This window comes from Aeromonas genomosp. paramedia (assembly GCF_023093515.1).
Classification (GTDB): domain Bacteria; phylum Pseudomonadota; class Gammaproteobacteria; order Enterobacterales; family Aeromonadaceae; genus Aeromonas.
Genome location: NZ_JAAROG010000020.1, coordinates 253,616 through 309,496, shown reverse-complemented (window position 1 = coordinate 309,496; position 55,881 = coordinate 253,616). Strand labels below are relative to the sequence as shown.

Sequence of the window (55,881 nt, the reverse complement as noted above, 5' to 3'; positions counted from 1 at the left end):
TCCACTACGAAGGACGGGAACTGGAGAGCTATGACGCCGTGATCCCGCGCATCGGTGCCAGCATCACCTTCTATGGCACCGCCGTGCTGCGCCAGTTCGAGATGATGAATACCATGGCCCTCAACAGCTCGGTGGCCATCAGCCGCTCCCGGGACAAGCTGCGCGCCATGCAGCTGCTCTCCCGCCACGGCATAGGCCTGCCCATCACCGGCTATGCCCACAGTACCCACGACGTGCCCGACCTCATCACCATGGTCGGCGGGGCGCCCCTGGTGGTGAAGCTGCTGGAGGGGACCCAGGGGATAGGCGTGGTGCTGTGCGAGACCCAGAAGGCGGCCGAGAGCGTGATCGAAGCCTTTATCCAGACCAACAACAACATCCTGGTGCAGGAGTACATCCGCGAGGCCAACGGCGCCGACATTCGCTGCGTGGTGGTGGGTGGCAAGGTGGTGGCGGCCATGCGTCGTCAGGCCCAGCCGGGGGAGTTTCGCTCCAACCTGCACCGTGGCGGCGAGGCGTCGGCCATCAAGATCACCCCGGAAGAGCGGGCGACCGCGGTGCAGGCCGCCAAGATCATGGGGCTGGACGTGGCCGGGGTGGACATCCTGCGCAGTGCCCGCGGCCCCCTGGTGCTGGAGGTGAACTCCTCCCCCGGCCTGCAGGGGGTCGAAGCCGCCTCCGGCAAGGATGTGGCGGGCAAGATCATCGATTTTCTGGAGCTCAAGGCGAGTCGCAAGCACAAGCCGGCGGAGTGAGTCCCGGACGAGAGTCAGACAGGTAAAAACAGGGCGCCCTCGGGCGCCTTGTTGCTATCTGGTCGGGTGGGCGGCGGGCTTGCCGGGGTCTCCCTTCTCCCCTTGCGGGAGAAGGGACGGGGTTGAGGGGCTATGCCTTCGTGGGTCCGGCGGTGATCATCGCCAGCCGGGCGCTGAAGACCCCATCCTCCAGCCGGGTCTCTATCTGCCAGCCCAGCTTCTCGCAGATGCGCTGGATGATGGTGAGGCCGCAGCCGTAGCCCAGGATCTGATCCGGCGCCGCCGCCGTGGGGTTGCTGATGGTGAGCACCTGACCCTGAAGCGCGATCTCGATGTGACCCTCGGCGTAGCTCAGGGCATTTTTCAGCAGGTTGCCGAGCGCAATGGCGAGCAGTGAGAGGGGGGCCTGCACCTCGCTCTGCTCGTCCAGATTGAGGCGGATGTCCAGGTTCTCGCGCTGTAGCAAGGGGGCGAGGCGCGCCAGCTCCCGCTGGATCAGCGGTGCCACCCATTGCGGGGGGCGCTCGACCGCCTCCTTGCGGCCCAGCAGCAGGAAGGTCTCGGTGAGCAGGGCCATCTCGTCGCTGGCGGCGCGAATGCGGCTGGCGGCCCGGGCGGCGGGGGCGGGCAGGTCGCTCACCTTGCCGAGCAGGGCGGCCGAGCCCTGGATCACCATGTTGGGGGTGCGCAGCTCATGGCTGGCGAAACGGCTGAACTCCTGCTCCCGGGCGAACACGGCGGCCACCTCGTGCTTGCCCGCCAGCAGCGCCAGCTCGATCTCCCGCAGCTCCTGCCAGGGGGCGTCCGGCACGAAGTCGACCTGATCCGGGGTGAGGTGGGTGACGCGCTGACGCAGCCTGTCCAGGGGGCGGGTGATGTGGCGCACCAGCCAGATGCCGAACGCTATGCAGCCGAGCAGCAGGGCCAGCCCGATCAGCCGGGTGACCAGGTGCAGCCTGTCTTCGTAAGGATCCAGATAGTCGTCGGCGTCGTCGTTGAACACCAGATAGAGCAGGCCCTGGCCAGAGGGGTGGGGGCGCACCAGGAAGTGTTTGTCCTCCTCCCCCAGCTGGTGCTCGAAGAAGCCGGGGGTCCGGTAGGGTTTCAGCCAGGCCGGCAGGCGGCCCGCCTCCGTCCAGTAGCTGGAGAACTGGCGCGGGCTGGGGGCGGGGGCCGCCTGGCCGAGCCGCAGCCAGTCATCGTTGTAGCGAGTGACCTCGGCCTCCAGCCAGTGGCGCAGGCTGAGCTCCTCCATCTTGTTCTCGGCCACCACCATCAGCAGGCTCAGGATCAGCAGCAGCAGCAAACCCGCCCCGCCCAGCGCCAGGATCAGGCGCTGGCGCAGGCTCGGCAGGCTCAAGGCTTGCTGGCTTGGGGGGGCTGGGGGGCTCATGGTTTGACCAGCCGGTAGCCCTGGCCGTGCACTGTCTCCAGCATGGGGCTGGGGAAGGGCTTGTCCAGGGCGTTGCGCAGGGCATAGATGTGGCTGCGCAGAGCGTCGGAGTCGGGCTCCTCATCGCCCCAGACGGTGTCGAGCACCTCCTGGCGCATCACCAGCTGGGGGGCCCGTTTCACCAGCAGGGTGAGGATCTGGAACGGGATCTTGCCGAGCTTGAGCTCCACCCCGGCGCGGGTGGCGCGGCCCGCGGCGGGATCCACCTCCAGCTCGCCGAACGCCAGCGATCCCATGTCGCTGCGGGGGCCGCGCAGGGCCAGGGCCTGCAACCGCACCTCCAGCTCCTCCATGGCGAACGGCTTGACTAGGTAGTCGTCGCCCCCCGCCTTGAAGCCTGCCAGCTTGTCCTCCAGGCTGTCGCGGGCGGTGAGAAAGAGCACAGGGGTGGCGATGCCGTCCGAGCGCAACCGCTCGACGGTGCGCAGGCCGTCGAGGCGCGGCATCATGACGTCCATGATGATGACGTCGAAACGCTGCTCGGCCAGCAGTTGCAGGGCGGCCTGGCCGTGATAGGCGCAGTCCACCCTGTGCCCGGCCAGCTCCAGATAATCCATGACGGTCTCAGCCACCTGGGGACTGTCTTCCACCACCAGTATTTTCATGCTCTGATCTCCTGGTTTGGGCCGAGATTTCACGGCCATTTCACACCGGATGAGACATCCTGTGTGCCAGTGTAACCCCGAGGATCCCCGATGAAGAAGTCTCTCTGCGCCCTCTGGCTATTGATTTTATTGCCCTTTGGCCTGGTGCAGGCGGCCGAGTTCAAGCTGACCGGCCGCACCAGCTGGCAGCTGGGCCAGTTGATGGTCAACGGTATTCCCTTCGTGATCGATGACCAGACCCGCTTCAAGGATGGGCTGGACGAAGACGATCTCGGCGGTACCTGGGTCGATCTGGAAGGGGTGATCGAGGGAGACAGGCGGCTGGTCCGCGAGGTGGAGCCGCTGGAGGAAAAGCACGAGATGGAGCTGGAAGGGCCTGTGGCTCAGGGGCGGATCTGGGGTTATGTCACCTCGGACGACAGCCTGGCCCCCTTCGAGGGGCGCTGGCTGGAGCTGGAGTGCCGCTTCGACGGCATGCGTCTGAGCCGCTGCCGGGAGGACGACTGAGCCGCTGCACCACCCGACCGGAAAAATTGCCCGTCCAGGCCCATAGTTAAACCTCCTTGCCGGGTTGACCATGGGCCTGCTTGCTATGACCAGAACCGCCTTGTTCCTGTTGCTCTCCTTTCACGCCCTTGCCGACGAGTCCGAACTCTGGCTGGTGGAGCTGGAGCACAACGACGGCATCCGCCTGCAGTTCCAGGGGGCCGAGCTGGAGCTCGGCAGCGCCACCCTGATCGGGGCGGCGCAGTTTGACGATCTCAGGCCCGGCATGCACCTCGCCATCCAGAGCCGGTACGGCGTGGCCGAGCAGATCCGGGTGCTCGCCACGGCGCCGGATCCGGCCCAGAGCAGCCAGTGGCTGCGGGCGGAGGACAGGCTGGTCGCCACCGCAGGAGAGAGCCTGCTGCTGCAGCAGCTGGGGGTGCTGGTGTTTGATGCCGGTACCCGCTGGGTGAACGGCAGCCGCGCCGATCTGCAACCGGGTCGCAGACTGGTGCTGAGCCGGGATGATGAGGGCCGTCTGACCGAGATCCTGATCCCCAACCCGGAAGAGGATCCCGAATAAATAGCCAGGATATCACGCAGTCATCTGGCTGATATTTCATCTAGCCGATGCCGCTGACGTTCACATTCAATAATTAAAAACTTTAACACCACGAAAATTATAAATTAAATAATAAAGTAATAACTCTGATATTTATTTTGTCATTAATTAATAACCTGCCAGTTAATTGTATCGATGCCTTTTAGAATAATTAAAATGTGGATTCGATCGCGTTCGTGGATTTTTTTTGACTGATATTGTGCCCCTGGCATGCAGCGAGATAAATATCATTTGCATGCCTATACCTACAATATTGGGGGAGCTATGGATAAACTAAAAATAACGGGTTTGGCGTTGACCATTTCGACGCTGTTGATGAGCCAGGCCCATGGGGCAGAGCCAATCTATCCTGATCAACTGCGTCTCTTCTCGCTCGGGAAAGAGGTCTGTGGTGCCAACTATCGTCCGATCAATCGGGAAGAGGCGCAGAGTGTCCGCAATAATATTGTGGGCATGATGGGTCAGTGGCAAATAAGTGGATTGGCCAATAACTGGGTGATCATGGGATCGGGTTATAACGGTGAAATAAAACCCGGTTCGGCCTCTGATACCTGGTGTTATCCGACCAGGCCGGTCACCAGTGAAATACCCGTATTACCTGCGCTGAATATTCCAGATGGCGATGAAAAGGACGTGCAATGGCGGCTGGTGCATGACAGCGCCAATTTCATCAAGCCTGCCAGCTACCTCGCCCATTATCTCGGCTACGCCTGGGTCGGTGGTAACCACAGCCCCTATGTGGGCGAGGACATGGACGTGACCCAGGATGGTGACAGCTGGCTGATCCGCGGCAACAACGACGGTGGCTGCGACGGTTATCGCTGCGGTGAGAAGAGCAGCATCCGGGTCAGCAACTTCGCCTACACCCTGGATCCCGAGAGCTTCAGCCACGGTGAGGTGACCCAGTCCGATCGTACCCTGGTCAAGACGGTAGTGGGCTGGGCCATCAACGACAGCGACACCCCCAGTCCGGTTACGACGTGACCCTGCGCTATGACACGGCCACCAACTGGTCAAAGACCAGCACCTATGGCCTGAGCGAGAAGGTCTCCACCAAGAACAAGTTCAAGTGGCCCCTGGTGGGTGAGACAGAACTCTCCATCGAGATCGCCGCGAGCCAGTCCTGGGCTCAGCAGGACGGGGGCTCCACCACTGCCTCCCTCTCCCAGTCGGCGCGCCCGACCGTGCCCGCCCACTCCAAGATCCCGGTCAAGATCGAGCTCTACAAGGCGAACATCTCCTACCCCTACGAGTTCAAGGCGGATGTCAGCTATGACCTCACCTTGAACGGCTTCCTGCGCTGGGGTGGCAACGCCTGGTACACCCACCCGGATAACCGGCCTACCAAGAGTCACAGCTTCGTCATAGGCCCGTTCAAGGACAAGGCGAGCAGCATCCGTTACCAGTGGGACAAGCGCTATATCCCGGGTGAGGTGAAGTGGTGGGACTGGAACTGGACCATACAGCAGAACGGTGCCGATACCATGAAGAATGCCCTGGCCAGGGTGCTGCGCCCGGTGCGCGCCAGCATCACGGGCGACTTCCACGCCGAGAGCCAGTTTGCCGGCAATATCGAGATAGGTGCGGCCGTGCCCATCGGGGGCGACAGCAAGGTGCGCCGTGCCCGCAGCGTCGACGGCCAGACCGGCGGGTTGCGCCTGGAGATGCCGCTGGATGCCAGCGAGCTCTCGGCGCTGGGCTTTGACAACGTCCAGATCAAGCTGGAACCCGCTAACGACCAGTAATCCGATGGCAGTGACAACGTGTTATAAAACCGGGCTCTTGCCCGGTTTTTATTTGTGAAAAGTCTTATTTTTAGTGTTTTTCGCTGCCTTTGGTTAGCGTGTCCGGCTGTGTCTGAGTGCGTTACCAGTCCTGGCCGCGAGTCAGCCGCCTCGTTCGTGGGTATGAGAGTGGACTGGTCTATTCAACCAGCTCCTTCGCCCGTCAGTGCGCCACCCTGGTCTGGCTTCGCCACTGGTCGGCTGTGTTAATGCCTTGTACTTTCAAATTCCCCACTTATACTGGCGCCATCTTGTCGGAGTGCTGACCGTCGAACGACGCAAAGCTGAGACCGTTAATTCGGGATCCGTGGAACCTGATCAGGTTAAGACCTGCGAAGGGAAACAAGGGTAACTTGCGAGTTGCCGCGCCGGGGGAGTAGCCACTTCCCCCTTGCCTTGAGGGGAAGCCCAGGGCAAGAACAGGCGCACAGGAGGGAGGTCTTCCCGCCGCTTGCCCGTCAGGGCGGCGAATGTCCCCGCAAGGGGGCGGGACGGCAGAGCAGGGATGATCCATCCCGCGCTCGCTCCCTCTTGAGAGCGCACCCAGATTGCAAGTTCATCACTTCTCCTCGAACTCCAGACAAGCAAACACCCATAACTTCAACCAGTTAATGTGAGTTTTGCTATGTCTACCTCTTCTGAAAACAGCAAGTCCGTGCCCGCCAGCCGCCGGGAGCAGCGCTCCAGTGCCCAGGCCTTTATCGACAACCTCAAGGGCATGGCCCATCCCAACTCCAGACGCATCTTCATCCAGGGTTCTCGCCCCGACATCCGGGTGGGGCTGCGGGAGATCGTCCTGGCCGACACCCTGGTCGGCGGCAGCAAGGAGGACCCCCAGTTCGAGCCGAATGACCCCGTGCCCGTCTACGACACCTCGGGGGCCTATGGGGACGAGCGTGCCGAGATAGACGTGCGCCGCGGTCTGCCGCGCCTGCGTGAGGCCTGGGTGCTGGAGCGTGGCGACACCGAAGCCCTGGATGATCTCAGTTCCGCCTTCACTCAGGAGCGCCTCGCCGACGAGGGGCTGGATCATCTGCGTTTCGATAATTTGCCCAAGCCGCTGCGCGCCAGGCCGGGTCGCCGGGTGACCCAACTGCACTATGCCCGTCAGGGGATGGTCACCCCGGAGATGGAGTTCATCGCCATTCGCGAGAACATGGGTCGCGAGCGGGTGCGCTCAGAACTGCTGCTGCGCCAGCATCCGGGTCAGGGCTTCGGTGCCCGCCTGCCCGAGAACATCACGCCTGAGTTCGTGCGCGACGAGGTGGCCGCCGGCCGCGCCATCATCCCGAGCAACATCAACCACCCGGAAGCCGAGCCCATGATCATCGGCCGCAACTTCCTGGTGAAGATCAACGCCAACATAGGCAACTCGGCGGTCACCTCCAGCATCGAGGAGGAGGTGGAGAAGCTGGTCTGGTCCACCCGCTGGGGCGCCGACACCGTCATGGATCTCTCCACCGGTCGCTACATCCACGAGACCCGGGAGTGGATACTGCGCAACAGCCCTGTGCCCATCGGCACAGTGCCCATCTATCAGGCGCTGGAGAAGACCAACGGCATCGCCGAGGATCTCACCTGGGAGCTGTTCCGCGACACCCTGCTGGAGCAGGCAGAGCAGGGGGTGGACTACTTCACCATCCACGCCGGCGTGCTGCTGCGCTACGTGCCCATGACCGCCAAGCGCCTCACCGGCATCGTGTCCCGTGGCGGCAGCATCATGGCCAAGTGGTGCCTGTCCCACCACAAGGAGAACTTCCTCTATCAGCATTTCCGCGAGATCTGCGAGATCTGCGCCGCCTATGACGTGGCCCTCTCCCTCGGGGACGGCCTGCGTCCGGGCTCCGTCTATGATGCCAACGACGAGGCCCAGTTCGCCGAGCTGCACACCCTGGGGGAGCTCACCAAAATCGCCTGGGAGTACGACGTCCAGGTGATGATCGAGGGGCCGGGCCATGTCCCCATGCACATGATAGAGCGCAACATGACGGAGCAGCTCGAGCACTGCCACGAGGCGCCCTTCTACACCCTGGGCCCGCTCACCACCGACATAGCCCCCGGCTACGATCACTTCACCTCCGGCATAGGCGCCGCCATGATCGGCTGGTACGGCTGCGCCATGCTCTGCTACGTCACCCCCAAGGAGCACCTGGGGCTGCCGAACAAGGAGGACGTCAAGCAGGGTCTCATCACCTACAAGATCGCCGCCCACGCAGCCGATCTCGCCAAGGGGCACCCGGGCGCCCAGATCCGCGACAACGCCATGTCCAAGGCGCGCTTCGAGTTCCGCTGGGAGGATCAGTTCAACCTGGCGCTGGATCCCGAGACCGCCCGTGCCTACCACGACGAGACCCTGCCCCAGGAGTCCGGCAAGGTGGCCCACTTCTGCTCCATGTGCGGCCCCAAGTTCTGCTCCATGAAGATCACCCAGGACGTGCGCGACTACGCCGCCAAGCTGGAAGCGGTCGAGGTGAAACTGGTGGGCATGGATGGCCAGCAGGAGCGGGTGGTGGCCGAGGTGGAGGGCGGCATGCACCGCATGGCAGAGACCTTCAAGGAGAAGGGGGGCGAGCTCTATCATCAGGCGGCGGCCCTCAAAGAGGAGCGGGAAGAAGCATGAGCAGCAAGCCCATCGTCTGGACCATAGCCGGTTCGGACTCCGGGGGCGGTGCCGGCATCCAGGCCGATCTGCACAGCCTGCACGCCCTCGGGGTGCACGGCTGCTCCGTCATCTCCGCCATCACCGCCCAGAATTCGGTGGCGGTGAAGATGGTGGATCCGGTGCTGATGCAGACCTTCTGCGCCCAGATCGACGCCCTCGGCGTCGATCTGCCCCCGGCTGCCATCAAGATCGGTCTGCTGCCGACCCGGCTCCATGTGGAGGTGCTGGCCCGGCGGCTCGATACGATAAGCGCCCCCTTCGTGGTCTATGACCCCGTGGCCATCGCCAGCACAGGCACCCCCATGGCGGAGCCCAACATGCTGGCGGCGGTGCGCGAGCACCTGCTGCCCCGTTTGTCGCTCATCACCCCCAACGGCCCCGAGCTGGAGGCCCTGACCGGCATTCCGGCGACCACCCCCGCTCTGGTCAGGGCGGGCGCGGCCAGGCTGCGGGAGCTCGGTGCCTGCGCCGTACTGGTGAAGGGCGGTCACCTTGAGTGGAGCGGGGATCTCTGTCTGGACTACTACCAGGACGAGCACCGCGAGTTCTGGCTGGCGGCGCCACGGCTCGATACCCGCCACGGTCACGGCACCGGCTGCTGCTATGCCAGCGCCATCGCGGCCGTGGTGGCGCTGGATTATCCGGTGGAGGATGCCATCACCCTGGCTCGTGCCTATCTGCAGCAAGGGCTGGCAGGGGCGCAGGGGGTGGGGGCCGGCCCCGGCCCCATCGCCCACCTCGGCTGGCCCGGGGATCTTGCCCACTTCCCCCGGGCCGTGCTGGCAGGATCACCGCTCGATCGCCGCTTCGGCCTGTATGAGACAAGCAGCGCACGCCTGCCCCAGGGACCCTTTGCCCAGACCGAGCACGGCCTTGGCCTCTACCCGGTAGTGGATTCGGTGCCCTGGCTGGAGCGGCTGCTGGAAGCCGGGGTCAGGACACTGCAACTGCGCATCAAGGCGCTGCCCGCCGCCCAGGTGGCGCCGGCGATCGCCGAGGCGGTGGCCCTGGGGCGCCGCTTCGGGGCCCGGCTCTTTATCAACGATTACTGGCAGCAGGCCATAGCCGCGGGTGCTTACGGCGTGCATCTGGGGCAGGAGGACATGGAAACGTCTGATCTCGCCGCCATTCAGGCCGCCGGGCTGCGCCTTGGCATCTCCACCCACGGCTATTTCGAACTGATGCGGGCCCGCGAACTCGCCCCCTCCTATATCGCGCTCGGCCATATCTTCCCCACCAACACCAAGCAGATGCCGTCCCGCCCCCAAGGGCTGGTGCGGTTGCACCACTACCGCGCCCTGATGGCGCAGTGGCCCACGGTCGCCATCGGCGGCATCGGCGAGGATCGCGTGGCGGCGGTCAAGGAGAGCGGGGTCGGCAGCATCGCCCTGGTCTCCGCCATCACAGGGAGCGATGACTGGCGGGGGGCCACGGCTCGCCTGCTGGCTGCCGTGGGGGCCGGGGATCCGGCGTGCTCCGTCATCCCGGCAAAGGAGGTGGCACATGCTCTCTGACGAGGCGTCGCTGAGCGACGAAGAGTACCTGAGATACGGCAGGCAGCTGATGCTGGCCGAGATAGGGGAAGAAGGGCAGGTGAGGCTGAAAGCCAAGTCGGTGCTGATCGTCGGCCTCGGCGGCCTCGGCTCGCCGCTCGCCCTCTATCTGGCCGGGGCCGGGGTGGGCACGCTCTGGCTCGCCGATGGCGACACCCTGGATTCCAGCAACCTGCCGCGCCAGATCCTGTTCGACGGGGAGGGGCTGCGCCGCTCCAAGGCGGAGCTGGCCAGGGAGCGGTTGGCTACCCACAACCCCCACGTCGAGCTGATCGCCATCAACCAGCGCCTCAATGGGGCCAGCCTGCCGGAGTTTGTGGCCGAGGTGGATCTGGTTGTCGACTGCTGCGACAACCTCGCCAGCCGCCACGCCATCAACGCCGCCTGCGTCGAGCAGGGCAAGCCCTGGATCTCGGCGGCCGCCGTCGGCTGGCAGGGTCAGCTGATGGCGCGCAGCGCCCCTGAGCATGCTTGCTACGCCTGCCTCTACCCGGCGGATACCGAAGTAAGGGAGAGCTGCCAGAGCAGCGGCGTCACCGGCCCCCTGGTGGGGGTGATGGGGTCCCTGCAGGCGCTGGAAGCGCTCAAGCTGCTGCTCGGGCGCCCCAGCCCGGTGGCGGGCACATTGCGCCGCTTCGATGCCCTGACCCATGAGTGGCAGTGCCTGCGCCTGCCCGCCGACCCCGACTGCCCGGTCTGCGGCAGCACCAACCCGGCCCTGAAGGATTAACCATGAAGATCCGATTGAACGATATCGAGCTGACGCTGCCCACCGGCCAGCGCCTGACTGAGCTGCTGGCGGTGCAGGAGATTGCCCCCCAGGGGGTGGCGGTGGCCCTCAACGGCGCCGTGCTGCCCCGCAGCCGCTGGCCAGACACCCGCCTCAATGACGGGGACGAGATCCACCTTTTCACCGCCATCGCCGGAGGCTGAGATGCTGACCATAGCGAACCATACCTTCTCATCGCGCCTCTTCACCGGCACCGGCAAGTTTGCCCGCCCCGACCTGATGGCGGCCGCCATAGCGGCGAGCGGCTCCCAGCTGGTGACCATGGCCATCAAGCGCCTCGAACCCGGCAAGCGTCACGACGACATCCTGAGCCCCTTGCTGGCCCTCGGGGTCAAGCTGCTGCCCAACACCTCGGGGGCCAAGACGGCCGCCGAGGCGGTGTTTGCCGCCCACCTGGCCCGGGAGGCGCTGGGAACTAACTGGCTCAAGCTCGAGATCCACCCCGATCCCAAATACCTGCTGCCCGACCCCATAGAGACCCTCAAGGCCGCCGAACAGCTGGTGAAAGAGGGTTTCGTGGTGTTGCCTTACTGCGGCGCCGATCCCGTGCTCTGCAAACGGCTCGAAGAGGTGGGTTGCGCCGCCGTGATGCCGCTCGGCGCCCCCATCGGCTCCAATCAGGGGCTGGTGACCCGGGAGTTCCTCTCCATCATCGTCGAGCAGGCCAATGTGCCCGTGGTGGTGGATGCGGGCATAGGTGCGCCGAGCCACGCGGCCGCCGCCTTTGAACTGGGTGCCGACGCCGTACTGGTGAACACGGCCATTGCCGTGAGCGGGGATCCGGTGGCCATGGGCCGCGCCTTCGCGCTGGCCTGCGAGGCCGGTCGCAGTGCCTATGAGGCGGGTCTCGGGGCGCGCGGCAGCCAGGCCCAGGCCTCCAGCCCCCTGACCGATTTCCTGGGGGCGCTATGAGTCATGAGGCTGGAACGATGAGTGACTTCGAGCCTTTCGCACCACCCCAAGTGCGCCCGAGTGATAGCCCCCCTCTCCCTTTGGGAGAGGGGTTGGGGGTGAGGGCTGAGGAGCCTTCCTTTATCGACCGCTGGCAGGAGCTTGACTGGGACGACGTGGGCATGCAGATCCGCGCCAGGACTGCCCTGGATGTGGAGCGTGCCCTGAGCGCACCGCGCCGCACCCTGAGCGATTTTATGGCGCTGATCTCCCCGGCCGCCGAGCCCTTCCTGCCCCGGATGGCGGAGCTGGCGGAGCGCCTCACCCGCCAGCGTTTCGGCAATACGGTGGGCTTCTATGTGCCCCTCTATCTGTCTAACCTGTGCGCCAACGACTGCTCCTACTGCGGCTTCTCCATGAGCAACCGCCTGAAGCGCAAGACCCTGAACGGCGAAGAGATAGAGCGCGAGTGTCTGGCCCTCAAGGCACGCGGTTTCGACAGCGTGCTGCTGGTGACCGGCGAGCACGAGACCAAGGTGGGCATGGACTACTTTCGCGAGCATCTGCCGCGGATCCGCCGCCACTTCAGCACCCTGGCGATGGAGGTGCAGCCCCTGTCGCAAGCCGAATACGCCGAGCTCAAGACCCTGGGGCTGGATGCCGTCATGGTCTACCAGGAGACCTATCACGCCCCCGCCTACGCCCGCCATCACCTGCGCGGCAACAAGCAGGACATCGCGTGGCGTCTCGCCACCCCGGACCGGCTGGGGCGCGCCGGCATCGACAAGATTGGCCTGGGGGCGCTGATCGGCCTGTCACCGGACTGGCGCGCCGACAGCTACTTCGTGGCCGAGCACCTGGCCTGGCTGGAGCGTCACCACTGGCAGAGCCGCTATTCCCTCTCCTTCCCGCGCCTGCGCCCCTGTACCGGGGGGCTGGAGCCCGAGGTGAGCATGTCGGACCGTCAGCTGGTGCAGCTTATCTGCGCCTGGCGCCTCTTCTCGCCGACCCTGGACTTGTCCCTCTCCACCCGGGAATCCCCGGCGTTTCGCAACGGCGCCCTGCGCCTTGGCATCACCCAGATGTCGGCGGAGTCGCGCACCCAGCCCGGCGGCTATGCCGAGGGGGATGCAGAGGAACTGGAGCAGTTCGCCATCCACGACGACCGCGCCCTGGGTGAGGTGGCTGCCGCCGTGCGGCAGGCCGGGTTGCAGCCGGTGTTCAAGGACTGGGAGGCGTTTTTGGGCCGATAGGGGCGGAGTTCGGCCAAACTCCGTGCCTGTGGCAAGCAGGCACGGCTGCGCCGTGCAATCGTAGGGTCGATTAGCCGTCAGGCGTAATCGTCCGCTTTGCATTTTTTGGGGATGGTAGACGGCTCGGCTACACCGAGCAGGATGCGAGGCCGCTGGCCTCGACGAGGTTTCGCCCGCCCTTCGGGCTTGGGCGAGTAACTTTTCTTTGCGTGGCCAAAGAAAAGTCACCAAAAGAAAGGCCACCCCCGCCAATCCGACCGCTACGCGGTTTCCCTCGGGCCAGGTGCAAGGTCGGACGGACCGCCGCAGACGGCACATCCCTGTGCCGGCTGCGGCTGCGCCATCATCCCTGATGGCGCTCCTGACCTTGCCCCTTCCCCTCGGCGGATTGGAGGGGGAACCAAGACCGTGCCTGCCATAACCTCAGGGGTAATCGTAGGGTGCAATAAGCGGAGCGCATTGCACTGCTAATTAATGGCCTTGCTACGTCTAACGGTACAATTCATGTTGTTGATTACCTCTTTACAGTACTTGCAATTTATTAAGCTGAGTCTTCAAGAATTGTATCCTGTGAACTTGTACTGACAGTTTCTGGTTCTTGAATTAGACTCAAAAAATACTCAGAGAAAAGCCCATTAGATGTTGAAATTATATCGTTCGGCTTTCCATTTAATTCTTTCTGGATGTATGATTTTATTTTTCCCAGTAATTCTTTACCGGGAGTGAGCTGCTGTTTATAGTGTGCATACCATTCATCAACCAGACTATTCACAACAGAAATGTCAATTTGACTACATTTGTTAAGTGCTTTCTCCGGGCGCTCTCTGAGTACAAAATTAGTTAATTTTCTCCTGGTTTCATCTTCAAGTTCATCAGTGAGATTATTGTAAGTAGTGGTGGCTGAATCGAGATCAATACCATAAATACTACATATATGTTCTGGTTTACAGAAATATGATTCAATTTCTTGGTATTCTGTTACAAAAAGAATTATTCCTTTAGCCTCACAGTCGGCTCTGAGTTTAACAATTTCACGATCATCATCTAATTTCTGATCTCTATCCAAATGGAGAATCACCTTAGCTGTTGGGATTTGCTTTTGTACAAACCCTTGCAAAATTTTAGCAAAGTCAACTTTGGTGCAACTTTCGTAAGAGTGCAGGACAAAATCATCTTCTTGTAGCCCATTAGAAAGCAAGAATTTTTTTAGATAGTCTTTTTTCTCAAGTACTCCATCAACTCGATCTTCAGTGACAACTATATATTTTAAGTTTCTTTTTGAGAATAGATAGTCAGCATCAATTGCCCCGATATCAACGAGTATCTTGCTGCTCTTTATATTAGAGCTTACCTTCCCGTCTTGGAAGTGGACTACTTGGGCCTTATCTTCAAGAGCATCGAGTATGTATCTAGAGTGAGTGGAAAAAATAACTTTTAGGTCTGTATTTATAGTTGACTTCTTGACTAGTTCTTCGGCAAGTAGCTTTTGCTTAGTCGGATGTATATGAGCATCTGGTTCATCCAGCAATATTATTTTTGGAGAGAAGTACTCGATATACGCAAATATTTGAATGACCTGTAGAAGACCATTTCCTACAGAATCAAGAGGAAGTTCAACATTTTCCTTTAAAACCTTAACCTCAATGAACTCTGAAACATGTTCATCAAATAGAATAGTTATTTCTGTATTGGGGTATATGTTATTGACAGATGATAGAAATTGATCCCATCTTCCTTCTTGCTTATATATGTGCAATAGAACATTTCTTAGGTAATTATTGCTGTCACCCCGAGTTGCAGATTTTTTAACTGCTATAGGAACTTCATATTTCTCATGGATAGGTATGCCAGCTAAACCAGGGATGTAAACACAGTAAGGTGAGTTTATATCACAAAGTAATTCACCCAATTCTTTCCCTTGCAACTTGGTGGTGAATCCACCATTTTTCCCTTTAGATATACTGAGAGAAGCATTATGTGTGTCTGAGAATATAAATTCTATAGATTTTTGTTCATCTCTTGTTTTGGCTCCAGTGAGTTTTCTACCATGGTATAAATATTCGATGTTTTTTGTTGGGGTGTATAGGTACTCGCTGGAATCTAGTGACAGTGTTCGAAGTTCTGTTCTTGACCAACTGGAGCCTTTCAGTTTCAGAGTCTGACAGCTCGAGACCGCAAATTGAATGCCTTGTATAAAACTGCTTTTACCTGAGTTATTGGCACCTATGAAAATATTTATAGGTGACAATATAATCGTTGCTTCATCAATCTTCTTGAATTTTTGTATTTGTATTTTCATTGTTTTTTCTCAGGGGATACTAATGGTTGTGATAATATAGTTATATCTACAGCATTGGAATAAATGTAAATAATGATATATCACAGAATCCCGTTTTTATACTGAGGGTTTTCAGAGCTCCGCATTCGAGCCATAGGTTTTGATGCCCACCAATTTCTAGGTGACAAGTCTGCATTATTGGGTGTTTTATGGCGGCTCATTGCATCATCTTCCTCAGGAAATAACTGATATGCCCCGGCGGCATATCGGGCAGCTGGCCAAATACCTCGTAGCCCTGTTTCTGGTAGAAGGGGAGGGCCTGGAAGCTGGTGGTTTCCAGATGGTAATTGGTGATGCCCTTGCTTTGGGCGTACTGCTCCATGGCGCCGAGCAGGCGGCCGCCCCAACCGTCGCGGCGGATGCTTTCGTCGATCCAGAGCCAGTCGACATGCAGCCAGCCCCACTTGATGTCGGCGATGATGCCGCCGTGGACCTTGCCCTCTTCATCCTTGATAAAGCTGGCGATCCGCTCGCGCAGGTGGGTGCCTGCGTGATCCAGGTTGTAGCCTGAGAGGCCAATACGCAGCGCTTCGATCTCATCGTCCTGAGGGGGTTGGGGTGTGGTCAATTGCATAGTGCTTCCTGCTTGATGGTGGTTGTCTCTATCGGGTTGCCGCTTCCAGCTCGGCTATCTCCCCGCCGCCTATCAATTTCAAATTCCGGCTGATCCGCTCCACCGGCCAGTCCCACCAGGCGAGGGCGTTGAGGCGCGCTATGGTGTCGTCGTCGAAGCGGTAGCGGATCAGCTTGGCGGGGTTGCCGCCGACGATGGCGTAGTCGGGCACGTCGCCGGTGACCACGGAGCGGGCGGCGATGATGGCGCCGTTGCCGACCCTGACGCCCGGCATGATCAGGGCCTCATAGCCAATCCAGACGTCGTTACCGATGACGGTATCTCCCTTGTAGGGGAGGCTGCCCGGGGCGGGGGCGGCGCTCTCCCAGCCGTTGCCGAAGATGAAGAAGGGGTAGGTGGAGAAGCCGGCGCTCTGGTGGTTGGCACCGTTCATGATGAACTTGACCCCGCGGGCGATGGCGCAGAACTTGCCGATGATCAGCTTGTCGCCGACGAAGGGGAAGTGGTAGAGGACGTTGCGCTCAAAGCCTGCGGAATCCTCCGGGTCGTCGTAGTAGCTGTAGTCACCCACCTCGATATTGGGCCCCTTGATGGTGTTCTTGATAAAGCACACCTGGGGGAAGCCCTCCATGGGGTGGGGATTGGCGGGGTCGGGTCCGTGCATGGGGTGCTCCTCTGGGATCTGGGCTCAGGTTACCCTAACGGAACCGGACGACCCCTTGCCACCTTTTTGTACGCCCCGGTTCGCCAGCCTTTGTCGCCCCCGTCCCATATGCGCATCGACCCGGGGCCGGTTTGTCTCTAGCATGGAGGGGAGGCGGAGCCGGGCTCCGTCAAAATGGATGATTGACGAAGTGCGCCTTGCGCACTTCCGGTGGAGAGAAAAGATGAAGCTGCGTTCCTTGTTGATGGTGGGTGCCCTCTTGCTGGGCGGCTGTGCGGTCAATCCCTATGGGGGGACGCCTGCGCCGGTCGGCGAGCCGGACAAGCCGGTGAGCCAGCCAGAGCAACCTGTGGTCGAGCCTGACAAGGCAGAGCCGGTGCCTGCGCCCGCACCCGTGGCCCCGACCGGCTTGGCGCTCGCCATGGCGGATGCCTTTCTGAAGGCCCCCGAGGTGCAGGCGCTGAGCCAGGATGGCAGCCCTGTGCTGCTGCTGATGGCGCCCCAGAACGGCACAGGGGAGCCCTTCAGTACCCAGCCCATGGCGGTGGCCATGAGCCAGCGCATTCAGGCAAACAGCGGCTTTCGCTTCGCGGATCCCGGCCAGGTGGCGGCCATCACGGGCCAGCTCGAGTACCAGCAGGGGGGCATGAATCCCGCCTCCCTGGTGCGTCTGGGTCGCCAGACCGGGGCCGGTTACATGCTCTACGGGGATCTTCTCTCCGAGGGGAGCCGCTACCGCCTCGCCATGAGCCTGATGGATCTCAAGAGCGGCGAGCTGCTCTGGAGCGGGAGCCGCTCCGCCAGCCGCTGATCCCCTCATCCCGGCCACCGAAAACGCCATCGAGCCCCTCTCGATGGCGTTTTCGTTTCAAGGCGCCAGCGCGCTCGCCGCGAGCGCCTGTCATGGGCCGAGTGGTGCCATATACCCCTCTGCGGGTACCGATGGCGGGTCCGGGGGAATAGCCGTTCACTACCACACCTGCGGCGCAGCCACGACATTCTGGGCGTATGCGATACTGATCGGGGCGTCTATGACAGATAGCTCAGGGCCCTCCCCGCAGATTAAAAGGAGCACAGATGGCTCTCTCAGTGGCACAACTCTATGAAGTGATGACCCAGTTGCCCGACCCCGTTTTCATCCTCAGTGAAGATGGTCATTACATCGAGTACATAGGCGGGGTGGAGCAGCAGTCATATCAGGATGGCAACCCCCTGATCGGCAAGCGGTTGTTCGACGTGCTGCCGGCAGACAAGGCGTTCTGGGTGATGGAGCAGGTGGCGCGTGCCCTGGCCGGCGGCCAGGTGCAGGTGGTGGAGTACGATCTCTCTCCCGCCGAGGTGGAGGGCATAGATGCCGAGGCAGGGCCCCAGGGGATGCAGCGCTTCGAGGGCAAGATAGCGCCGCTGCCCTCCCTCTACGACGGCAAGCGGGCCGTGGCCTGGATGACCCGCAACATCACCCGCCAGCACGAGCTGCAACGGCGGCTCAAGCGGCTCGGGGAGACGGATCAGCTGACCGGCCTCTACAATCGCCACTTCTTCTTCGATCAATACCACCAGAGGGTGCAGGGCCAGCCGCTCACCGGCCTCATCATGCTGGATCTCGATCACTTCAAGCAGATCAACGACCGTTACGGTCACCAGGCCGGGGACAGGGTGCTGTGCCGGGTCTGCGAGTGCGTGTCCGCCCAGCTGCGGGGGGAGGATCTGTTCGTGCGCAGCGGCGGCGAGGAGTTTCTGATCCTGCTGCCGCAGATAGACGAGGGGATATTGCTGAAGGTGGCGGAGCGGATCCGCGCCGCTGTGGCGGCCATGGCGCCGGATCCGGCCCCCGTCACCGTGAGTCTGGGCACCACCTTGATCCGGCCGGGGGAGGAACTCAGCGCCGTGCTGGCCCGGGCGGACGAGTGGCTCTATCGGGCCAAGCGGGGCGGGCGCAACCAGGTGGCCCACGACGGGGATCCCTGAAAAGCACCCGGGCTTGCAACGAAGGAGGACGACCCTGTGTCGCCCTCCTTCGTTTGTCTGCATCTGCGCTCGTCTCAGCCAAACAGCGTCGAGATGTTCTGGCCCGCCATCAGCAGGCCTATGGCCAGCACGCTGAACCAGACCAGGGTGGCGCTCACCAGGGCGTAGCCGAGGGCGACGAAGAGACCGTCCCGTTGCAACATGCCGATGGCCAGCAGCAAGATGGCCCAGGCGGGCATGGCGTTGGTGAAGGGAATGGCGCCGAGCGGCAGCATCAGCAGCAGGGCCGCCAGCATGATCAGCAGGCCGTTGCAGCGGTTGATGGCGTAACTGCCGGTCAGGATCAGCAGGCGCGGCCGGATGAGGCGGTCGATGCGGGCCAGCAGATCCGCCCCCTTGTGCAGGGCCGGTTTGATGTGCTCGGCGGCGAAGCGCCGCTCCATCAGGACGGCGGGCAGCCAGGGCACCCGGTTGAGGGTGATGCCGACGCCGATGAAGAGGATCAGGAGCCCAAACGGCGTGCTGACGCCGGGGATGGAGACCGGCAGCAGGAAGGGAACGGTGAGCAGCACGCAAAACAGCAACATGCCCTGCTCCCCCACCAGAGCCAGCATCTGGCGCAGGCTGATGTGGCTCTCCTCGATGGCGTGGGCGGTGGCCCGCAGGGTATCGGAGAGCGTGCTTTGTGGGTCGTTGAGTTGCGCGGCAACCATTCCTGAGATCCTCGTCCTGTTAACGCCACCTCTGTGGCGCCGACAGCTTACGTGGCAGAGGTTAATCCCAGATGAATAATGTGAGCCGGCGCAAGCTTTGATGAAAAGAGAGGGCGGGGAACGGGGGCGGGCCGCCAAAACGGGGCGATACAGCCCCCGTCAAGGGTCGGATGGAGCGGGCTCTGATATGCTTTTGACGCAATCCATGCAACCGGGAGAAGAGCGTGACGCGAGCGATGATGATGCTGGGACTGTGCTTGCCGCTGACGGGCTGGGCGGCCGAGCCCGCCACCTCGGGCTGGCAGCTGACCCCTTTCCTGGGTTACAGCTCGTCCATCGACTTCGAGGCCATGGATGAGCCCGCTCCCACGCCGCACTCGACCGGCATCGACTCACTGCAAGGGGAGAGCTCGGGCAACTGGGGCCTCTTCATCAGCCGGGAGGTGGATGATCCGGGTATGGTGGAGCTGCTCTACAGCCATCAGTCCACCCCCATCTCCCCGGATCAGCCGGACAGGCTGACGGTGGATACCCTGCACTTCGCCGGGGCCCTGACCCTCTCGGACAACCTGATGGCACCCTATCTCGGCGCCGGGATAGGGGTGACCCGCTTCGATGCCTATGACAGCGAGACGGCCCCCTCCATGTCCCTGGCGCTCGGGGTGCAGCCGCGCCTGGGGCAACATCTGGCGCTGCGGGCCGAGGTGCGCGGCTACGGCTCCCTGCTCAATGACGACAGCGCGTTTCTCTGCAACCCCGAGGTGTGCGCCTTCCGGGTGCGGGGGGATCTGCTCACCCAGTGGCAGGCCAATATCGGCTTGACCCTGAGGTTCTGAGCCCGCTCTTCGGACCGGTTTATGGGGTGCCGAAGGCGAGACGGCTCTGGGAGTCGTTGACGTCAAATACCCTGTCGTGCACCGCGCTGGCACCCACCCGCTGCTCGTATCCCTTGGCTCATGCAGGCTCGCTGGCCAGAGCGGCCTCAGCGGGCCCGCAGCAGCCAGCCGCTGATCCGGTTTGTCGCCAGCAGTCGGCAGGCGAGCAGGGAGAGCACCAGCAGCACCGGCACCTTCACCAGCTCCCACCACAGCAGCTTGCCTTGCGGGCCGAACACCATCAGCCAGACCACCAGCATCATGTGCAGGCAGTAGAGACCCAGCACTTTGGGAGCCTGGCGCTCCAGCCAACTGCCTCTGCCCCAGTTTGGGTTGGCCAGCAGCAGGCCGAACAGGCCGAGCGCCCAGGGCAGGGAGCCCAGCAGAAAGTCGTGACGGTTGAGGGGCACTGCGGCGAAACGCAGCAGGCCCGCGGCCTCCAGGGCATAGAGACCCATCCCCGCCACCATCAGCAGGGCGCTGCGCCTAGCATCCGGTTGCCAGCCACGCAGGCGCAGCTCGGCGCCAAGCGCCACGAACAGCAGGGAGAAGAAGGGGCCGTTGCGGGTCAGCAGGGCCCACTCGCCCCCTAGCTGCGGACCATAGGAGCCGCCGATCAGGGCCAGCCCGTAGAGCAGGGCGCCCGCCACCAGAGCCAGTCGGGGCAGCCTGACCCGCCAGCAGAGGGCCAGCAGCAGGACGGCCAGCATCAGGGCGGGCAGGAACCAGAGGTGGATCATGCCACCCACCCACCAGGCGTTGAGAGGATCCCCCAGCTGCATCTGCCACTGGCCCGCCATGCTGGTCAGATAGCCTTCCGTCATGGCCGCGACCGGGTTGAAGGGCACCAGCAGATAGAGCAGGCTCCAGGCCAGCCAGAGCCCCAGCAGGGGGCGGCAGTAGCGCAGCGCCACCGCCATCGGCTTGCCTGCGGCGAGGGCGGGTTGCAGGAAGCAGCCGGCGCAGAGGAAGAAGAGCGGCACCGCGAAGCGGCACAGCTGGTTGATGATGGCCCCGAGCCAGAGGTAGGGGGTGCCGTCCCAGAGGGTGGGATCGAACGGATTGCTGAAGGGGGAGAGGTGAATGGTCATCACGGCCAGGATGGCCAGGACTCGCCCGCACTCGATGCTGGAGATGCGCATGATGGTTTCCGACGGCTGAAACCCGGCACCCTAGCAGCCGGGCACATGCCTCTTCCAGCCGGGGGGTCGTCAACTGTGACCCCCATCGGTGGCCGGTTACCCTTTGTTACCCGGGGGATGGGCAGGGTTACCCCGGGTGGGAGGCGGATCTCGTTTTGGTGTCGGTAAAAGCCCTAGAGCAGGGCGACCAGCACTGTCGCGACGGCGCCCGTCAGCAGCAGGGCGATGCCGCGGCCGGCCGGGCCGTGCAGCTTGTTCCACATCAGCAAACTGGTGAGGGCCAGCAGCAGCATGGAGAGGGCCGCGAGATCGCCGACCAGTTGCCAGGCCAGGCCAGTGCCCATGCCGCGATGCAGCCGGTTGAGGCTGGCGGCGACGTTGGCCCGCTGCAGCTCGATCTGCACCAGCAGGGTACCCTCCACATAACTGGCGGCCAGGCTCTGGCGGAGGGTGACGCCGCGCAGCTCCCAGCGCGCCGGCAGGGTGAGGTGGCCTGTGGGGGTGGGCAGGGTCCGGGCCGGGGTGATGGTGATCCGCCCCTCCTCCAAGCCCTCGGGGTAACGCTGTTGCAGCAGGGCTTTCAGTGCGTCAGGGCTCGCCAGCGGCGTGGTTAGCGTTATCTCCTCGCTCGACTTTTCGGTGTGGGGGCCGGGCAGGGGCAGCACGGCCCTGTGCTGGAGCCAGAGGCCGGTCAGGCCGTAGAGCAGCATCAGGGTGAGGGTGGCAAAGCCCGCCCAGGCGTGGATGCGGCGCACCCACTTGTTGTTGTGAAGGGGGAGTCTCTTGGGTTTCATCATGGTGGCGCGTCATAAAAAACTGGCCAGCAGAGGCTGGCCAGTTTGGCTGTGGGCAGGAGGATCAGAAGCGGTAGGCGGCGGTGAGATTCAGCTGACGGGGGCTGCCCGGCATGATCTGGGCCGCGCTGGTGGCGCTGACGAAGTAGTCGTGGTCGGTCAGGTTCTCCACGCTGAGCTGGGCATCCCAGTGCTGCCAGCGGTAGCCGGCGCGGGCGTCATAGCGGGCGTAGCCCGGCAGCACTGTGGTGTTGGCGTTGTCGGCGAAGCGATCCCCCACCGCCGTCACCCCGGTTTCCCCATACCAGCCCTGCTTGCCGCTCTGGTAGCCGGCGAACAGCTGGCCGTTCTCGCGGGAGACGTTCATCGGCCGCTTGCCCTGCAGATCCGCATCCGCCTTGACCTGCTCCGCATCCTGGATGGCGATGCCGCCGTGCAGGTAGAAGGCGTCGGTGAGCTGGGCGCGGGCGCTCAGCTCTATGCCGTCGGTGCGCTGCAGGCCGGTGAGGATCACCTTGGTGGGATCCAGCGGATCCTTGCTGCGCTTGTTGTACATCTCCAGCCGGTAAATGGAGAGGGTGGTGGCCAGGCGGCCGTCCAGCCAGTCGCTCTTCACGCCCCCCTCGTAGAGCCGGGTGTGCTGGGGATCCAGGTTGTTGTTCTTGTCCCCCGGGGTGATGCCGATCAGCTCACCGCCGACCGGGGTGAAGGTCTTGCTGTAGGAGGTGTAGAAGGCGTGCTCCTCGATGGGGTTCCACACCAGGCCCAGACGCGGGCTCAGGCTGGTGACCGAGAGGGTCTCCTCCTTGTCGAGGTCGTTGCGGCGGCTGGTGACGGTGAACGCGTCCCGGCGCAGGCCGCCGAGCAGGTGCCAGTCCCCCAGGCTGAGCTGATCCTGCACATAGAGGCCGTAGCCACGCACCCTGTGTCTGGCGTCGCTGGAGAGCTTCATGGCACCGTTGTAGCTGGGCAGTGAGCCCGGATCGTACAGGTTGCCCGGGGGGATAGCGGTGGCGTTCTGATAGAGCTTGGGGGTGCGCTCCTGCCAGCTCTGCTCCAGGCCCACCAGCAGGCGATGCTCGACGGGACCGGTCTGCAGCTGGCCTTCCGCTTCCGTGTTGCTGGTCAGGTTGTTGGCCTTGAGATCCTGCTGCCAGCGGGCGCGGGTCACCTGGTCGCCCTTGACGCTGGTGACATAGGTGTTGTCGAACTGGCTGTCGAGGCTGGTGTAGCCGAGCTGCTGGCGCAGTTGCCACTGCTCGTTCAGATCCCAGGTGAGCTGGGAGCGGGTGGACTGGGCCACGTCATCGATGAAGTCGCGGCTGGTGTCGCTGTAGACGCTCTCGATGGGCACGTCGGCCGGGCGACCGTTGACGCCGGGGATGCCGCGATCCGGGGTGCGATCGCTGCCGTTGCGCTCGTACTGCACCAGCCAGTTCAGCTTGTCGGTGATCTCCCAGTTGGCGGACGGGGCCAGCAGGGTGCGCTTGCTGGTCACGCCGTCGCGAAAACTCTCCTTGTCCTCCTGGGCCAGGTTGAGGCGCAGCTGCACCCGCTCGCCAGCCTCGGCATTGAGATCCGCGGCGAGGCGCTGGCTGTCGAAGCTGCCGACCCGGGCGGTGACGCTGGAGGCCTGGCCCCGTTGCGGCTTCTTGCTGACCCGGTTGACTATGCCCCCCGTGCTGCCACGGCCGTAGAGCACGGCGGCCGGCCCCTTGAGCACCTCGACCCGCTCTATGTTGCCAAGGTCGCGGGTGTACTGCATGTCGTCCCGCAGACCGTCGAGGTAGAAGTCGTTGCTGGCGTTGAAGCCGCGGATGTTGACGCCGTCGAAGCGGGTGTCGCCGCTGGCGTTGACCCCGGGGATGCCGCTCAGGGCCTCGCTCAGGGTCGGTTGGCCGTAGGCGGTCAGCTCGCTGGCGGAGACGCTCTCTATGGTCTGGGGCACCAGCTTGGCCGGGGTGCTGGTGCGGGTGGCGGTGGCCACCTCTTCGTGCTGGCTGCGTTTGCCGACCACAGTGAGGGTCTCGTCTTCGGCCTGGGCGCTGGCGCAAAGGGACAGCAATGCGACGCCCAGCAGGGCGCGCGGGGGGTTGGGGTTATGCATCTGCGTGTGACTCTTCTAATCGACCTGTTGGCCTGAACTTATTGATTTATTAGTAATTATTTAAATGCTCCCGATGCGGGAGGGTGCTAATGATATTTATTTTCATTTGGCTGGCAAGGCAAAGATGCAAAAAGCCCACACCTACGACCAGTTTTGCGGTCAGTTGAGGCTCATTGCCCTGATGTGACGGATCGGATGAGTCTTGGTTGTGGCAACGGGCTGGTTTACCATCCGGGTTCGGTGGCGCCGATGCCGCCCCAGGGAAACAGGAAACGGAACATGGAAGAGATCATCAGGGCAGACCTTCATAACCGGCAGCACGGCGAGGTGCTGGTCTATCTGCTCAACGAATACGCGAAAGACGAGATGGGCGGGGGCAGCCCCCTCGCCGATGAGGTGAAGGCCAATCTGGCGCAGGCCCTGGCGGCGAGAAGCGGTGCCCATGTGTTGCTGGCCTGGGTCGATGGGCAGCCGGCCGGGGTGGCCACTTGCTTCGAGGGCTTCTCGACCTTCGCCTGCCGGCCCCTGCTCAACCTCCACGACCTTGCGGTGCACCCGGATCATCGCGGGCGCGGCCTCGGCAAACGGCTGCTGGCACAGGTGGAGCGGCTCGCCCGGGAGCTCGACTGCTGCAAGCTGACCCTGGAGGTGCTGGAGGGCAACAGGGTGGCCCAGGCAGCCTACCTGGCCAGCGGTTTCGAGGGTTATGAGCTGAACCCGCAAGTGGGCCGGGCCCTGTTCTGGCAGAAGAAGCTCTAGCCTCTGTGGCTCAGCCCCCCCCCAGCGGGAGGGGAGAATGAAAAACGGCGCGCAGAGGGATCTGCGCGCCGTTTTGTCTGGGACCGGTGTTAGAAGTCGTAACGGGCCGCCAGCTGGAAGTCATCCTTGGTGTTCAGCTTGCCGCTGTCATTGCTGTCCAGGTTGTTGATGCGGTACTCGCCGATGACCCTCAGGTTCTTGTTGAACTTGTACTGGGCACCCAGGGTGTAGTAGTCGATGGAGTCGTAGTCGGACTTGCCGCTCTGCTCCACCTTCTGCTTGTTCCACAGGGCCATCAGGCCGAAGCCGCTCTCGAAGTTGTAACCCAGGGCCCCTTCCCAGCCGGTGTGATCCTTGCCGGTGGCCAGGAAGTCGCTGCCGTCTGCGTAGCTCAGGGCGGCATAGACGGCCTTGTTGTCGTACTTGGCGGAGAGCAGCCACAGCTTGGCATCCTCTTCACCGCTCTTGTCGCGGATACCCACGTTGTAGGCGGTACCCAGGGCCAGGTTGAACGGGAAGGTGTAGGCCAGGGCGGCACCGTAGGCGGCATCGCTGTCCTTGCTGGTGGTCTCTTCGGTGTCACCGCCGTCGAACTTGTAGCTGGTATCGACCTGGAAGCCGTTGAACAGGCCAGAGTATTTCAGAACAGAGCCGGCACGGTTGGTGGCGAAGGTGTCGGTCTTGGCGCCCAGGGCGTCGTTGCCGTAGCCGTCGGAGAGGGACACGTCGGTCCAGTCGGCCAGCAGGCCGGGGGCGCCCTTCTGGCGGCCGAAGGTGACATTGCCCCAGTCGGCGCCCACCCCGGCGAAGGCCAGGCGGGTACGCATGTTGTCGGAGTTCTCGCTGACGGTCTTCTCGCTGTCATTGACGTAGATCTGCAATTCGTACTGGGCCAGGGCCTTGAGACCCGGGTTGATCTCGCTCTCTACCTTGGCGCCCAGGCGGACGAACTGGTTGGCACCCTGCTTGTCGCTGTATTCGTTCTTGATGTCGCCATTGGCATCCAGCTCCTTCTTCTCGCCGAAGAACTGGCCGGCGTAGATGCGGCCATAGAGATCGAGCAGAGTGGAGTCATTTTTATAGACTTCGACGGCTTGAGCCTGGAAGGCGGCGGTGAGAGCCAGTGCTACTACTGTCAGCTTTTTCATCATGATCCCTTGTGTTGCAAGCTTCTGTTTTAAAAGACGGGGCCATGCTAGAAGTGACAGATGACAGCGGGGTGACCGGGGTGTGAACAAGCCGTGGCGGTTTCATGTCAGCGGGATGAAAACCGGGATTTATGTGGCTGGTCGCCACTTTTGCGCGCAAAGGTTTGCCCTTGTGGTAGAATGCCGCCCGTTTTCGAGCTCCTAAGGTTGGATATGCGATGAGACGTGAACTGGCAATCGAATTTTCCCGAGTGACGGAAGCGGCTGCACTGGCTGGCTACAAGTGGCTCGGACGTGGTGACAAGAATATCGCCGATGGCGCGGCCGTTGCGGCCATGCGTCACATCCTCAATCAGATCCAGATCGATGGCGAGATTGTGATAGGCGAGGGGGAGATCGACGAAGCCCCCATGCTCTACATCGGCGAGAAGGTGGGCACGGGTCAGGGCGACGCCGTGGACATCGCGGTCGACCCCATAGAGGGCACCCGCATGACCGCCATGGGGCAGTCCAATGCCCTGGCCGTGCTGGCCGTGGGCGACAAGGGCTCCTTCCTCAAGGCCCCCGACATGTACATGGAGAAGCTGATCGTGGGTCCGGGTGCCAAGGGCGCCATCGATCTCGATCAGGCCCTGGAGCTGAACCTCAAGGCCGTGGCCAAGGCGCTCGGCAAGCCCCTCTCCCGCCTGACCGTCATCACCCTGGCCAAGCCGCGTCATGACAAGGCGATCAAGGAGATGCAGGGGCTGGGGGTGCGGGTGTTCGCCATCCCCGACGGGGACGTGGCCGCCTCCATCCTCACCTGTCTGCCGGACAGCGAAGTGGACATGCTCTATGGCATCGGCGGCGCTCCGGAAGGGGTGATCTCGGCGGCGGTGATCCGCGCCCTGGACGGCGACATGCAGGCGCGCCTGGTGCCCCGTCACCAGGTCAAGGGGGACAGCCCCGAGGTGCGTGCCCTGGGCGAGCAGGAGATTGCCCGTTGCCAGGAGCTCGGCATCGACGTGAGCAAGGTGCTCAAGCTGGAAGATCTGGCCAAGAATGACAACGTCATCTTCTCGGCCACCGGCATCACCAAGGGTGATCTGCTGGAAGGCATCACCAGCAACGGCGTCATGGCGACCACCGAGACCCTGCTGATCCGCGGCAAGTCACGCACCATCCGCCGCATCAAGTCGATTCACTTCCTGGACCGCAAAGACAGCGTGGTGCGCGACATCATCCTGTAAGCGGGAAGATGGCTGTGGCGGCAAGTCCCGTCCCCTCATGCCGCCGCATCAAGTCGATCCACTTCCTGGACCGCAAGGACATCGTGGTGCGCGACATCATTCTCTGATGAGAGTGGGTTGAACCTGCTGCAAGATGAAAAGCCCGACCGCTGCTGCCGTCGGGCTTTTTGTTGCCCTGCGTCCGGGTCTGGACTATTTGGCGGGACAGGGCGGATAAGGCTAAGGGGAATCGGGGCCCTTTGATAGACTGCTTCGCCATGCACAGGAATGCATCATATGGAATGTCGTCAAGGTTGCGGTGCCTGCTGCACAGCCCCCAGTATCAGCAGTGCCATCCCCGGCATGCCGGAGGGCAAGCCGGCCGGCGTTCCCTGTGTTCAGCTCGATCAATGGCTGGGCTGCAAGATCTTCGGCCAGCCCGAGCGTCCTGCGGTGTGCAGCAGCTTTCGGCCCATGCAGGACGTGTGCGGCTCTCACCGCCAGGAGGCCGTCTGGCTTATCGGCGAGCTGGAGCGGCTGACGGCCTGAGGCGAGGTTGTGGCTCGTCCGATGATGTGGCGATGTCCGCAACGACGTTACCTCGTCCGATTACGCCGCTGCGCGGCTAATCGAACCTACATGGCCAATCAAGCCTCCACATCCAGCCGTTCTCGTAGGTTCGAATAGCGAAGCGTATTCGAACGATCGCGAAACGTGGAGAAACCCGGAATAGAAAAAGGCCGCAATTGCGGCCTCTTTTTTTGTCTCCCGTGACGGGGAAGGTCAGACGTCGGCCAGTTGCAGGGCCTGACGATAGTACTCGTTGGCCTTGTTGGTGAGACGGCGCTTGTCCATCACCTGTCCGAGGGCATGGTAGAGGGCGGCATCCGGCCGCTTCGCCACTTCCTGCTCCAGCAGGTGCTGGGCCTCGTCCAGCTGGCCGGCCAGCAGGTAGACTCGCGCCAGTGCCGCCTCGGCGCCCGGTTGATCCTGGATCTTCTTGAGCAGGGTCAGCATGGGCTGATAGTCATCCAGCCTGAGCTTGGGCAGGCGGGCGAACAGCTCGGGGGAGGGATCCTTGCGCAGGGCCTCCAGCCAGAGGTCGGCCGCCTCGCTGTCGGCACCGAGCCGGCGCAGACGATCCCCGTAGCTGGCCAGCAGTGCGGGGTCCTGACGCAGCTTGCGGGGCAGCGCCTGCCACACCGGGCGCAGGGTCTCGAGGGCGCCGCTGGCGGCCTCGAGACGGCCAATCCAGGCCTGGTGCAGCAGCGCCTCTTCCTGCTGGGCGGTCAACTTGCCCACCTTGCGCAGGGCCGGGGCGAGATCGATGAGGGCCGCCCAGTCTTCCCGGGCCAGATAGACCTGGCGTAGCTGATCCAGCACCATGGGGTGGCGCGGGTGCAGGGCGTAGACGGACTCGAGCCTGCCGAGGGCGCTGTCGTACTGGCCCTGCTCTATCTGCAGCTGGGTCTGGATCAGGGTCAATGCCAGCTCGGCCTTGGGGTTCTCCTCCTGCGCCTTTTGCAGGTAGTGATCCCGGCGCACGTCATCGCCCCGGGCCTGGGCCACCTTGGCGGCACTCAAGTAGTTGAGCAGCGGGGTGTCGCTGTTGTCGGCCCCCTTGATCAGCAGCTTCTCGGCCTGGTTGTAGTGCCCCTCGGCCATGGCCAGGGTGGCATTCACCGTTTGCAGGTTCGCCTTGCGGCGACGGCGCGAGCCGAACCAGCCCTGGGTCTTGCGGCGCAGGCCGAAGACCCGGCCAAGCACCCACTCGACGATGAGCAGGGCACCGTAGAAGAGTACCGCCAGGATCACGGCGCTGGTGACCGAAGACTCCACCGTGTAGTTGCCGAGCGAGATGAGCACATAGCCCTTGTTGCCGGACGCTTCGGGGCCGAAGATCAGGCCCGCGACCATCACGGCCACCACGACGATCAGACGAATCATGGTCTCCTCCTCAGTTGCCGGCCAGGATGCGTTGCAGGCGCTCGGTCAGCACCTGTTCCAGCATGGCCTGGGTCTTGAACTGATCCGGGTAGTCAAACTGGATCTGCTCGTCTTTGAGCTTGTCGAGCTCGGACTGCATGTACTGGGTCGCGCTGTTGTCGGTATCGAAGTACTGGGTCAGCCAGCGTTGGGCCTTCTCCAGGCTGTCGGTATAGAGCGCCTGCTGCTCGCGATAGACGGCGAGCTGGGCCTGCAACAGCTTGGTCTTGAGGTTCTCCCGCAGGAAGATCTCCTGCTGCGGTGAGAGCAGGGCCTCCACCGCGCCGTCGCGGCGGCGTATGGTGATGAAGTTCTCGGTGAACTTGACCCAGTTCTTCTTGAGATTGCTCTCCCACTCGTCCGGATTGGCACTGACCGCCTGATCCGGCTCGGCCTTGGCTTGTGGCATGCTCACGGTGGAGAGGGGCAGCAGCTCTATCTGGTCCGACAGCGCGGCCAGCTTCAGGGTCAAGCCTTCGCGATCGACCCGCGGCATCCCCTTGAGCTTGGCTATGTCTTCCGCCAGCGCCTTGCGAATGGGCATCAGGCTGGGGTCGTTGAGCGCCTTGATCCGCTCGTCGGCGTTGCCGAGCAATGTGATGGCGGAGACGATGTCGTGTTCCAGCCACAGCTTGCGGCCCGCCATGCGTACCAGGTATTCGGATTCGGCCAGCATCCAGTCGTTGGGGCGCTTGTCGTCGAGATCCAGCACCTTGTGCTGCAGGGCGTCCAGGGCCTCCTGCTGCTGTTGCTGGCTCTTGCCGAGGGCGCTGAACTGTTCGGCATCCTTGCTGTTGTTCTGATCCAGCTTGCCCATGGCCTCGGCCAGCTGCAGCTTGAGGGCGCCGAGTTCGGCCTGCTGGGCGACGGCATTCTGGTGGCCGTGCAGATAGAGGCCGCCGGTCAGCCCCAGGGCCAGCAGGATGGCAACGCCACCGAGGACGACGCCGGCGCCGCCCTTCTTGTTGCCGACGGCCTTGTGCTCGGGCTTGTTGTTGTCGGCCCCGGGGGCCGCAGCACTCGGCTGGACTTCTTGCTGTTCAGTCATTCCATCTTCCTCAGTTCCAGGGCGGCCACCAGAGCCTGGTTGGATGCACCTTGGGCAATCACGATACGGGTAAAACCAGCTCCCTCGGCCATCTCGGCCACCCGGGGACTGGGCACCACCAGCAGGCGGTCATAAAGCCAGGGTCGCTGCGGGCCGGGCACCAGGGCCAGCAACCGCTGCAAGAGTTCACCACTGGTGATGAGCAGGCTGTCGAGGCCGGCTGCCTGCCAGTGGCGGGTCAATGCGTCCCCGTCGAGCTCGGGGTAGTGGCGCTCGTAGGTGGCACAATAGTGCACCAGTGCGCCGCGTGAGGCCAGTGTCCGGGCGATGAGATCCCGCCCGTCGTTGCCGCGCAGGATCAGCACCCGCTTGCCGCTCACCCCTTGCAGGGGCGGCAGGGCCAGCAGGCCTTCACTGCGGGGATCGGTCGGGCAGAGGGCCTGGACACCCACCTCGCTGAAGGCATCCGCGCTCGCCTGACCGACCGCAAAGTAGTCAATATGTGGCCAGGTCAGACCAGTTTGCAACAGAAAATGATGGGCAAATTTAACGGCATGGACGCTGACGGCGATGATGATGTCCGTTTGGGGCAGCAGTTCGGGCAGGCGGGGGAGTTCACTGCCCGGCCGGGTTTCCAGCAGCGGGCAGCACAGTGGTGCATGGCCCTGCTGGCGCAGCAACTGCACCAGCAGGGTGGCCTGGGCGGCCGGGCGCACCACCAGCGGGACCATCAGGTCACGCTCGTCGGTTGTGACCATGACAAGGCCAGAACCGCACTCATGGGCGATAGACCTCGGCCAGAATGGCGTCGGCACCGGCGGCCAGCAGACGCTGGGCCAGGGCGTGGCCCAGCGCCTCGCCGTCCGCCAGCGGGCCGCGGATCTCGTCCCGGATCACCCGGGTGCCATCCGGGCTGCCCACCAGGCCGCGCAGCCAGACTTCGTCCCCCTGCACCAGGGCATAGGCACCGATAGGCACCTGACAACCCCCTTGCAGGGCGCGGTTCATGGCGCGCTCGGTCAGCACCCGGATGCGGGTCTCGGCGTGTTCCAGCGGCGCCAGCAGGGCGTGCAGCTCGACATCGTCCTGGCGGCATTCGATGCCGACGGCTCCCTGGCCGTTGGCGGGCAGGCTCTGCTCCGGCTCGAGGAAGGCGGTGATGCGGTGGGCCATCTCCAGCCGTTTCAGGCCGGCGGCGGCGAGTATGATGGCGTCGTATTCACCGGCATCCAGCTTGGCGAGGCGGGTGTTGACGTTGCCACGCAGGTCGCGGATCACCAGATCCGGGCGGGCGGCCCGCAGCTGGCACTGGCGGCGCAGGCTGGAGGTGCCGACCACGGCCCCCTGGGGCAGCTCGTCTATCTGCTTGAAACGGTTGGAGACAAAGGCATCGCGCGGGTCTTCGCGCTCGCAGATGGTGTGCAGGCCTAGCCCCTCGGGGAACTCCACCGGCACGTCCTTCATGGAGTGGACGGCGATGTCGGCCCGCCCTTCCAGCATGGCAGTCTCCAGCTCCTTGACGAAGAGCCCCTTGCCGCCGACCTTGGCCAGCGGCGTATCCAGGATCTTGTCACCCTGGGTGCTCATGGGGACCAGTTCGACTCGCAGATCGGGATAGAGGGCTTCCAGCCGATCTTTTACAAAGTTGGCCTGCCACAGGGCCAGTGGGCTCTTGCGAGTGGCAATTCTCAGGGTTCGGGCTGCCATATCAATCAGTTGTTTCATCTTTAGTGAGGAAAACGATCTTACCACCCTTTGCATGGGCTTTCATGGCGCAGCCGGCAAAAGCGGGGCCAAGCTCAAAAAGGGTCGCTGAAATTAATTTTCATTCGCTCATTATATGATGGCAACTAATTGAAAATATTATTTTTTATTGCTTTCCATTGATACCGTTACGGGGCGTGCCAGAAATAATCCGGTGATTGTGTGCGGGCTTGTTTACCACTGCTGTTTGCATTGTTAACATGATCACACTTTTTTGACGTCTCCCCGTTTTGGTGCGTCATTTCTCTTCCCCATAGGTAGGGCATTGCTGGTAAAACTCGACACGCTGGTGGCGCGCTACGACGAGCTGAATCGTCTCAAGACGCAACGAGCGTTGGATCTCATGAGTCGCTATGGGCAGCAGGTCTTCCAACTGCTGCCTGTCATGCTGCACTTCAATCATCCCCTTCTGCCCGGTTATGTGGCAGGGGACGTGCCTCATGGTATCTGGAGTTTCGTCGCCAACGAGGCCCAGCAGGCCTTCATCCAGGATCTGTGCCAGAACGCCAACTGTCAGGGCGGCCTCAGCACCCACGACAAGTCGATCCAGGGCCTCTACTCCATGGGCAGCACCTCCTCCATCGGCCAGTGCTGCCACTCGGATCTCGACATCTGGGTCTGTCACGTGGCCGGCTTGTCCCAGGAACGCCTCGCCCTGCTGGAGCAGAAGTGCCAGCACCTCTCCCTGTGGGCCGAGCAGCGCGGGGTCGATCTCAACTTCTTTTTGATCCCCGAAGACAAGTTCCGCCAGCGCAACGATGCCCAGATGCAGGGGGAGAGCTGCGGCAGCGCCCAGCACCTGCTGCTGCTCGACGAGTTCTATCGCAGTGCCATGCACATCGCGGGCAAGCGGCTGCTCTGGTATCTGGTGCCGGCTGAATATGACGATCACTACGACGACTACGTCAACGGCCTGTTCGCCCACGGCAAGTTGAGCCAGGATGACTGGCTCGATCTCGGGGGCTTCGACCGCATCCCGGCCGAGGAGTATTTCGGCTCAGCCCTGTGGCAGCTCTACAAGGGCATAGATTCCCCCTACAAGGCGGTGCTCAAGTCGGTGCTGATGGAGGCCTACTCCCACGAGTACCCCAACACCCGGCTGCTGTCGGTGACCAGCCGCGACTGGTTCCAGCACAACGAGGGGATGCACTACCGGCTCGACAACTACTGCCTGATGCTGGACAAGGTGACCAACTACCTGAAATCCATCGGCGACATGCAGCGCCTGGATCTGGTGCGCCGCTGCTTCTATCTCAAGGTGTGCGACGGTCTGAGCCATCCGAAGGAGGATCACTCCCCGGACTGGCGCCGGGAGCAGATGGCCCAGCTGGTGGCCTACTGGGGCTGGAGCCCGGAGCGGCTGCATCACCTGGATCATCGCCAGGAGTGGAAGGTCGAGGACGTCAAGGTGGCCTACGCCGAGTTGCTGGAGGCCCTGATGCAGAGCTACCGCAACCTCATCCAGTTCGCCCGGCGCAACAACATCAGCGAGTCCATCAACCCGGAAGACATCGGCATACTGTCGCGCAAGCTCTATGCCGCCTTCGAGAGCCTGCCGGGCAAGGTGCAGCGGATCAACCTCAAGATAGCGCCGGATCTCGGGGAGCCGGATCTCAGCCTGGTACAGGTGCCCCACGGCCGCCTGAATCGCGCCGGCTGGTATCTCTACAAGCATTCCCTCGAGCCCGCCGACATCATAGGCCGGGCGCCGCTCGAATATAACGGCTACATCAGCAAGCTGGTGGCCTGGGCCTACTTCAACGGCCTGCTGACGCCCCAGTCCAGGGTGCACCTGTTCAATCAGGGCTCGGATCTGCACATCGACAACCTGCACCAGTTCTGCCGCGATCTCTCGGGGACCTTCCCGGTCAAGTACCCTCGCGCCACCAACCTGGCCCTGAGCCGCCCCTGCGAGATCCACCAGCTCTCCATCTTCCTGAACCTGGAGACGGATCCGTCCAGCCACTGGGTGGGCCAGGTGATCGAATTCGACGCCAATGCCGCGGACGTCTTCTCCTTCGGCCGCAACCAGGAGTGTCTGGTGGGATCCGTGGATCTCGTCTATCGCAACTCCTGGAGCGAGATCCGCACCCTGCACTTCCAGGGGGAGGAGGCGGTGGTGGATGCCCTCACCACCATACTCGGCAAGATGCACCAGGATGCCGCCGCCCCCGAGAAGATAGAGGTGTTCTGCTACAGCCAGCACTTCCGCTCCCTGGTGCGCGCCCGCTTCCAGCAGCTGGTGGCCGAGTGCATCGAGCTGCGTCTGGCCCGGGACAAGCAGCAGCTGGTCAAGACGCTGGCGCTGGGGAAAGAGAAGTACGGCATCTTCTTCGAGCGGCGCGGGGTCTCGGTGAAGAAGCTGGAAAACGCCATCGACTTCTACCGCCACATCTCCCACAACAAGCTGGATCACCTGCCGTTGCGGCTCGACAAGACCCACAGCCAGCACCTGCCCGGCATAGTCGACGCCTACGCCAGCGAAGGGCTGGTGCAGTTCTTCTTCGATACCCGGGATGCGGGCACCAACATCTATATCCTTGACGAGGCGAACCGGGTGGAGATCTACCAGCACTTCGCCGGCAACAAGGACGAACTGGTGCAGGGGGTGAACCGCTTCTACACCTCGGGCCACGAGCGATTCAGCAATGCGGGCCAGTTCAGCAACTTCAACCTGCCCCAGTATTACGAGATCGTGCAGATGGGCGACAAGCTGGAGGTGATCCCCTACCGCAGCCAGAGCCCGCAGCGGGACAATCCGGGGGCGGCCCGGGAAGTCGGGTGAGGGAAGTAGGATGATGTGCCGGTGTAGCGCCGGAAGGGATGAAAACAAACGGCCTGCATGATGCAGGCCGTTGTCGTATCCGTGATCCGAAAATCAGGCGCCGAGGCGCGCCAGCAACCAGCGACGGATGTCGGCGAGCTGGGGCCGGCAGATCTCGTGGCGCATGGGGTATTCGTGCCACTCGGGGCTGAGGCCCGCCGCCTCCAGCCGGTTCTTGGCGTCCCAGCCCATGGAGAGGCTCACCACGTCGTCATAGATGCCGTGCATGTAGCAGATGGGCAGGGCGCGGGCGGCCTCGCTCATCTCCTCGACCAGTTGCTCGGGGGCCGCCAGATAGGTGGACATGCAGAGCAGGCCCGCCAGTGGCACCGGATGGCGCAGGGCGGTGAAGGAGGCGATGACGCCCCCCTGGGAGAAGCCGGCCAGCACTATGTTGCCCGGGGCGAAGCCCTCGGCCACCAGCCGATCCAGCAGGGCAGCGATACGATCGGCGGACTCGCGCACATGGGACTCCACGGCGCGATCCGCCGGGTCGTCGAAGCTCTTGATGTCGTACCAGCCGCGCATCTTGTAGCCCATGTTGATGGTGATGGGCCGCTCAGGTGCATCGGGCAGCAGGTGACGGACCGGCAGGGTGGCGGGTAGCGCAAGGGCATCGACCAGGGGGGCGAGCCCGGCGCCCGAATCCCCCAGCCCGTGCAGCCAGATCACCGTATGACGGGCGCCTTGGGGATGCAGATCCATCATGGGAGACTCTGTCATCATGGGAACTGGACGGGCTCGCCCGCCTGGGTGGTGCAGGCTCGGGTCAGCAGGGCCTTGAGCTCGTCGCCGAAGCGGTTGTCGATCCAGCTGTCACCGCGCAGCTCGAAGTGGAAGCCGTTCTCGCGGGTGGCCACCCAGATCTGGTGCAGGGGCTCCTGCTTGTTGATGATGACCTTGGTCTTGTTCTCGAAGCTTAAGGTCAGCACACCGCCTGCTCGCTCGCAGTCGATATCCGGATACCCCTCGTCGATAACGTCTTCCACATACTGGAAAAAGGCGTCGGTCAGGGCGTGATACTCGTGATCCTTCATCGGTTTATCCTGTTGCTTTTAACAATGTGAGTGCGATTATAGAGGGCCAAAAATTTTTTCGCAGCGAACCATTATGATTACCCAGTTCACCAAGTGCCTGTTTGCCGCGTCGCTGTCGTTCGGGTTGGCTGCCTGCGGCCTGACGGGGCCACTCTATATGCCACCGGCCGAACAGCCTGCCGCCACTGAGCAAGCACCGGCACAGCCCAAGACAGAGAGTACACCGCAAGCCGCCTCGCCTGCGACCGCCACACCGGCCTCCGAGGCCGCGCCGCAATAATCTAGGAAGGAACCGCCCCCTTGGATCACTTTAACTACGACGCCGACGGCCAGCTTCAGGCCGAGCAGCTTCCCCTGCAACAGCTCGCCGACCAGTACGGTACCCCGCTGTATGTCTACTCCCGCGCCACCCTGGAGCGCCACTGGCACGCCTTCGATCAGGCGGCGGGGGACATTCCCCATCTGATCTGCTACGCGGTCAAGGCCAACTCCAACCTGGCGCTGCTCAACCTGCTTGCCCGTCTGGGCTCGGGTTTTGACATCGTCTCCGGCGGGGAGCTGTCCAGGGTGCTGGCGGCAGGGGGAGATCCGGCCAAGGTGGTCTTCTCCGGCGTCGCCAAGAGCGAGGCCGAGATGCGCCTCGCGCTGGAGAAAGAGATCCTCTGCTTCAATCTGGAGTCGGAAGCCGAGCTGGAGCGCCTGAACCGGGTCGCTGGCAGCATGGGCAAGAAGGCGCGCGTCTCGGTGCGGGTCAATCCCGACATAGACGCCGGCACCCATCCCTATATCTCCACCGGCCTCAAGCAGAACAAGTTCGGCATCCCCATAGAGCAGGCGCCCGCCATCTACCGCAAGGCGGCGGCCATGGCCCACATCGAGATCAAGGGGGTGGATTGCCACATCGGCTCTCAACTCACTGAATTGAATCCCTTTATGGAGGCGGCGGACAAACTGCTGAAGCTGATCGACGAGCTGGCGGCCGAAGGCATCCATATCCATCACCTGGACGTGGGCGGGGGCCTGGGGGTCAACTATGGCGCCGAACAGCCACCGCACCCGACCGAGTACGCCGAGGCGCTCAAGCAGAAGCTGGCGGGCCGGGATCTGACCCTGCTGTTCGAGCCGGGCCGTGCCATAGTCGCCAACGCCGGCGTGCTGTTGACCCGGGTCGAGTTCCTCAAGCCCGGCGAGACTCGCAACTTCGCGCTGATCGACGCCGGCATGAACGATCTGCTGCGCCCCTCCCTCTACGGCGCCTGGATGAACATCATAGAGGTGGACAGCCGTACGACCCACGAGAAGGCGCTGTACGACGTGGTCGGCCCCGTGTGTGAAACCGGTGACTTCCTCGGCAAGGAGCGTACCCTGGCGATTGCCGAGGGCTCCCTGCTGGCGGTGCGTTCCGCCGGGGCCTACGGCTTTACCATGTCGTCCAACTACAACACCCGTCCCCGTGCGGCCGAGGTGCTGGTGGACGGTGACCAGGCCCATCTCATTCGTGAGCGGGAGCAGCTCGCCGACCTCTGGCGAGGCGAGCACCTGCTGCCTTGAGCTATATGGATTTTCAGCGTTCCTCCAGGTGAGAGCGTGATAAACGGTGAGACAGGAACGCGCGATGTTGATTGAATTTTCCAGGATGCATGGGGGGTTGGACAACGACTTCAGGGTGGTTGGCGACTTTCGTTACGGCCTGAACGGCGCAGGGAAAAAAGATGTTGATTGAATTTTCCAAGATGCATGGCCTGGGCAACGACTTCATGGTGGTGGACGGTGTCACCCAGAAGGTGTTTTTCAGCAACGACGTCATCAAGAAGCTGGCGGATCGCCACTTTGGCATCGGCTTCGATCAGCTGCTGCTGGTGGAGCCGCCCTATGATCCCGAGCTCGACTTCCACTACCGCATCTTCAATGCCGATGGCAGCGAGGTGGAGCAGTGCGGCAACGGTGCCCGCTGTTTCGCCCGTTTCGTGCGCCTCAAGGGGCTGATCAACCGGGATCGCATCGCGGTCAGCACGGCCCGAGGCCGCATCATCCTGCAGCTGGAGGGTGAGAACCAGGTCACGGTCAACATGGGGGTGCCCCAGTTCGAGCCGGGCAAGATCCCGTTTCGCGCCCAGAAGGCGGAGAAGACCTACCTGTTGCGGGCGCAGGATCACACTGTGATGTGCGGTGCCGTCTCCATGGGCAATCCCCACTGCGTCATCGAGGTGCCCTCGGTGGCCGATGCCCCGGTGGAGACCCTGGGCCCCATCATGGAGCGCCACGAGCGTTTCCCCGAGCGGGTCAACGTCGGCTTCATGGAGATGGTCAGTGCCAGCGAGATCAAGTTGCGGGTGTTCGAGCGCGGGGTGGGGGAGACCCTGGCCTGCGGCACCGGCGCCTGTGCGGCCGTGGTGCTCGGCATCAGCCAGGGCAAACTCAGGGAGCGGGTCACCGTTACCCTGCCGGGGGGCAAGCTGACCATCGCCTGGAAGGGGCCGGGTCAGCCGGTCTACATGACGGGCCCGGCCGAGCATGTCTTTGATGGTCAGATAGAGCTGTAAGCCAGTGAGCGGGCCCGCCGAGCATATGACGGGCCCGGCCGAGCACGTGTTCAACGGCCAGATAGAGTTATAGGCATCGAGCGGGGACCTCCTCCGCGCAGCCAAACGGTAATGTCGGGGCCCTGTGCCCCTTTTTCGGATGGATCAACCAAGTTATGAGCGAACTCAAACGGCAGGAATCACTGATGGACGAAGCCACAGTGCTGGAGTACCTGGCCCGTTACCCCGAGTTTTTCCAGCGCCACGGGGCCATGCTGGACAGGATCCGCATTCCCCATGAGCACAAGGGCACCATCTCCCTGGTGGAGCGCCAGCTGGACAGACAGCGCGAGCGCATCGAGCAGCTAGAGCAGGAGATCACCGAACTGATGGGGATCGCCAGCGAGAACGAGCGGATCTTTCGGGTCTATGCGGATCTCTATGGCGAGCTGTATGGCTGCCAGACCCTGTTCGAGCTGAGCGCCGTGATGGGCAAGGCCTTCGTGCAGCGGCTGCGGCTGACCGGCCTGCGGCTCTGGCTCAGCCCGAAGAAATTCCCGCTGAGCGGCCCCGAGCAGCGTTTCCTGGCAGACGGCAAGCAGCTCGACCAGCTGCTGGGCCAGCGGCTGCCCGGGACGGATTACTACTTCGGCCGGCTCAACCAGAGCGAGAAGCAGGCGCTGTTTGGCAGCGACGTGCTGGTCAACTCTGTGGCCCTGATGCGGCTCGGGGATCTCGGCGTGCTTGCCTTCGCCAGCTCGGATCCCAGCCACTTCAGCCCCCACAACGACACCCTGCTGCTGGGTCAGCTGGGGCGTCTGCTGCAACTGCGTCTGCCCGAGCTGGTTCGTGGCTAAGGCACCCCTCCCCGCCGCCGACCCCCTGCCTGCCTCCCTGGCGGGGGAACTCACCGCCTTTATCGAATACCTGAGGGTCGAGCGCCAGCTCAGCCCTCATACCCGCAGCAACTATCAGGCCCATCTGGAGGCCATGGCCGCCGAGCTGGTCAGGCTGGGGGTCGATGACTGGGGCCGGCTCGAGGCGAGCCAGGTGCGCAGCCTGGTGACCCGGATGCACAAGGCCGGCCTCGCCCCCCGATCGCTCGCCACCAAGGTCTCTGCCCTGCGCAGTTTCTGCGACTGGCAGGTGCGCCAGGGGCGGCTCCCTGCCAACCCGGCCCGCGGCATCGTCACCCCCAAGCAGGGGCGGCCGCTGCCCAAAAACCTCGATGTGGACGAGATGTACCAGCTGCTCAACATCACCGACGAGCAGGATCCGCTGGCGGTGCGGGATCGCGCCATCATGGAGCTGATGTACTCCTCCGGGCTGCGCCTCGCCGAGCTGGTGGGGCTCAACCTCGCGGACGTGAAGCTCGATGAGCGCCAGCTCAGGGTCACCGGCAAGGGGTCGCGGGAGCGGGTGCTGCCCATGGGCAGGATGGCGGTGGAGTGGCTGCAGAAGTGGCTCAAGGTGCGGCCATTGCTGGCGGGGGACGAGGGGGAGGCGCTGTTCGTCTCCAAGCGCCGACAGCGGTTGTCGGCCCGCTCGGTACAGGAGCGGCTCGACGGCTGGGGCAACAAGCAGGCCCTCAATGCCCACGTCCATCCCCACAAGCTGCGCCACAGCTTCGCCACCCACATGCTGGAGTCCTCCGGCGATCTGCGGGCGGTGCAGGAGCTGCTGGGCCACGCCGATCTCTCCACCACCCAGATCTATACCCACCTCGACTTCCAGCATCTGGCCAAGGTGTATGACAGCGCCCACCCCAGGGCCAAACGGGATCCCGCTACCCCGGAAGATGAGTAAAAGCGACTGTGCTCGAATGGTTCTGCTCCCTTCTCTCCTAGTGGGAGAAGGCTTGGGGATGAGGGGAATGGGTTTGACAACAGGTAACGGGAACAGCCCCATAAAGAGGAATGACCATGCAGTTCTACCGTCGCTGGCAGCCGGTGGCCGCCATCTCGTTTGATCTTGACGACACCCTCTATGACAACGGCCCCGCCATAGCGCGGGCCGAGCAGTGGATGCTGAGCCACCTGCGCAGCGAATACCTTGCCACCGCCATGCTGGACAAACCGCGCTGGCTCGAGCTCAAGCGCAACCTGCTGCTGGCCCGACCCGAGCTGGGTCAGGACGTCAGCCTGGCGCGCCAGCACGGCATCCGCGAGGCCATGATGCAGGGGGGCATGGCCGCCTCCCGGGCGGACCAGGAGGCAGAGCGGGTGTTCGCCGCCTTTCTCGCCGAGCGCTCGAAGATAGAGGTGAGCGAGGCAACTCACGCCCTGCTGGCTCGCCTGGCGGAACGCTACCCCCTGGCGGTCATCACCAATGGCAACCTGGATCTGGTGCAGGCCGGTCTCGCGGACTACTTCACCCTGGTCTGCAAGGCGGGGGCCGGGGCCAGGATGAAGCCGGCGCCGGACATGTTCGTGCAGGTGCAGCAGGCCCTCGGGCTCGCCCCCGGCCAGATACTCCACGTGGGGGATCATCCCGAGACGGATGTGCTGGGGGCCAGGTTGCACGGCTTCAAGGCCGCCTGGCTCAACGAGCGCCAGCTGCCCTGGCAGTCGTTGCAGTTGCTGCCGGATGTGGAGCTCGCCACCCTCGACGAGCTGGCCGGGCTGCTGCTCTGAGCCCTCTTGAGGGGCAGAGAAAAGATGCGCAGGCGAGGCCATTTATTTATCCTTGGCGCGGACTGACAAGGGAGTACAGGGTGTGAGTGGAATGAAGAGTGTCATCTGGTTGGCCATCCCCATGGTGCTGGCGGGCTGCGATCTGTTTCGCGACCACTACCGGATGGAGTTCAGGGATGGATCCTGGCGGGATATCGCCATTTCGCCCTTTTCGGATCAGGCCCGCTGGCGTGAAGGGTGCGCCACCGGCGAGATCCTGGTGGACATGACCCTGCCCCTGAAGCGGGGCAAGGTGGTCGATGGCCGCGAACAGCTGCTGATCGGCGGCGAGCTGTTCGAGCTGGAAGAGGCCCGGCTATATCGCGGCAACGGCATGGTGCTGGGGCAGGCCCCTGACCATGTCCAGCGAGGCCTCAAGGGGCTGGATGTCTGCCGTACCCTGCGCCCGGATCGCGGGGCCCTGCCCAAGCTGAAGGGCAAGGGATTCGGCGACTAGCCCGCCCGCTGCCGATACTGGCGACAGGCGTCGCCGAAGGCGCTAAACAGCTTGATGGAGTGGGGATTCTCTTTCGCCTTCCACTCAGGGTGCCACTGAACCGCCAGCAGGAAGGGGGAGAGGGCAGGGGCGTGGATCGCCTCGATCAAGCCATCCTCGGCATGGGCTAGCGGGACCAGCCCCTTGGCCAGCGTCTTGATCCCCTGGCCGTGCAGGGAGTTGACCGGGATCTGCGCCTCCCCCATCAGGTCGGCAAACCAGCTGCCGGGCACCAGGCTCACCTGGTGGCTGTGGCCATACTGCTCCTCCACCGGATCGTCCGCATCCTCCCTGTGATCCGCATAGCCGGGCTCGCAATAGACCTTCTGATGAATATCCCCGCCCAGCGCCACGTTGATCTCCTGCATGCCGCGGCAGATGCCGAGCAGGGGCAGTCCCCGATCGAGGGCGGCGCGCACCAGGGCTATGTCGAACAGATCCCTGTCCCTGTCCTGGGCCTTCTCCGGGGTCAGGTTCTCCTGGCCGTAGAGGGCGGGATCTATGTTGGATCCGGCCCCGCTCAGGTAGACCCCATCGACGAGATCCAGATACTGCTCCAGATCAGCTGTCCCGCAGCAGGTGGGAACCAGCAGGGGTACGCAGCCGCTGAGCTCCACCAGGGGGGTGATGTATTTGTGGGTCATTACCTGGTAGGCGTGGCCACTGCGGGCCTGGGCCCCCATGGTCATCAACACGACGGGTTTGGAATGGGAACTGGGGTTGGGCATAGGTCACCTTGGCTATCCTTGGCGGTCTCATCCTGCGCCTTGGGAAGGCCCTTGCCGCGTCACTCTCGCAAGGGCATGCCTCAAGGCATGGTCATGGGATCAGGGTCGTGCCACAGTGCCAGAATCGTCGGTCAGCCTGGGCGATGACAACCTGGATCCCGATCCCAGTCTGCCAAGGCCGTTCAATATGTCAAACGAAATGATGCGTTAATGTTAAATCTCGTGGCGGCTGAGCCAGCTTGAGTCCCTGCATCAGGGGCTTGTGCGGCAGTTGGCGGGCATTTTGGGGAAAAGGCGTGGTGGATATATTAAACATTCGGCCCTGATGGCCGGATAGCAGAAGGGGCCCGCAGGCCCCTCGTCGATTCAGGCATTGAGGATGAACTGCTCTATCACCCTGGCCACGCCGTCCTCGTCGTTGCGGGCCGTGGTGTGTTGCGCCAGCGTCTTGATCTCGTCGGTGGCGTTGCCCATGGCGACCCCGAGTCCGGCATATTCGATCATGTGGCGGTCGTTGCCCGCGTCGCCCACCGCGATCACCTGGTGGGCGGTGAGGCCCAGGTGCTCCGCCAGGGCGGCCACGCCGGTGCCCTTGTTGCTTCGCTTGTTCATGAACTCGAGGAAGTAGGGGGAGCTGCGCACCACCGTGTAGCGCTCATAGAGCTCGGCGGGCAACTGGGCGATGGCGCGGGAGAGCTGGGGCTCGGGGTCTATCATCATCACCTTCATGATCTGCTCGTCGGCGGGCAGGGTGGCGAAGTCCACCAGGTTGATCGGCATCTTGATCAGTTGGGACTCGTGCTCTGTGTAGGTGCTGACCCTGGGGCTGATGAGGCCCTGGCGGACGGAGAAGCCGTGGACGTTGACCCCCAGCTCAGAGGCCAGATGGGCGATGGCGCTGGCGTCGCTGCCGGTCAGAAGCTGGCTGCGCAGTATGCGTTGATCCGCAACCTGCTGCACCAGGGCGCCGTTGTAGCAGATGACGTAGTCATCCTGACCGGTGAGGCCGAGCTCGGCCAGATAAGGGGTCATGCCTTCCAGCGGGCGGCCCGAGGTCAGCACCACGGTCACGCCCTGGGCGCGGGCGGCCGCGATGGCGGCATGGGTGCGGGGGGTTATTTGACCTTGCGGGTTCAGCAGGGTGCCATCCATATCCAATGCGATCAGCTTGTACATCTTCTCACTACCTGAGTCTGGCCGGCCCGCCCTATGGGGCCAAGGGGAGGCCGAGTGTAGCGAAAATCGCCGCCGGGATCACGCCGCCATCGCCTAAGAGGGGCCATTGCGCCTCTCAGTGCTGGCCCTCGTAAGGGGTCAGTTGCAGTTGATCTTCCCGGATGGCGAAGTGGATGGGGCCGTGTTCTATGTCGACCCTGTTGTGGTGATGGGCCATCTCCACCTCGACACCGGGGAAGAGGCGCTGGGTGGCGATGATGTCCATGTTGGCCATCAGGGCCTGCAGCTCGCGCTGTGCCTCGGCAAGCTGTTCGTCAAGGGACTTGCTCTCGTCCAGCTGACGGGTGCGCAGCTCCTTGATCTTCTTCAGGGTCTCGGGATTGCGCTTGTCGCCGGGCAGTTGCAGCAGCCGCAGGATGAGATCCTGCAGCTTGTCGAGCTGCTCCCGGCAGGCCTGCTTGCGTTGACGCAGGGCCTGCTCCTGCTCCTTGTGGCTGAAGTAGCCACCAAGGATCTGCAGCCGGGTCCGGTTCGCCGCCGAGGCCCCGAGCACGGGCGCCATGATAAGGCGGTTGGCGATGTTGATGCCGCCGATGAGGTGGCCCTTGCGCATGGCGCTGTCCCCGACCCTGATGTCCTGGCCGCTGCGGCAATAGCTGTGGCTGAGCTGGCTCTGGATATGGATGTCGCCATCGGCCTCCAGCCTGGCGTACTGGGCATAGCTGGCGTGGATCTCGCCCCCGGCGTTGAGGTGGCAGAGGTACTGGTCCCCCTCCAGCTTGCGCCCTATGATGCCGTTGCGCACCGTGATGGTGCCGCCGGATTCGATATAGCCCCCCTCGACGAAGCCCCCTATCACCACATCGCCGCTGGTCTTGATCCGCATGCCGGGCATGACGTCCCCGGTGACCAGCAGGGAGCCCTCGAACATGACGTGACCGTGGCGGATGTCGACCTGCTTGACGCTCAGCACCTCGTCCACCCTCATGCCGGCCCGCTCCTGGCAAGGTAGCCCGGCGCGGGTCGCCAGCAGCAGATCCGGATCCTCGGGGGAGAAACAGGTTCCTTCTCCCGCCGTCATGGCGCTCTCCTTGCCGTGGCGGGCAGGCAGCACCTGGCCCGTCACCGTGAAGCCCTCTATGCCCTGGGTGGCGGGGTGGCGCCGCATCAGGGGGGCGCCCGCCTTGACGGTGAGCAGGGTGCCGAGATCGCGCATGTCCACCTTGCCGTGGTCCACCTCCTGGGGCTTGAGGATCCGCTCCGCCGCCGTCTCCACCAGCCGCTCCAGGCGGGTATCCTGGCCATGTCTGGCCGCCTTGCCCAGAGCGATGACGGGGTTGAGTCGGGCGCCGGGAGCCGCCTCGCTGGCGGCCTTGATGGCGGCGGCGAGCAGCCGCTCGCTCACCCCCTGCTTGATTGGGCTCGCCGCCACGGCCTCCTGCAACTGCGCCAGGGTCAGGGGGTTGCCGCCCCAGTCGGCGGTGATCTGGGCGCTGGCGCTCATCTGATCCTTGTCGACCAGCACGAGGAGCCGGGCATCCTGCCGCTGGGCTATGGGCACGGGAGGGTGGGAGGGGGCGTCCGGCTGGGTCAGCAGGGTGTTGAGCAGGGCGACGGCCTGCCGGATCCCCTCGTCGAGGGGCTGATAGCGTCGGCAGTTGGAGAGCCGCAGCAGGGCCAGGACATGTTGCTCCTGGACGGGCTCGGTGAGACCCGGGGTAATGCGCAGACAGACATAGGTCATGTCTGCCGACAGCTGAAACCACGCTTTGCTTAACACCGGGATCCTCCTTCGTTGTCCCGATCCGGCTAGCCCCCCTGTGGCCGGGGGCGGGATCCTTGCCAAGAGTCGATGCCGCCGGGGCGGCCAAGAACCGCAGTATTCTGACATTTCGTCGTCCGGGTCAACGAGCCGAGTGCAAATGGGTGAGCCGGGTTGAGGAAATCCTGTGTGACGGGGAGTTGGGCCGATGGCGAAGGCGCGGCGGCTTGCTGAGTGTCAAATGAGGTGTTTTTGGCGGTATCTGCTGACTATTTCACCGACTGCCGCCCCCGACGGACATCAAGTTCAGGGTGGCGATACGATTCACCTTGCCAGAGGCGGTTCAAGGGATTTTAATCTGCCGCCGCCCCGAGGCGCTGACGCCGGTCGCTGCCGACCATACTGCCCTCTTGTCCAACCGAACGAGCCTCATGACCGCCCAAGGCCACCTGCTGTTTTCCGTTACCTGCGCCCTGCTTGCCCACAAGGTCGAACTCACTCCGGCCCTGGCCGAAGGCAGCCTGTGGCACATAGTGCCCATGGCCCTGGCCAGTGCCCTGCTGCCGGATCTCGATCACCCCCAGTCCCTGCTCGGTCGGCAACTGCCCTGGATCTCGGGGCCGCTCTCCCGCCTGTTCGGCCATCGCGGCTTCACCCACAGCCTGCTGGCGGTGGGCCTGGGGATATGGGGGCTGGCGCAGTTTCAGGCCCCCGGCCCTCTGTCCGGGGTGATGAAGGACGCCCTCATCGTCGGCTACCTCAGCCACCTGCTCGGGGATTGGCTCACCCCGGCGGGCATTCCCCTGTTCTGGCCCTGGCGCCGACGCTTTCGGCTGCCCGGTCTGCCCCTCAAGAGCGGCGGGGGCTACGAGAAGGCCTTCTGCCTGCTGACCCTGGCGCTCGCCGGGTACTGGGTGCATGGGAGCGCGGGCTTAGGCGCCTTCTAGCCCGGTATCAGCCGATGCGGCTGGCGGTTCTGGTCAGGGTGAGGTAGTCGGCGAGCACCGGCAGGCCCTGCAGGTGACGGCGCAGCATGTCGAGGGCGGCGAAGGCGAGGATCCGGCGGCCGCTCTCGGGATCCGGGTGACTTAGCTTCACCCTCTGGCCGATTCGCTGGCCGTCTGCACACAGCAGCAGCGGCACGCCGTCGGGGCCCGCACTGCCTACGGTCAGGCTGGGTTCCTGTCCGCTCCCCGTCAGTTGGTCGAGCTCGCAGGGGAGGCTGTGGCTGAAGCTGGCCTCCAGCACCGGATGGGGGTGGCACATGGCCAGCAGGGCGCCCCGGCTCTCGCCTTCCTGCAGCCACAGCGGCCGCGCCCCCAGCAGGGCCAGGATCTGCTGCGCCGGCTCCTCGTTCCCCCGTCCCACCAGCCAGGGACTTATCTCCCCGAGCAGGCGCGCCTCGGCGGCGGCCATGTCGGCGGCGCTGGCCCCATGGCCGATGAGTTTCAGCTCGATGAGGGGCATGGAGGAGCGGTAGCCGAGTTCGATACCCGCAGGCCAGGGCGCCGCATCCAGCTTGTCCGAGAGGGCGGACTCCGAGATGCCGAAGGTATAGAAGCGGCGCAGCTCGGTGTCCGTCTCTTCCCCCGCCAGCGCCTTGAGGCGAGGCAAGATCTGCTCGCGCACCATCTGCTTGAACTCGAACGGCACGCCCGGGGTGAAGAAGAGCCGGCTCTGGCCGTGGCTGGCCGGGTGGCTGACCACGAAGCCGCAGGCGGTGCCGACCGGGTTGTCGAGGATCTCGCAGTCCCGGGGCAGCCAGGCCTGCTTGCTGTTGCTCTGGGCCATGGTGCGGCCCCGGCTGGCGTAGCGCTCGGCCATGGTGGCGAGCCAGTCGGGGAACAGGGTGAGCGGCTGGTAAAAGGCTTCGGCCGCCGCCTGGGCGGTGAGATCATCCGCGGTGGGGCCGAGCCCCCCGCACACCAGCACCACCTCGGCGCGGTCGGCGCTCTCCTGCAAGGCGGCCTTCAGATCCGCGAGGTTGTCCCCCACAGTCAGGCGACGGCGCACCTGCCAGCCTTGCTCCAGCAGCAGGGCGCTGAGCCAGGCGGCGTTGGTGTCCACCACCAGGCCGGTCACTATCTCGTCCCCCGTGCTGATGATCTCGATACGCATGCAGACTCCTTGGGTGGTGGACCCCGATCAGGGCTTGTTGTGCTCGAAGTAGTAGCTGATCCGGGTGCGGGGGTTGAGGTACTCGAACACCGCCGGCGGCAGTCGCTTGGGGTGGATCACCTTGGCAATGGAGAGCTCGGCCTGCTCGAGATCTATGATGGCCGCCTCCTGGCGCGGGATGCGGGGATCGTATACCAGCACCGCAGGGTAGAGCAGGCGGGAGGCGTTGACCGACATCACCAGCCCGACCTGGCCGTTGGAGAGCTGCACCACGCTGCCGGGCGGGTAGATGCCCATCAGGCGGATCAGCATGCCGAGGTGGTCGGTGTTGAACTGGGCCTTGCGCTGCTTGTAGAGGTTGCCGAGGGCCGAGTAGGGCACCTTGGCCTGCAGGTGGCAGAGGTTGTCGTACTCGTTGATGAGGGAGACGATCTGGGTCAGGGGGTCGAGCTGATCCCCCCTGAGCCCCTGTGGTCCGCTGCCATCCAGGTATTCGTGGTGGTACTGCACTATGCGCTTCGCCGGCTCGGGGAAGTCACTGGCCAGGCTCAGCAGCTCCAGGCCGTAGCGCGGGTGCTGGGCCATCAGATTCTGCTCCGGCTTGGTCAGGGGGCTTGTCTTGCGCAGGATCTGGCTCGGGATCTTCAGCTTGCCGATGTCGTGGAACAGGGCCCCCATGCCGACCTGGCGAATAGCCTCCGCCGGCAGCTTGCACTCCCTGGCCAGCAGCATGCTGAGCACGCTGACGTTGAGGGAGTGGAACTGGAGGCTGTTGCCATCCGCGCTGTCGGAGACCAGGTGCAGCACCATCTCGTCCACCGACAGCAGCTGCTCCGTCATGGCGTTGATCAGCTCCTGGGCCTCATTGATGGCGTTGAGGGGGCGGGACTGGATCTTGCCCATCAGGTTGCGCACCTGGGCCAGGGACTGCTGGAAATGCTTCTCGCACTGCTGCAGATCCCGGCGATAGCGCTGCAACTGCTCGATGCGCCTGGTCTTCTCCTGCTGCATCTCCTGCTGGCGCCCGACCAGATCGTCTGCGCCATCCGGTGCGGGCTGCACCCGATCGAGGGGCTTGGGGGGGGCATCGCTCTTGTCGGGGATGATGGTCACCAGCTTGAGACCGAGCCGGCGGATCAGCTCTATCTCCTCTTCACTCTTGAGTTTGAAGCTGGAAAACAGGAAGGGGTGCTCACGCCATCCCAGTGGCAGGGAGACGTAATTGCCGACTTGCAGCCGATCGACCGAGATCTTGATTCCTGTCATGGGGTTGGGCACGAGAGACACACAGAGCCGTATGCTAGTCAAAGGCAGGGGTGAATACAAAAGGTATCTGATGACAGGATGAGCGCTTTATTATAGGCTTCTAGATGTCCAGACATATTTACCGATGCAGTACAGGGAGTCAGCATGCCGATCAAGATCCCGGACCAGTTGCCCGCCGCCGAAGTGCTGGGGCAGGAGAACATCTTCGTGATGACGGAATCCCGGGCCGTCACCCAGAACATCCGTCCGCTGCGGGTGCTCATCCTCAACCTGATGCCCAAGAAGATAGAGACCGAGATCCAGCTGATGCGGATGCTCTCCAACTCGCCCTTGCAGGTGGACGTGGATCTGCTGCGCATCGACGATCGGGAGTCGAAGAACACGCCCCAGGCGCACCTGGAGAACTTCTATCACGACTTCGAGCAGGTCCGTGGCAACAACTACGACGGCATGATCATCACGGGGGCGCCGCTCGGGCTGGTGGAGTTCGAGGAGGTGGTCTACTGGCCGCGCATCGTCGAGATCATCGAGTGGTCCCATCAGCATGTGACCTCCACCCTGTTCCTGTGCTGGGCGGTGCAGGCTGCGCTGAAAGCCCTGTATGGCATGGAGAAGCAGACCCACGGCGAGAAGCTGTCAGGGGTCTATCGCCACCACCGCCTCGATGAGCACGAGCCGCTGCTGCGTGGCTTCGATGACGAGTTCGTCGCGCCCCACTCCCGCTATGCGGCCTTCGACGGGGATCTTATCCGCGCCCAGACCGATCTGCAGATCTTCGCCGAGTCCGAGGAGGCCGGCGTCTATCTGGCGGCGACCAAGGATTGCCGCCAGGTGTTTGTCACCGGCCATCCCGAATACGATGCCCTGACCCTGGACGGCGAATACCGGCGGGATCTGGCGGCCGGGCTCACCCCCGTCATCCCGGTCAACTACTACCCGGGCGACAACCCCGATCAGACCCCGCGCGCCACCTGGCGCAGCCACGGCCACCTGCTGTTTTCCAACTGGCTCAACTACTACGTCTATCAGCTCACCAGCTATCGGCTGGAGGACATCGGCAAGGTGTTCACTTACGAGCAGCCCAAGGGCCAGGTGTAGGGCCGGCTCACCCGCTATTAGCCGGAGGAGTTCGCCAAGGTGTTCAATTGTCCGCAGCTCAAGGGCCAGGGCACCCTTCAGTCGGCCCCGGCCAGCCGTCGCCCCCGGGTGTCGAGCCAGTGACGGTGGCAGGCCAGGGTGAAGGCGCCGGGCCGCCGGGCCCGGATGGCGGCCATGGCCTCCGGCTGGGGCTGGCCAAGGGCCATCAGCAGCAGGGCCGCCACCAGCCCGGTGCGACCGCTCCCTCCGTGACAGTGAATGGCCAGGTGTCTGCCCTCGCGCAGCAGGGAGAGCAGTTGCGGCAGCACGGGGGGCCAGGCTCGCTCGAAGGCTTCATCGGGGGCCTCATCGTCCGCTATGGGCAGGTGGAACCAGGCCATGCCCCTGGCCTCGACCAGTGAGCCGAGGGTGCCTGCGCCGCGTGCGGCCAGCTCATCCTTCGTCATCAGCGTGAGCACACCGTCGGCACCGGCCAGCTGCAACTGGGCCAGGGCGAGCGGCATGGCAACCTGCTGGTTGCCGGGGCAGGGAGTGAGCAACAGCTGGCCGTCGAGGCGCGGAACCTCCAGGCTCCAGAAGGGGTGGGCACTGAGCATGAGGATCCTTGTCGGTGCTAATCGGGTGTCAAACGAACTTGTTGGCCCCTTGTTTGAGTGCGGCACAGCATAGAGGGCGCGGGTGCGATGTCAATCTGCGTTGTGTTCGGCCCGGTTTACGGGCAGAGTCTAAAAAAATAGAGCGATGGAAGGAGTAGAGATGAGAAACCTGGATCAACTGGACTTGGACATCCTGGCCCATCTGTTTCGCGATGCGGGCATGACCAACAAGGATTTGGCGGCCCTGGTCGGGGTGGCTCCCTCCACCTGCCTGGAGCGGGTGCGCAAGCTGCAACAGGACGGGGTGCTGAAGGGCGCTCACTGCGAGGTGGATTATCAGGCCCTGGGCGGCCATATCCAGGCCATGGTCTCCCTGCAGCTGGCGCGCCACAGCCGGCAGATCATAGATGCGTTTCGCGATGCCATCCTGGCGTTGCCCGAGGTGATCAGCCTGTTTCACATGGGTGGCAAGGATGATTTCCTGGTGCACCTCTGCGTCGCCGACACCGAGCACCTGCGCAATTTCGTGTTCGATCACTTCACCTCCCGGGAAGAGGTGGTACACCTCGAGACCTCCCTGGTGTTCGAGCACAGGTTCAGCCGATCCCTGCCCTGCTTCACCCACCCCTGAGCGCCAGGGGGCAGAAAAAAAACCGCCAGCTGGCGGTTTTTTCGTTTCTTCATCCCGTCAGTTGAGGGCCAGCCTGTCGTCCGGCGCCGTCTGGTAGAGCCCCTGCTGGTAGGCCAGGTTGCCCCAGAGCACCAGGCCCAGCGCGGCATCCTTCATGGCATCCGGCTGCGGGGCCGGGGTGAGGGACTCGCTGGCATCGTCATAGATGAAGCCTTCCGCCGCCCGCTCCGGCTGCAGTATCACCACGTCCTTGCCTCGCATCAGGGCGAAGTTCTTGTCGTACTGCATGATGGCGCGCCCCGGCCAGTCTGCCGGCATGCGGGTCAGATCCTTGCCCAGCATGGGGTAGTCGGCACTTATGCCCATCAGGGAGAGCAGGGTGGGCGCCATGTCGATCTGGCTGACGATGCGCGGATCCTGTTTCGGCGCTATGCCCTCTCCCACTATGACCCCAGGAATATGGAAGCGGGGGATGGGTACCAGACTGGCGCCACCGACCCGGCTGTCGTGATCGGCGATGACCAGGAACAGGGTGTCCTTCCAGTAGTCCGATGCCTTGGCCCTCCTGAAGAACTCGCCGACGGCGTAATCCGCGTACTTGGCGGCGTTGTTGCGGGTCGCCTTGGGCTGTTCATAGAGGGAGATGCGGTCGTCCGGGAACTCGAAGGGATCGTGGTTGCTGGAGCTGAACACCAGGCTGAAGAAGGGCTTGCCCTGCTTGTGCAGTGCTTCGAAGGTGTCGTTGGCCTTGGCCATGAGATCTTCATCCGAGGCGCCCCATGAGCCCTCGAACACCGGGTTCTTGAAGTCCTTCTGCTCGACTATGGTGGTGAAGCCATTGCCGAGGAAGAAGCTGCGCATGTTGTCGAAATGGCTCTCGCCGCCGTAGATGAAGCTGGTGTCATAGCCCCGCTGCTTGAGCAGATCCGCGATGGTGAAGAAGTTGGTCTGGCTCTTGCCGAGCTTGACCACGGCCTGGGCCGGGGTCGGCGTGAAGCCGGTCAGCACCGCCTCTATGCCGCGCACCGAGCGGGTGCCAGTGGCGTAGAGCTGCTCGAACGCCCAGCCCTCCCGGGACAGCGCATCTATGTTGGGGGTGAGCGGCAGGCCGCCGAGGGAACCGACAAACTGGGCACCCAGGCTCTCTTGCAGCAGGATCACCAGGTTCTTCGGCTTGCCGCTATGGCTGGCTGAGTTGAAGGTCTGGCTGGGTTGTGTCTCGGAGCTGAAGTCCTGGTCGGGGCGGCCGCTCTCCTCGCGCACCAGCGCCAGGATCCGTTCTCTGGGCAGTTCCCCGTAGAATTCGCCGGCACTCTCCTCGTTGCTCATCTGCTTGATGGCGAAGAAGAGGGAGTAGGCGGAGTTGACCGTCAGGGCGTTGACCAGGGGATCGCTGGCGAATGCCACCATGGCCGGGTTGAGGGCCCGGTGCCCCAGGCTGGAGCGGGCGCCGAGGAAGCCGATGGCGAGGATCAGCAGGGCGAAGGCCGGGCGCAGATACCAGCGCGGGAAGCTCAGGTGCCGCATCAGGCGCCCGCTCAGCCACCAGCCGCCCCCCAGAGTCAGCAGGCTGAACACCAGGGCCAGCAGCAGCTCGCCCTTGCGCCCCGCCCACAGCATGGCGAGCACTTCCTTCGGGTAGATGAGGTATTCGATATAGAGGCGATTGGGGCGCACCCCGTATTCGGTGACGAAGGCGGGGGTGGAGATCTCGAGGAAGAGCATCAGCCAGAGCCCCAGGGTCAGCCAGACCCGGATGAGTTGCAGCCAGGCGCGGCCCAGGGCATGGGGGCCTGCCAGCAGCAGAGTGAAGACGGCGGGGACGCCCCACAGCCAGCAGAGGGTGGCAAGGTCGACCCGGATACCTTGCAGCAGCAGTTGCGACCAACCGGCGACGGCGTCGACCCGCTCCTGTTGCCAGAGCCCCAGGCCTGCCCGGCTGGCGGAGAGGGCGATGAGCGCGATCACCGAAAAAATGGCGATGGGCCAAAATGGACCCAGCCAATGTCTTATTTTTGTCATTGTTTTTCCTGATAAAGCCTGTTTTTGATGCCCATCCGAGGACAGCTTTTTTTATATTGCAGGGTTATGACAATGGGGGCGGGGAAAGGTTGCGGCGCAGGGGGCCATAGGATGCTATTGATAACATTGATTTTTTTAATGAGGGATCCCGGGGGAGCCCAAAGACAGCATAAATGACTGGGCGTTGTGTGATCCCCACTGCAAAGCGCGGCAGGGGGCTTGCCTATAATGGCGCCGGATTTTCTCAATCGGAGCCGAAGGGATGCCGGTCTTTATCGATGTGGAGTATGTGCACGGTTGGTGCCTGTTCGTGGTGCTCTCGGACGGCACCACCGGGATGCTGGACCTGACCCCCTGGCGCAGCCAGCCCCTGTTCGCTGCGCTGGACTCGGAGCGGCGTTGTGCCCGGGTCTTCATCAATCGTCGCCACCAGCTGGAGTGGCCCTCGGGCTGCACCCTGTCGGCCCAGGAGGTCTATCACCTGATTGCCCCCGTCGACGAGCGCGAGGCCTTCCCGGATCGCAACCCGGGCTGAGAGTGACGGGCTAACTCGTTGAGCCAGGTAACGTTTTCAGTCACAGACCCGCCCTGGCGAGGCCGTTATCATGGCCTCAGGGTGGCGCATCTTGCGCCAGCACCACAGCGGGAAGATAACAATGAAACAAGGAAGGTTGCGCCATGGCGGCCTGATCGGGGCCGCCTTGTTACTGACAGCGTGCGGCAGCGGCGGCGGGGGATCCGGCAGCGAGACCCAGCCCCCCGTGGTCAATCCGCCTCCCACCTCGGACAGTCGCGCCTGTTACGGTGATGATCAGCCCGCCTGCAACCTGAGAACCTATCAGGTGATGGTGGAATCTTTCGTCGACGGCGACGGCAGTGCCAACTACGGCGTCGGTTACGGCCCCTCCAGGCACAACGGCGATCTGCAGGGGATCATCGACAGCCTGGACCACATCAAGAGCCTCAACGTCAACGCCATCTGGCTCACCCCTGTGTTCGACTCCTGCGCCGGTCAGGCCGGGGACGATCGGCTGGATGCCACCGGCTACTTCGCCTGCGACTTCTTCAACGTGGACCCCAACTTCGGCAGCAACGCCCAGCTCAAGACCCTGGTGGATGCGGCCCACCAGCGCGGTCTCTACGTCTTCCTCGACGGCGTCTTCGGCCACGTCAACCGGGTGGGGGTGAGCAAGCCCTCGCCAGAGGGACGCCTGCCCGTCCTCAAGAGCGGCGGTGCCGGTTATCCGGGCCAACTGGTGGATTACAGCCAGCCCGAGAGCCTCGCCTACTTCAAGGAGGTGGCCCGCTACTGGGTCCAGCAGTACGGCATCGACGGTTGGCGCCTCGATCAGGCCTATCAGCTGGGGCTGGACGACTGGCGCGCCATTCGCACCGAGGTGGCGCAGGCCAGCGCAACGCGCAAGGCCGCCGGTCAGCAGTGGGGCACTCTTGGCTACATGGTGGGCGAGGTGTGGAAGGGGGCCGACGAGATCCGCGCCCAGGCGTATGGCAGCAGCGACAACCCGGCGCTCTCCTCGGCGTTCGACTTCCCGCTGCGCTACGGCCTGGTGCAGGCGCTGGCGGTGGAGGAGTCCGGCAAGGGCGGGCAGGGGGCCGGCGTGCTCGACGCCAGCTGGAACAAGGTGGAGAACTACCCCGATCACGCCATGCCGAACCTGATGCTGGGCAACCACGATCTGGTGCGCTTCGGCGATCTGCTGGAGCGCGGCAACTTCAACCAGGCGGACTACTGGCAGCGCCACAAGGCGGCCTTCAGCTTCCTGGCGGCCCGCTCCGGCCCCATCACCCTCTACTACGGCGAGGAGTTTGGCGACGAGGTGCCGGGCTTTGCGGCCCAGGTGGGCGGTGACTGTGCGGCCCAGGGACTGTGCGACGATCACGTGGCCCGCAGCGACGGCAAGGTGCCTGGTGTCACCGGCTTCGTGCCAAGCGGCGAGCAGAGCGATCTGAAGCAGTGGCTCAGCCAACTGATGGCCCTGCGCGCCGCCCACCCCGCCCTCTACCAGGGGGAGCGAGTCAAGCTGGTGGCCGAGGGCAGCGTCTATGGGGACATCAAGCAGACTGCGGCGGAACAGATCGTCTACCTGCTCAACGTTTCAAGTACGCCCCAGAGCTACAGCCTGCCTCTGGCCAAGCTGCGCAGCGGCAGCGCCCTGGTGGATCTGCAGAGCGGCGAGCGCCTGGCCATGGGGGGCAGCAGCCTGACGGTGGACCTGCCGCCCCTCACCGGCCGCTTCCTGCTGTTGCAATGAGACGGCAGACAGCAAAAGGGCTCCCGCGGGAGCCCTTTTTGTTGCCTGCTGGCGGCAGGGTCACTTCTCGAGACCGCTGCCGAGCTCCTCCTGGCGGGGGCTGGTCGGTGTGCCGCGCTCGTTGCCGTTGCGCCAGTGCTCCAGCCGGTTGTGCACGCCACGGCGCAGGCTCTTGAAGCTGGTCTCCAGGTAGTGAACCCCCACCAGGATCCCCAGGGTCACGCCGGTGAGCAGCACGGCCTGGTGCAGCATTCCCATGCCGATCAGGGCACCGAGGGCGGCCAGCATCCAGATGGTGGCGGCCGAGGTCACCCCCAGCACCTGACCATCCCGGGTCATCATGACCCCGGCACCGAGGAAGCCGATGCCGGTGATGAGCTGGCCCAGCACCCGCGCCTGATCCGCAGACTGCGGGCTGACGGCGGCGCCGATGGAGAGAAAGCAGTAAGTGCCGAGCACGATGAGGGAGGAGGTGCGAATGCCGACCGGCTTGCCGTGCAACTGCCGCTCCAGCCCCCCCAGACCGCCACACACCAGACAGGCCAGAATGTTGTTCCAGCCAAGGGGCGCTATGTCCCACCACTGCATTGTCATCATACCCACCTCTGCCGATCCTGCTTGTTATCCTGCCGCGCTCTGCCCCCGGTTCTCCAGCCGTTGGCGGAAGGCCCTGGCCAGGCGCTCGTAGAGATCTTTGGCCTCTCTGTCTTCAATATCG

53 protein-coding genes, 1 pseudogene and 1 riboswitch (2 of these 55 only partly in view) are annotated in these 55,881 nt (G+C 63.5%); of the genes and pseudogenes, 29 read left to right on the top strand and 25 right to left on the bottom strand.

Annotation, left to right across the window (positions count from 1 at the left end; all coding sequences use genetic code 11):
• Positions 1-755, top strand: partial view of a 30S ribosomal protein S6--L-glutamate ligase gene (gene rimK / locus HB860_RS17025; protein ID WP_025325466.1) — the 3' portion only. It extends 142 nt beyond the left edge of the window; only the last 755 of its 897 coding nucleotides appear in the window; the start codon falls outside the window, past its left edge; it ends in the stop codon at positions 753-755.
• Positions 756-885: 130 nt separating this feature from the next.
• On the opposite strand, the gene HB860_RS17020 is transcribed toward rimK, so the two are convergent.
• Together HB860_RS17020 and HB860_RS17015 are read right to left on the bottom strand one after the other, a co-directional pair.
• Positions 886-2,115, bottom strand: a complete 1,230-nt coding sequence (locus HB860_RS17020) for a sensor histidine kinase (RefSeq protein WP_247627449.1) — start codon at positions 2,113-2,115, stop codon at positions 886-888.
• A 29-nt stretch (positions 2,116-2,144) separates the two neighbouring features.
• The gene (locus HB860_RS17015) at positions 2,145-2,813 is read right to left on the bottom strand and encodes a response regulator transcription factor (protein WP_247627383.1); all 669 of its coding nucleotides are present in this window, start codon (positions 2,811-2,813) and stop codon (positions 2,145-2,147) included.
• A gap of 90 nt (positions 2,814-2,903) precedes the next feature.
• Here HB860_RS17015 and HB860_RS17010 point away from each other — a divergent pair, with 90 nt between their 5' ends.
• The 9 genes and pseudogenes from HB860_RS17010 (at position 2,904) to thiH (ending at position 12,854) form a co-directional block, all read left to right on the top strand.
• Positions 2,904-3,320, top strand: a complete 417-nt coding sequence (locus HB860_RS17010; protein WP_202047744.1) for a hypothetical protein — start codon at positions 2,904-2,906, stop codon at positions 3,318-3,320.
• An 85-nt stretch (positions 3,321-3,405) separates the two neighbouring features.
• Positions 3,406-3,882: a hypothetical protein gene (locus HB860_RS17005; protein WP_247627382.1), complete on the top strand. Its 477-nt coding sequence runs from the start codon at positions 3,406-3,408 to the stop codon at positions 3,880-3,882.
• Positions 3,883-4,185: 303 nt separating this feature from the next.
• A pseudogene (locus HB860_RS22385) lies at positions 4,186-5,666 on the top strand (aerolysin family beta-barrel pore-forming toxin).
• A gap of 284 nt (positions 5,667-5,950) precedes the next feature.
• A riboswitch (TPP riboswitch) is annotated at positions 5,951-6,064 on the top strand.
• A gap of 266 nt (positions 6,065-6,330) precedes the next feature.
• On the top strand, positions 6,331-8,325 hold the full coding sequence (gene thiC / locus HB860_RS16995; protein ID WP_282101247.1) for a phosphomethylpyrimidine synthase ThiC: 1,995 nt from the start codon (positions 6,331-6,333) through the stop codon (positions 8,323-8,325).
• Positions 8,322-9,881, top strand: coding sequence for a thiamine phosphate synthase (gene thiE, locus HB860_RS16990; RefSeq protein WP_247627381.1), 1,560 nt, complete (start codon positions 8,322-8,324; stop codon positions 9,879-9,881). The genes thiC and thiE overlap by 4 nt, the downstream gene beginning before the upstream one ends.
• On the top strand, positions 9,871-10,650 hold the full coding sequence (locus HB860_RS16985) for a HesA/MoeB/ThiF family protein (protein ID WP_247627380.1): 780 nt from the start codon (positions 9,871-9,873) through the stop codon (positions 10,648-10,650). The genes thiE and HB860_RS16985 overlap by 11 nt, the downstream gene beginning before the upstream one ends.
• Positions 10,651-10,652: 2 nt before the next feature.
• On the top strand, positions 10,653-10,853 hold the full coding sequence (gene thiS / locus HB860_RS16980; protein WP_005331003.1) for a sulfur carrier protein ThiS: 201 nt from the start codon (positions 10,653-10,655) through the stop codon (positions 10,851-10,853).
• 1 nt (position 10,854) lies between these two features.
• Positions 10,855-11,622, top strand: a complete 768-nt coding sequence (locus HB860_RS16975) for a thiazole synthase (RefSeq protein ID WP_247627379.1) — start codon at positions 10,855-10,857, stop codon at positions 11,620-11,622.
• Positions 11,623-11,639: 17 nt separating this feature from the next.
• Complete coding sequence (gene thiH / locus HB860_RS16970; protein ID WP_282101246.1) at positions 11,640-12,854, top strand: 2-iminoacetate synthase ThiH; 1,215 nt, start codon at positions 11,640-11,642, stop codon at positions 12,852-12,854.
• A 541-nt stretch (positions 12,855-13,395) separates the two neighbouring features.
• Here thiH and HB860_RS16965 read toward each other — a convergent pair.
• From HB860_RS16965 to HB860_RS16955, 3 genes are all read right to left on the bottom strand, one after another.
• The gene (locus tag HB860_RS16965; protein WP_247627377.1) at positions 13,396-15,153 is read right to left on the bottom strand and encodes an ATP-dependent nuclease; all 1,758 of its coding nucleotides are present in this window, start codon (positions 15,151-15,153) and stop codon (positions 13,396-13,398) included.
• 196 nt (positions 15,154-15,349) lie between these two features.
• Entirely contained in the window at positions 15,350-15,766 is a 417-nt protein-coding gene (locus HB860_RS16960; protein WP_247627376.1) for a GNAT family N-acetyltransferase, read from the bottom strand.
• A gap of 28 nt (positions 15,767-15,794) precedes the next feature.
• Complete coding sequence (locus tag HB860_RS16955) at positions 15,795-16,430, bottom strand: Vat family streptogramin A O-acetyltransferase (protein WP_247627375.1); 636 nt, start codon at positions 16,428-16,430, stop codon at positions 15,795-15,797.
• A 223-nt stretch (positions 16,431-16,653) separates the two neighbouring features.
• Between HB860_RS16955 and HB860_RS16950 the strand changes: the two genes are divergently transcribed.
• Positions 16,654-17,241: a penicillin-binding protein activator LpoB gene (locus HB860_RS16950; RefSeq protein WP_247627374.1), complete on the top strand. Its 588-nt coding sequence runs from the start codon at positions 16,654-16,656 to the stop codon at positions 17,239-17,241.
• A 266-nt stretch (positions 17,242-17,507) separates the two neighbouring features.
• On the top strand, positions 17,508-18,398 hold the full coding sequence (locus HB860_RS16945; protein ID WP_139439198.1) for a sensor domain-containing diguanylate cyclase: 891 nt from the start codon (positions 17,508-17,510) through the stop codon (positions 18,396-18,398).
• Between the two features lie 74 nt (positions 18,399-18,472).
• Here the strand turns inward: HB860_RS16945 and HB860_RS16940 are convergent, their stop codons facing one another.
• A complete protein-coding gene (locus HB860_RS16940) occupies positions 18,473-19,111 on the bottom strand; it encodes an exopolysaccharide biosynthesis protein (protein ID WP_202047730.1) in 639 nt (212 codons plus the stop codon).
• 239 nt (positions 19,112-19,350) lie between these two features.
• On the opposite strand from HB860_RS16940, the gene HB860_RS16935 reads away from it, so the two are divergent.
• Positions 19,351-19,947 carry an outer membrane beta-barrel protein gene (locus tag HB860_RS16935; protein ID WP_282101259.1) on the top strand — a complete coding sequence of 199 codons (597 nt, stop codon included), beginning with the start codon at positions 19,351-19,353 and terminating at the stop codon, positions 19,945-19,947.
• A 146-nt stretch (positions 19,948-20,093) separates the two neighbouring features.
• On the opposite strand, the gene HB860_RS16930 is transcribed toward HB860_RS16935, so the two are convergent.
• From HB860_RS16930 to HB860_RS16920, 3 genes are all read right to left on the bottom strand, one after another.
• Positions 20,094-21,128, bottom strand: a complete 1,035-nt coding sequence (locus tag HB860_RS16930) for an acyltransferase family protein (protein ID WP_247627372.1) — start codon at positions 21,126-21,128, stop codon at positions 20,094-20,096.
• 173 nt (positions 21,129-21,301) lie between these two features.
• Positions 21,302-21,922: a PepSY-associated TM helix domain-containing protein gene (locus tag HB860_RS16925; protein WP_247627447.1), complete on the bottom strand. Its 621-nt coding sequence runs from the start codon at positions 21,920-21,922 to the stop codon at positions 21,302-21,304.
• A 64-nt stretch (positions 21,923-21,986) separates the two neighbouring features.
• Positions 21,987-24,029 (bottom strand): TonB-dependent receptor, encoded by a 2,043-nt coding sequence (locus HB860_RS16920; protein WP_247627371.1) that lies wholly within the window; start codon positions 24,027-24,029, stop codon positions 21,987-21,989.
• 279 nt (positions 24,030-24,308) lie between these two features.
• On the opposite strand from HB860_RS16920, the gene HB860_RS16915 reads away from it, so the two are divergent.
• Complete coding sequence (locus HB860_RS16915; protein WP_247627370.1) at positions 24,309-24,788, top strand: GNAT family N-acetyltransferase; 480 nt, start codon at positions 24,309-24,311, stop codon at positions 24,786-24,788.
• An 89-nt stretch (positions 24,789-24,877) separates the two neighbouring features.
• Here the strand turns inward: HB860_RS16915 and HB860_RS16910 are convergent, their stop codons facing one another.
• Positions 24,878-25,936 carry a porin gene (locus HB860_RS16910; protein WP_139435509.1) on the bottom strand — a complete coding sequence of 353 codons (1,059 nt, stop codon included), beginning with the start codon at positions 25,934-25,936 and terminating at the stop codon, positions 24,878-24,880.
• Positions 25,937-26,154: 218 nt separating this feature from the next.
• Here HB860_RS16910 and glpX point away from each other — a divergent pair, with 218 nt between their 5' ends.
• Complete coding sequence (glpX, locus tag HB860_RS16905) at positions 26,155-27,165, top strand: class II fructose-bisphosphatase (protein WP_041206766.1); 1,011 nt, start codon at positions 26,155-26,157, stop codon at positions 27,163-27,165.
• 276 nt (positions 27,166-27,441) lie between these two features.
• Positions 27,442-27,693 (top strand): YkgJ family cysteine cluster protein, encoded by a 252-nt coding sequence (locus tag HB860_RS16900; RefSeq protein WP_247627369.1) that lies wholly within the window; start codon positions 27,442-27,444, stop codon positions 27,691-27,693.
• A 234-nt stretch (positions 27,694-27,927) separates the two neighbouring features.
• On the opposite strand, the gene HB860_RS16895 is transcribed toward HB860_RS16900, so the two are convergent.
• The 4 genes from HB860_RS16895 to hemC are packed head-to-tail and all read right to left on the bottom strand — an operon-like array spanning position 27,928 to position 31,885.
• On the bottom strand, positions 27,928-29,091 hold the full coding sequence (locus HB860_RS16895) for a heme biosynthesis HemY N-terminal domain-containing protein (RefSeq protein WP_139435507.1): 1,164 nt from the start codon (positions 29,089-29,091) through the stop codon (positions 27,928-27,930).
• 10 nt (positions 29,092-29,101) lie between these two features.
• Positions 29,102-30,178 (bottom strand): uroporphyrinogen-III C-methyltransferase, encoded by a 1,077-nt coding sequence (locus HB860_RS16890; protein WP_247627368.1) that lies wholly within the window; start codon positions 30,176-30,178, stop codon positions 29,102-29,104.
• Positions 30,175-30,909: a uroporphyrinogen-III synthase gene (locus HB860_RS16885; RefSeq protein ID WP_247627446.1), complete on the bottom strand. Its 735-nt coding sequence runs from the start codon at positions 30,907-30,909 to the stop codon at positions 30,175-30,177. Before HB860_RS16885 ends, HB860_RS16890 begins: the two co-directional genes overlap by 4 nt.
• 46 nt (positions 30,910-30,955) lie before the next feature.
• Positions 30,956-31,885: a hydroxymethylbilane synthase gene (hemC, locus tag HB860_RS16880; RefSeq protein WP_247627367.1), complete on the bottom strand. Its 930-nt coding sequence runs from the start codon at positions 31,883-31,885 to the stop codon at positions 30,956-30,958.
• 322 nt (positions 31,886-32,207) lie between these two features.
• Here hemC and HB860_RS16875 point away from each other — a divergent pair, with 322 nt between their 5' ends.
• Positions 32,208-34,727 (top strand): class I adenylate cyclase, encoded by a 2,520-nt coding sequence (locus tag HB860_RS16875; protein ID WP_139435501.1) that lies wholly within the window; start codon positions 32,208-32,210, stop codon positions 34,725-34,727.
• 93 nt (positions 34,728-34,820) lie between these two features.
• Here the strand turns inward: HB860_RS16875 and HB860_RS16870 are convergent, their stop codons facing one another.
• Both HB860_RS16870 and cyaY read right to left on the bottom strand, forming a co-directional pair.
• Entirely contained in the window at positions 34,821-35,474 is a 654-nt protein-coding gene (locus tag HB860_RS16870; protein WP_247627366.1) for an alpha/beta hydrolase, read from the bottom strand.
• 14 nt (positions 35,475-35,488) lie between these two features.
• Entirely contained in the window at positions 35,489-35,803 is a 315-nt protein-coding gene (cyaY, locus tag HB860_RS16865; protein ID WP_106885146.1) for an iron donor protein CyaY, read from the bottom strand.
• Positions 35,804-35,876: 73 nt separating this feature from the next.
• On the opposite strand from cyaY, the gene lptM reads away from it, so the two are divergent.
• The 7 genes from lptM to HB860_RS16830 all read left to right on the top strand — a co-directional run bounded on the left by lptM (position 35,877) and on the right by HB860_RS16830 (position 41,454).
• Positions 35,877-36,083, top strand: coding sequence for an LPS translocon maturation chaperone LptM (gene lptM, locus HB860_RS16860; RefSeq protein ID WP_139746205.1), 207 nt, complete (start codon positions 35,877-35,879; stop codon positions 36,081-36,083).
• A 20-nt stretch (positions 36,084-36,103) separates the two neighbouring features.
• Positions 36,104-37,354, top strand: coding sequence for a diaminopimelate decarboxylase (gene lysA, locus HB860_RS16855; protein ID WP_042649014.1), 1,251 nt, complete (start codon positions 36,104-36,106; stop codon positions 37,352-37,354).
• A gap of 161 nt (positions 37,355-37,515) precedes the next feature.
• Complete coding sequence (gene dapF / locus HB860_RS16850) at positions 37,516-38,346, top strand: diaminopimelate epimerase (protein WP_282101245.1); 831 nt, start codon at positions 37,516-37,518, stop codon at positions 38,344-38,346.
• A gap of 155 nt (positions 38,347-38,501) precedes the next feature.
• A complete protein-coding gene (locus HB860_RS16845; RefSeq protein WP_247627365.1) occupies positions 38,502-39,182 on the top strand; it encodes a DUF484 family protein in 681 nt (226 codons plus the stop codon).
• Positions 39,175-40,131 (top strand): tyrosine recombinase XerC, encoded by a 957-nt coding sequence (gene xerC / locus HB860_RS16840; protein WP_247627364.1) that lies wholly within the window; start codon positions 39,175-39,177, stop codon positions 40,129-40,131. Before HB860_RS16845 ends, xerC begins: the two co-directional genes overlap by 8 nt.
• Before the next feature lie 116 nt (positions 40,132-40,247).
• Entirely contained in the window at positions 40,248-40,958 is a 711-nt protein-coding gene (locus HB860_RS16835; RefSeq protein WP_247627363.1) for an HAD-IA family hydrolase, read from the top strand.
• A 91-nt stretch (positions 40,959-41,049) separates the two neighbouring features.
• Positions 41,050-41,454: a hypothetical protein gene (locus HB860_RS16830; RefSeq protein ID WP_025325506.1), complete on the top strand. Its 405-nt coding sequence runs from the start codon at positions 41,050-41,052 to the stop codon at positions 41,452-41,454.
• Here the strand turns inward: HB860_RS16830 and HB860_RS16825 are convergent.
• The 3 genes from HB860_RS16825 to HB860_RS16815 form a co-directional block, all read right to left on the bottom strand.
• A complete protein-coding gene (locus HB860_RS16825; protein ID WP_247627362.1) occupies positions 41,451-42,221 on the bottom strand; it encodes a gamma-glutamyl-gamma-aminobutyrate hydrolase family protein in 771 nt (256 codons plus the stop codon). The two genes, HB860_RS16830 and HB860_RS16825, sit on opposite strands and share 4 nt — an antisense overlap.
• 366 nt (positions 42,222-42,587) lie before the next feature.
• On the bottom strand, positions 42,588-43,397 hold the full coding sequence (gene yidA, locus HB860_RS16820) for a sugar-phosphatase (protein WP_247627361.1): 810 nt from the start codon (positions 43,395-43,397) through the stop codon (positions 42,588-42,590).
• Positions 43,398-43,512: 115 nt separating this feature from the next.
• Positions 43,513-45,177, bottom strand: a complete 1,665-nt coding sequence (locus HB860_RS16815; RefSeq protein ID WP_348773037.1) for a DUF342 domain-containing protein — start codon at positions 45,175-45,177, stop codon at positions 43,513-43,515.
• A gap of 413 nt (positions 45,178-45,590) precedes the next feature.
• Between HB860_RS16815 and HB860_RS16810 the strand changes: the two genes are divergently transcribed.
• Complete coding sequence (locus HB860_RS16810; RefSeq protein WP_106885138.1) at positions 45,591-46,106, top strand: metal-dependent hydrolase; 516 nt, start codon at positions 45,591-45,593, stop codon at positions 46,104-46,106.
• 7 nt (positions 46,107-46,113) lie between these two features.
• On the opposite strand, the gene HB860_RS16805 is transcribed toward HB860_RS16810, so the two are convergent.
• Together HB860_RS16805 and HB860_RS16800 are read right to left on the bottom strand one after the other, a co-directional pair.
• The gene (locus HB860_RS16805; protein ID WP_247627360.1) at positions 46,114-47,277 is read right to left on the bottom strand and encodes a competence/damage-inducible protein A; all 1,164 of its coding nucleotides are present in this window, start codon (positions 47,275-47,277) and stop codon (positions 46,114-46,116) included.
• Positions 47,278-47,304: 27 nt separating this feature from the next.
• A complete protein-coding gene (locus tag HB860_RS16800; RefSeq protein WP_162519297.1) occupies positions 47,305-48,543 on the bottom strand; it encodes an HD-GYP domain-containing protein in 1,239 nt (412 codons plus the stop codon).
• 144 nt (positions 48,544-48,687) lie between these two features.
• Between HB860_RS16800 and metA the strand changes: the two genes are divergently transcribed.
• Positions 48,688-49,641 carry a homoserine O-acetyltransferase MetA gene (gene metA, locus HB860_RS16795; protein ID WP_247627359.1) on the top strand — a complete coding sequence of 318 codons (954 nt, stop codon included), beginning with the start codon at positions 48,688-48,690 and terminating at the stop codon, positions 49,639-49,641.
• Between the two features lie 77 nt (positions 49,642-49,718).
• Here metA and HB860_RS16790 read toward each other — a convergent pair whose 3' ends face one another.
• On the bottom strand, positions 49,719-50,237 hold the full coding sequence (locus tag HB860_RS16790) for a tyrosine-protein phosphatase (protein ID WP_247627358.1): 519 nt from the start codon (positions 50,235-50,237) through the stop codon (positions 49,719-49,721).
• Positions 50,238-50,397: 160 nt separating this feature from the next.
• Between HB860_RS16790 and HB860_RS16785 the strand changes: the two genes are divergently transcribed.
• A complete protein-coding gene (locus tag HB860_RS16785) occupies positions 50,398-50,868 on the top strand; it encodes an Lrp/AsnC family transcriptional regulator (RefSeq protein WP_025325515.1) in 471 nt (156 codons plus the stop codon).
• Positions 50,869-50,925: 57 nt separating this feature from the next.
• Here the strand turns inward: HB860_RS16785 and HB860_RS16780 are convergent, their stop codons facing one another.
• A complete protein-coding gene (locus HB860_RS16780; protein WP_247627357.1) occupies positions 50,926-52,890 on the bottom strand; it encodes an LTA synthase family protein in 1,965 nt (654 codons plus the stop codon).
• A gap of 262 nt (positions 52,891-53,152) precedes the next feature.
• Between HB860_RS16780 and HB860_RS16775 the strand changes: the two genes are divergently transcribed.
• Positions 53,153-53,425 carry a DUF2442 domain-containing protein gene (locus tag HB860_RS16775; protein WP_247627356.1) on the top strand — a complete coding sequence of 91 codons (273 nt, stop codon included), beginning with the start codon at positions 53,153-53,155 and terminating at the stop codon, positions 53,423-53,425.
• 121 nt (positions 53,426-53,546) lie between these two features.
• Positions 53,547-55,163 (top strand): alpha-amylase family protein, encoded by a 1,617-nt coding sequence (locus HB860_RS16770; RefSeq protein WP_247627355.1) that lies wholly within the window; start codon positions 53,547-53,549, stop codon positions 55,161-55,163.
• A gap of 60 nt (positions 55,164-55,223) precedes the next feature.
• Here HB860_RS16770 and HB860_RS16765 read toward each other — a convergent pair whose 3' ends face one another.
• Positions 55,224-55,760 (bottom strand): MgtC/SapB family protein, encoded by a 537-nt coding sequence (locus HB860_RS16765; RefSeq protein WP_247627354.1) that lies wholly within the window; start codon positions 55,758-55,760, stop codon positions 55,224-55,226.
• Between the two features lie 24 nt (positions 55,761-55,784).
• On the bottom strand, positions 55,785-55,881 hold the 3' end of the coding sequence (locus HB860_RS16760; RefSeq protein WP_247627353.1) for a RimK family protein. It continues 1,346 nt past the right edge of the window; the window shows 97 of its 1,443 coding nt (coding positions 1,347-1,443); its start codon lies beyond the right edge, outside the window; the stop codon is at positions 55,785-55,787.

Coding starts and splice junctions, on each gene's coding strand:
- HB860_RS16785 (WP_025325515.1), top strand. CDS start 50,398: ATGAGAAACCTGGATCAACTGGACTTGGACATCCTGGCCCATCTGTTT.
- cyaY (WP_106885146.1), bottom strand. CDS start 35,803: ATGAAGGATCACGAGTATCACGCCCTGACCGACGCCTTTTTCCAGTAT.
- thiE (WP_247627381.1), top strand. CDS start 8,322: ATGAGCAGCAAGCCCATCGTCTGGACCATAGCCGGTTCGGACTCCGGG.
- HB860_RS16985 (WP_247627380.1), top strand. CDS start 9,871: ATGCTCTCTGACGAGGCGTCGCTGAGCGACGAAGAGTACCTGAGATAC.
- HB860_RS16770 (WP_247627355.1), top strand. CDS start 53,547: ATGAAACAAGGAAGGTTGCGCCATGGCGGCCTGATCGGGGCCGCCTTG.
- HB860_RS16780 (WP_247627357.1), bottom strand. CDS start 52,890: ATGACAAAAATAAGACATTGGCTGGGTCCATTTTGGCCCATCGCCATT.
- HB860_RS16955 (WP_247627375.1), bottom strand. CDS start 16,430: ATGCACGGACCCGACCCCGCCAATCCCCACCCCATGGAGGGCTTCCCC.
- thiS (WP_005331003.1), top strand. CDS start 10,653: ATGAAGATCCGATTGAACGATATCGAGCTGACGCTGCCCACCGGCCAG.
- HB860_RS16790 (WP_247627358.1), bottom strand. CDS start 50,237: ATGCTCAGTGCCCACCCCTTCTGGAGCCTGGAGGTTCCGCGCCTCGAC.
- HB860_RS16925 (WP_247627447.1), bottom strand. CDS start 21,922: ATGAAACCCAAGAGACTCCCCCTTCACAACAACAAGTGGGTGCGCCGC.
- HB860_RS16965 (WP_247627377.1), bottom strand. CDS start 15,153: ATGAAAATACAAATACAAAAATTCAAGAAGATTGATGAAGCAACGATT.
- HB860_RS16930 (WP_247627372.1), bottom strand. CDS start 21,128: ATGCGCATCTCCAGCATCGAGTGCGGGCGAGTCCTGGCCATCCTGGCC.
- HB860_RS16920 (WP_247627371.1), bottom strand. CDS start 24,029: ATGCATAACCCCAACCCCCCGCGCGCCCTGCTGGGCGTCGCATTGCTG.
- thiH (WP_282101246.1), top strand. CDS start 11,640: ATGAGTGACTTCGAGCCTTTCGCACCACCCCAAGTGCGCCCGAGTGAT.
- HB860_RS16830 (WP_025325506.1), top strand. CDS start 41,050: ATGAAGAGTGTCATCTGGTTGGCCATCCCCATGGTGCTGGCGGGCTGC.
- HB860_RS16960 (WP_247627376.1), bottom strand. CDS start 15,766: ATGCAATTGACCACACCCCAACCCCCTCAGGACGATGAGATCGAAGCG.
- thiC (WP_282101247.1), top strand. CDS start 6,331: ATGTCTACCTCTTCTGAAAACAGCAAGTCCGTGCCCGCCAGCCGCCGG.
- HB860_RS16950 (WP_247627374.1), top strand. CDS start 16,654: ATGAAGCTGCGTTCCTTGTTGATGGTGGGTGCCCTCTTGCTGGGCGGC.
- HB860_RS16775 (WP_247627356.1), top strand. CDS start 53,153: ATGCCGGTCTTTATCGATGTGGAGTATGTGCACGGTTGGTGCCTGTTC.
- yidA (WP_247627361.1), bottom strand. CDS start 43,397: ATGTACAAGCTGATCGCATTGGATATGGATGGCACCCTGCTGAACCCG.
- HB860_RS16895 (WP_139435507.1), bottom strand. CDS start 29,091: ATGATTCGTCTGATCGTCGTGGTGGCCGTGATGGTCGCGGGCCTGATC.
- HB860_RS17005 (WP_247627382.1), top strand. CDS start 3,406: ATGACCAGAACCGCCTTGTTCCTGTTGCTCTCCTTTCACGCCCTTGCC.
- HB860_RS16885 (WP_247627446.1), bottom strand. CDS start 30,909: ATGGTCCCGCTGGTGGTGCGCCCGGCCGCCCAGGCCACCCTGCTGGTG.
- HB860_RS16765 (WP_247627354.1), bottom strand. CDS start 55,760: ATGATGACAATGCAGTGGTGGGACATAGCGCCCCTTGGCTGGAACAAC.
- lptM (WP_139746205.1), top strand. CDS start 35,877: ATGATTACCCAGTTCACCAAGTGCCTGTTTGCCGCGTCGCTGTCGTTC.
- HB860_RS16810 (WP_106885138.1), top strand. CDS start 45,591: ATGACCGCCCAAGGCCACCTGCTGTTTTCCGTTACCTGCGCCCTGCTT.
- HB860_RS16900 (WP_247627369.1), top strand. CDS start 27,442: ATGGAATGTCGTCAAGGTTGCGGTGCCTGCTGCACAGCCCCCAGTATC.
- HB860_RS16940 (WP_202047730.1), bottom strand. CDS start 19,111: ATGGTTGCCGCGCAACTCAACGACCCACAAAGCACGCTCTCCGATACC.
- HB860_RS16835 (WP_247627363.1), top strand. CDS start 40,248: ATGCAGTTCTACCGTCGCTGGCAGCCGGTGGCCGCCATCTCGTTTGAT.
- HB860_RS16845 (WP_247627365.1), top strand. CDS start 38,502: ATGAGCGAACTCAAACGGCAGGAATCACTGATGGACGAAGCCACAGTG.
- metA (WP_247627359.1), top strand. CDS start 48,688: ATGCCGATCAAGATCCCGGACCAGTTGCCCGCCGCCGAAGTGCTGGGG.
- glpX (WP_041206766.1), top strand. CDS start 26,155: ATGAGACGTGAACTGGCAATCGAATTTTCCCGAGTGACGGAAGCGGCT.
- HB860_RS16800 (WP_162519297.1), bottom strand. CDS start 48,543: ATGACAGGAATCAAGATCTCGGTCGATCGGCTGCAAGTCGGCAATTAC.
- HB860_RS16825 (WP_247627362.1), bottom strand. CDS start 42,221: ATGCCCAACCCCAGTTCCCATTCCAAACCCGTCGTGTTGATGACCATG.
- HB860_RS16910 (WP_139435509.1), bottom strand. CDS start 25,936: ATGAAAAAGCTGACAGTAGTAGCACTGGCTCTCACCGCCGCCTTCCAG.
- HB860_RS17010 (WP_202047744.1), top strand. CDS start 2,904: ATGAAGAAGTCTCTCTGCGCCCTCTGGCTATTGATTTTATTGCCCTTT.
- HB860_RS16935 (WP_282101259.1), top strand. CDS start 19,351: ATGATGCTGGGACTGTGCTTGCCGCTGACGGGCTGGGCGGCCGAGCCC.
- HB860_RS16975 (WP_247627379.1), top strand. CDS start 10,855: ATGCTGACCATAGCGAACCATACCTTCTCATCGCGCCTCTTCACCGGC.
- HB860_RS16945 (WP_139439198.1), top strand. CDS start 17,508: ATGGCTCTCTCAGTGGCACAACTCTATGAAGTGATGACCCAGTTGCCC.
- HB860_RS17015 (WP_247627383.1), bottom strand. CDS start 2,813: ATGAAAATACTGGTGGTGGAAGACAGTCCCCAGGTGGCTGAGACCGTC.
- HB860_RS16870 (WP_247627366.1), bottom strand. CDS start 35,474: ATGATGGATCTGCATCCCCAAGGCGCCCGTCATACGGTGATCTGGCTG.
- HB860_RS16890 (WP_247627368.1), bottom strand. CDS start 30,178: ATGACTGAACAGCAAGAAGTCCAGCCGAGTGCTGCGGCCCCCGGGGCC.
- HB860_RS16805 (WP_247627360.1), bottom strand. CDS start 47,277: ATGCGTATCGAGATCATCAGCACGGGGGACGAGATAGTGACCGGCCTG.
- HB860_RS16915 (WP_247627370.1), top strand. CDS start 24,309: ATGGAAGAGATCATCAGGGCAGACCTTCATAACCGGCAGCACGGCGAG.
- dapF (WP_282101245.1), top strand. CDS start 37,516: ATGTTGATTGAATTTTCCAAGATGCATGGCCTGGGCAACGACTTCATG.
- hemC (WP_247627367.1), bottom strand. CDS start 31,885: ATGGCAGCCCGAACCCTGAGAATTGCCACTCGCAAGAGCCCACTGGCC.